The following is a 55,218-nucleotide window of genomic DNA, read 5'->3' on the forward strand; positions in this document are numbered from 1 at the left end:
GCGCTGCGGAGGAGGGCTGGGACGGCATCGTCGTATCCAACCACGGCGGCCGGCAGGTCGACGGCGCGGTGGGCTCCGCGACGCAGCTTGCCGCCTGCGTCGATGCCGTGGCGGGTAGGGCGCGCGTCCTGTTCGACAGCGGCATCCGCGGCGGCGCCGATATCGCCAAGGCGCTCGCGCTCGGTGCCGACGCAGTGCTGCTTGGCCGCCCCTATGTCTGGGGACTGGCCATCGACGGTGCGGACGGAGTCACATCGGTCATCGACAATGTCATCGCCGAACTCGACCTCACGCTCGGCTTGATCGGATGTCGCTCCGTCGCCGAACTCGGCCGAGAATATCTGGCGTGATCTGACCCGACCCTCGCGGCACCCCCTACACGAAACGATTACAGCCGGGGTGCACGCCGCCGGCTAGAACCCTGCCAACGCTTTAGGAGAAGCAGTGATGGTCGATCCAATCACGGGCACACAGGTCCGCCCCTCGACGGCTCCCGCAACCGCCGCAAGCTCGAAGACAGATACGGTCGCCCAGATCAAGGCGCATCTCGACGGTACCGGCTTCCTCGGGGTCCAGACCGACGGTGACATCACCGCGATCAAGGACCTTCTTACGGCACTCTCGCCCGCCGATGCGAAGCGGGTCGTCGCCGACCTTCAGCGGTCGGGAACCTTGGACACGGTCGCGGCGGCCTTGACGGACGATACGATGCTGGTCGGCTCCGGCCTTGCCGCATCGGATCGTCAGGGATTCTTCGCCAGCATGGCCAAGTCGCTCGACGGCCCCGGCCTCGCCTCGCTCAGCCGTGCCTTCGGCAAGGTCGACCAGGGTGACGGTTCGACCGGTGGCAAGCCGGACGGTACGGACGGTGCGACCTATGCCCGCGAACTCGGCCATGCGGTGGCGTCGCACGCGACGGTCGCGGCAAAGGTCGATTTCATCGGTGCCCTGGCGAAGGACACGACAGCGACCGGTCACGACTCGCAATTCGCGGCCACCAGTTTCGGCGGCACGATCCACATCGGCAATGCGCAGGCCCGGGCTTCGGGAGAGGTGCTCGCGTCGCTGCGTGGCGGCGCTGCCGAACGCGGCTTCGCGTCCCTGACGGGCGAGCAGCAGAAGGCGGTGTTCACCGCCGCGATCGGCGCGCGCTTGTCCGCCGGCAACGGTCAGGGGCCGGCCGGCAACCCGGATTACGACATCACCCTGTTCCGCGACCTCTCAAAGGCCGCGGCGACGATGGGCGATCCGCACAACAAGGCGCAGGTGTTCGCGGCGGGTGCCGACGTGCTGCGCGGCGAGCGGATCGACAACCAGCTCGGCGCGACCCTGCTCGGGGTGCGTGCGGACCCGGCGAACAAGGCGTGCGCGGGGATGGCGAACAGTCTGGCGACGATCATCGACAGCGATCCCAGCCGCATCATCAACGATCTGGCGAGCTTCAAGACGCCGCTGGCGGGGTCCGGGGACATCTCGACGTGGCAGGGCAGCGCCGTCGCGGCTTATACGAAGCAGATGGTGCTCAACGGTGACGCCGGACAGGCGCGTTTGGGTCAGCAGGTCGCGCTGGTCGCGGCGGGCTCGAACGGGGCGACGAATGCGACCGCCGCTTTCAACGCGGAGGTGGATGGCCATTACCAGACGGCGACCGGCCTCGGTTACCTGACCGGCGCCGTCTCGGCCTCGGTCAAATCGATCGACAGCGACGCCGCCAAGCAGCGCGAACTCGCCACCAATATCTTCCAGGCAGGGCTGAGCCTCGTCGACAAGGCCGACGTGACCGGACCGGCGGCGTCGCTGGCGAAGGATTGGCTCGGCTCGGCGATCAACTCGCTGTCGGGCACCGGTGGTACGGGCGACATCGTCGCGCGGTTGACGGACGCGGCGGTTCCGACCGACACGCGTGGCTATGTCTCCGCCGAATCCAATCCGCTCTCCGCTTTCCGCAGCGCCGTCACCACGGTGTCCACGGATGCGACGCCGTAATCGGATGATCCTCGTCCGGTCGGCGATATCGATAGGGGCGCTGGCGCTGGCGGCATGCCAGCCGCCGGCCCCGATCGACGGTCCCCCCGATCCGGCCGGTGCGCGCGACGACGCCTATCTTCCGTTCACGGAGCCGTTGCGATCCGAACTGGTCGGCGCGACCGTCGCGGTCCTGCGGACGCTGAAGCCGGATCACCGTTGCGTCGACAGCCGTATTCTCAGGGTCCCGGTTGCGGAGGCACCTGCCGTGGTCGCCCATTATCGTCGGGCATTGCCGAGCTGGAAGCCGCTGGCGTTGACGTCGCCGGCGCGTACGCAGGTCGCCGGCCTGACGAATGGGCAGGCGGTATTCGCGATCGTGCAACCGGCGGGCTCGCAGGACGGCTATGCCGGTCTGGGCATCGTCACCGATACCGCCTGGGATGCGGACTCGAAACAGCGGGTCGCGGAATGCCTGCGGTAGCGGCCGGCGGACACCGACCGCTCCCGGATCAGGCCGCCCGGCCCAGCGCGATGTAGCGCTGCAAATGCTCGTCCTGATCGCCCAACTGGTGATCGATCATCGTCAACCGCTTGGCATAGTGGGACAGCGGCAATTCCCACGTCATGCCGATGCCGCCGTGAAGCTGGATCGCTTCCTCCGCCACCAGTTGTCCCGTCGCGCCGACCGTGTATTTCGCCGCCGCCAAAGCCCGCTCGACACCCGGCTTTCCGAACGCATCCGCCGCGTTGATGACGGCGGACCGCGCCTGCTCCACCTCCAGCAGCACCGTCGCGATGCGATGTTGCAGCGCCTGGAACTTGCCGATCGGCACGCCGAACTGCTTGCGCGTCTGGAGGTATTCGATTGTCGCGGTCTTCGCGACGTCCATCGCGCCCAGCGCTTCCGCCGAGAGCGCCAGCAGCCCCGCCGCCTCCGCCGCCGCGATCGCCGCTTCGGCATCGCCGCCGACCGGAGCCGCCACGCGCACGCCGTTCAGCCGAACCTCGCCCGCGCGTCCGCCGTCGACGGTGTTGTAGCCGTGGATCGTCAGCCCCTCCGCGCCCTTCGACACGAGGAACAGCGCCATGCCCGCGTCGGTCTGCGCCGACACCAGCAACACGTCCGCCGCCTCCGCCTGCGCGACGACCGCTTTCGCACCCGTCAGTGACCAACCGTCGCCATCTCTCACCGCCCTGGTCGCCAGCGCCTCGCCCGGCGCACGATCCTGCGGCTCGGCATGCGCGAACGCCGCGATCGTCGTACCCGCGACGATCCCCTCCGGCACTGCGTCGGCTATAGCCAGTGCGCGGCCGACCATCAGCGTGCCGAGGAACGGCTCCACCGCCAGCGCCCTGCCGAGTTCCTCGAACACGACCATGATGTCGAAACCGCTGCCGCCGAACCCGCCGACATCCTCCGCGAACAGCGCGCCTGCGATGCCCAGCTCGCCGAGCCCCGCCCAGACCTCGGGCGAATACCCCGTCTCGCCGTACGCAGCCCTGTTGCGCGCATCGACCGGCGCCGCGTCCGCCAGATAGCGGCGCAGCGTGTCGGCCAGCATCTGCCGGTCCTCGCTATGCTGGAAATCCATCAGAGCCCCACGATCATCTTGGAAATGATGTTCTTCTGCACTTCGTTCGATCCCCCGAAGATCGACAGCTTGCGCATGTTGAAATAGGTCGGCGCAGCCGCACCGGCATCCTCAGGTCCGACCGGCTCGCCGTTGTAACCGTCCTCCAGCGCCTCCGGGATGAACGGGATCGCATAGGCGCCATAGGCGCGGCGGGAGAGCGCGGTGATCGCCTGCCGAATCTCCGTACCCTTGATCTTCAGCATCGAGCTTTCCGCGCCCGGCGCACCGCCACCCGCCGCCGCCGCGACGACGCGCATGTTGGTCGTCGCCATATTGGCGAGGTCGATCTCTATCCGCGCCATCCGCGCCGCGAAAAGGGGGTCGTCGGTCAGCGGCTTGCCGCCCCGCGTGATCTTGCCCGCGACGCTGCGCAACCGGTCGAACGCCGCCGCCGACGATCCGACCCCCGCAATGTTGGTCCGCTCATAGGTCAGCAGGTACTTGGCATAGGTCCAGCCCTTGTTCTCCTGCCCGACGAGGTTCTCCACCGGCACGCGGACATCGGTGAAGAACACCTCGTTCACCTCGGCGTCGCCGTCCAGCAGCACGATCGGCCGCACTTCGATACCCGGCGACTTCATGTCGATCAGCAGGAACGAGATGCCCTCCTGCGCCTTGGCGGTCGGTTCGGTGCGGACGAGGCAGAAGATCCAGTCGGCGAACTGGCCCAGCGTCGTCCACGTCTTCTGGCCGTTGACGACATAATGATCGCCCTCCCGTACCGCGCTGGTCTTCAGGCTGGCGAGATCCGACCCCGCCCCCGGCTCCGAATAGCCCTGGCACCACCAGTCGGTGCCATCCAGAATGCGCGGCAGGTAATGCTGCTTCTGCTCATCGCTGCCATATTTGATGAGCACGGGGGCGAGCATGCTCAGCCCGAACGGCACGATCCGCGGCGCGTTCGCGCGGGCCATCTCGTCCTCGAAGATCGACCGCTGCACCACCGTCCAGCCCGGCCCGCCATATTGCTCGGGCCAATGGCTCGCCAGCCAGCCGCGCGCGTTCAGGATCGCGTGCCATTCGGCCATGTCATCCCTGGTCAGCGACAGCCCGTGCGCAACCTTGTTCGACAGCCGCGCGGGCAGCTTCTCCTTCAGGAAGCTGCGTACCTCATCGCGGAAAGCCTCTTCCTCGGGCGTGAAGCTGAGGTCCATCATCCGTCTCCATATCTTGTACTGCTGGCATATCACGCCCGGGTCCGGACGCAAACGCTTCCATACCGAATGTTCGAGAATTGCGATCGTTGCGTGCGATCGGTCGACCTGTCACGATGTTCATCAAAGGGGCGTTGAATGAGTGAATGGCAGGCGGCCGTGGCCGCGATGCGCCGCGGCGATACGGTGGGCGCTGCGGGCTGTGCGATCGTACTGGGCGCGCGGGGTCGCGTCGGCTCCGCCTTCGCGCGCCGGCTCCATGACGACGGCTTTCTGGTGCTGACCGATCCCGCCGATCCCGCGGCCGTCGCGCGTGCTGCTGCACCGACGTACCTGTTCGACTGCGCCTATGCCGACGGGGACCCTGCCGGCCATGTCGAGCGCGTCGTCCGCCACTTGGCAGACTGGCGCGACTATGCCGGCATCTTCGTTCCCTCGTCCGCGTGGATCGACACCGATAGCGACTACGCCCGCGCCAAGCGTGCGGTCGAGGCGCTGGTCGCCTTCTACGTCGCGCTCGGCGCACCGGTCGTCACCGATCGCATCGGCTACTTCCCCGGCGACGGTGCGCAGCCTGATGCCAACGAGCCGATGATCGACCGGTTGGTCGACGGCGACACGCTCTATGGGCGCGTGATGGCTAGGCTGTACCAGCCTGCGCGATGACGCTTAGCACCTGCTCCGCCAATTCCGGCCGGCAGATCAGCAGGTCGGGCAGCAACGGGTCCGCGCAATTGTAGACCAAGGGACTGCCGTCGATCCGCGACGCGTGCAGCCCCGCCGCCAGCGCCACAGCGGCCGGCGCGCAATTGTCCCATTCATACTGGCCGCCGGCGTGGAGGTAGATGTCGGCGCGCCCGTCCACGACCGCCATTGCCTTCGCCCCGGCCGATCCCATGCCCAGCATCTCCGCATCCAGCGCAGTCGCCACCCGTAGAGCGATGTCCGGGCACCGCGTCCGGCTGACGACGACGCGCGGCCGGAGGGGCAGGGGAGGCAGTACGGCGCGCGCATGATCCGTGCACCAGACGCGACCCCATTGCGGAACCGCCACCGCGCCGAACGCCGGTCGCCCGTCGATCGCCAGCCCGATATGGACCGCCCAGTCGTCCAGCCCATCGGCATAGTCGCGCGTCCCGTCGAGCGGATCGACGATCCACACCCGTTGCGCCCCGCACCGCGCCCGGTCGTCCAGGCTTTCCTCCGACAGGATGAAATCGTCCGGCCGTGCCTCTGCCAGCCGCCGCAGGATCAGCGCGTTCGCCTCGCGGTCGCCCCGATCGCCCAGCGCCCGGCCCGTCTCCGCACCCTCGGCCCGGATCGCGCGCAGCAAGTCGCCCGCCTCGGCCGCGATGGCGACCGCGAGTTCGGTGTCGGTCACAGTTCATGGCTCCACACGCCGACGACATACTCCACGATCCGCTCGGCCGCAGCTTCGGGAGTTTCGCGCGTCGTGTCGATCCTGATCTCCGGCCGCTCCGGCGCTTCATAGGGGCTGGAGATGCCGGTGAAGTCCCGAATCTCGCCCGCCCGCGCCTTGGCGTACAGGCCCTTGGGGTCGCGTTCCTCCGCCGTCGCCAGCGGCGTATCGACGAAGATCTCGACGAACTCGCCCTCCGGCAGGCGCGACCGCACCATCGCCCGTTCCGCGCGAAACGGCGAGATGAACGCGGTCAGCACGATCAGCCCGGCATCCGCCATCAATCGTGCGACCTCGCCGATCCGTCGGATATTCTCGATCCGCCCCGCATCGGAGAAGTCGAGATCGCGGTTCAGCCCGTGCCGGATATTGTCGCCGTCCAGCAGAAAGCTGTGCTTGCCCAGCGCGTGCAGCTTCTTCTCGACCAGATTGGCGATCGTCGACTTGCCCGATCCCGACAGGCCGGTGAACCACAGCACGCGCGGCGACTGCCCCTTCTGCTGCGCATGCGCCTCCCGCGTCACATCCACCGACTGCCAGTGCACGTCGGTGGCCCGCGCCAGCGCATGCTGCACCATCCCCGCCGCGACCGTCGCGTTGCTCGCGCGATCGATCAGGATGAAGCCGCCCAGATCGGCACCCTCCTCATACGGTTCGAACACGATCGGCCGGTCGGTATAGACCTCCGCGACGCCGATATCGTTCAGCGCCAGCGTCGTCGCCGCCACCTCCGCCTGGGTGTTCACGTCGACGGTATGGCGCGGCGGCTGCACCGTAGCATTGACCATCTGCGTACCCAGCTTCAGCCAGTATCCGCGACCGGGAACGAGCGGCTGGTCCGCCATCCACACGATCGTCGCGAGCATCTGGTCCGCCACCTGCGGCGGTGCATCCGCCGCGGCGATCACGTCGCCGCGCGAGCAATCCACCTCGTCCGCCAGCACCAACGTCACCGACTCGCCGGCCGTCGCATGCCCGCGCTCGCCGTCGGCGGTCAGGACACGCGCGATCGTCGTGTTGCGCCCGGACGGCACCACGCGCACCCGGTCGCCGACCGCCACGCCGCCGCTCGCGATCATCCCAGAAAAGCCGCGGAAGTCGAGATCCGGCCGGTTCACCCACTGTACCGGCAATCGGAACGGCCGCGCCGCCGCCCGGTCGCTGTCGACCGGGATCGCCTCCAGATGCGCCAGCAGCGTTGGCCCGTAGTACCAGCCCATCGCCGGCGACGGCGTCGCGACGTTTTCCCCGGTCAGGCCTGATAGCGGGATCGCCGTGAAGCGGTCGATCCCGATGCCCCTCGCGAATTCGGCGTAATCGGCGACGATAGCGTCGAACTGTGCGCGGTCATGCCCGATCAGGTCCATCTTGTTCACCGCCAGCACGATCTCGCGGATGCCGACCAGATGCGCCAGCCAGCTATGCCGCCGCGTCTGCGTCAGCACGCCCTTGCGCGCATCGATCAGGATCACCGCGCAATCGGCGGTCGACGCGCCGGTGACCATGTTGCGCGTATATTGCTCGTGCCCCGGCGTATCAGCGACGATGAACTTGCGTTTCTCGGTTGCGAAGAACCGGTATGCGACGTCGATCGTGATGCCCTGCTCGCGCTCGGCCGCCAGCCCGTCGACCAGCAGCGCGAAGTCGATATTCGCCCCCTGCGTCCCCATCCGCGCCGAGTCCGCCTCCAGCGCGGCAAGCTGATCCTCGAAGATCGTCTTCGAATCGTACAGCAGGCGGCCGATCAGCGTCGACTTGCCGTCGTCCACCGATCCGCAGGTGATGAACCGCAGCATCGTCTTGGCGGCATGTCCGGCGAGGTACGCGTCGATATCCTGACCGATCAGCGCTTCGGGTGTGTAGGCCGTCATTCTGCCCTCTCCCTCTCGAGGAGGGGAGCTTCGATCAGCACACCCATCAGAAATACCCCTCCCGCTTCTTTTTCTCCATGCTCGCCGCCTGATCGTGATCGATCGCACGGCCCTGCCGCTCGGAGGTCGTCGTCAGCAGCATTTCCTGGATCACCGCCGACAGCGTGTCCGCGCGACTCTCCACCGCCCCGGTCAACGGATAACAGCCGAGCGTGCGGAAGCGGATCGATCGCTCCACCGGCACTTCGCCGGGCAGCAGGCGAAACCGGTCGTCGTCCACCATCAGCAACATGCCGTCGCGCTCGACGGTCGGACGAGGCGCCGCGAAATACAGCGGCACGATCTCGATCCCCTCCGCCAGAATATATTGCCAGATATCCAGCTCGGTCCAGTTCGACAGCGGAAACACACGCAGGCTCTCGCCCCGGTTCAAGCGTGCATTGTATAGCCGCCACAATTCGGGCCGCTGCGCCTTCGGGTCCCAGCCGTGACTGGCCGACCGGAACGAAAAGATGCGCTCCTTCGCGCGGCTCTTCTCCTCGTCGCGCCGCGCGCCGCCGAACGCCGCGTCGTAACCGCCCACGGTCAGCGCCTGCTTCAGCCCCTCGGTCTTCCAAAGGTCGGTGTGTCGGCCGCCATGATCGAACGGATTGATCCCCGCCGCCACCGCGTCCGGGTTCTTGTGGACGATCAGCTCCATGCCGGCGTCCGCCGCCGCCTTGTCGCGCAGATCGTACATCGCCCTGAACTTCCAGGTCGTATCAACATGCAACAGCGGGAAGGGCGGTCGTCCCGGCGCGAACGCCTTCTTCGCCAGGTGCAGCATCACCGCGGAATCCTTGCCGACGGAATACAGCATCACCGGCCGCTCCGCCTCGGCGACTACCTCGCGCAGGATGTGGATGCTTTCGGCTTCGAGCCGTTGAAGGTGGGTGAGCGTACTCATCGACGCTTCAGATAGTCACGTCGCCGCGCCGTGCGACCAACTTATCCTGTCAGTCGCAATAGTCCGCCCGCTCGCGCTCCAGCGAGTCGAGGATGCGCGCGCCCGCCATGAACACCGCGACGGGGCACAGCGCGAACAGCATCACGCCACCCCACCCAGGATACTGGTTCATGTAATGCACGCCCCGCTCGGTCGCGCCGTTGGCGAGGCCGTAGATCACGAGGAACGCCTCGAACTTGGTCTTGATGACGAACAACCGGGCGAAGCGGGACCACATGCCCGAAACATAGCAAGGTTGGGGCCAATGGCGGAAGAGCGTCGGTTCGCCGCGAGCGAAGATGGTTACCCGTAAGTTAATCCGACACATTCAGCGGGATCGGGATCGTCCTGGGATCGACGATCATCGGAGCGTGACGATATCGCGTCGAGCCGGCGGATCCGTTCGCCCTGAGCCTGTCCCGATCCGTTCGCCCTGAGCTTGTCGAAGGGCATGGATCCTGTCCGTGCTTCGGCGGGCTCGGCATGAACACGCCTAAGCCGATGTCCGCATCCTTCGAACGTGATAGCATGCGGAACCGTGGACGCGGGGCGAGCCCGGCTCGAATGACCGCTGAGCGATCCATCAACGGGGGAACGTTGCGACCAGACCGTCACACCAGCTCGGCCAGACCCAACGCCTCCAGCAACGCCGCCCGCGCCGCTTCGACCGCCGCCATCAGCGCAGGATCATGCAAACCGTCCGCCGCGATCTCCTCCGGCCAATGCGCCTCGATCACCGCCGCGATCCGGTCCAGTCGGGCATGGTCCACCAGAAACCGCGGATCGACCAGCGCCGGCTCGGCCACCACGCGCAGCCGCAGACACGCCGGCCCGCCACCGTTCGCCATCGACTCGCGAACGTCGACCACCTCGACACGCCGGATCGGACCGTTGCCGGCGACATGCTCCATCAGCCACAACCATACGGACGGCGTCTCCCGCGCCTCGCCGGGCACGATCAGCGTCATGCTTCCATCGGGCAGCGTCACCAGTTGCGCGTTGAACAGATAGCTGGAAATCGCATCCGCCAGCGATACCCGCGCCGCCGGCACCTCCACGATCTCCACCGCGGGCAGCGCCGCACGCAAATCTGCGTAGAAGCCGTCACGATCCGCGAACGCCTGTTCATGCGCGAACAGCACCCGCTCGTTCGCCACGGCGACGACATCGTTGTGGAACGCGCCCGCCGCGATCGCCGCTTCCGACTGTTCGACGAACAGCGCGTGACGGACACCGTGCCGCCGCGCGACAGCCGCGCTCGCATCGCGGTGCTGGCGCGCAGGAAAGGGCCCGCCGCTGCGTCCGTAGACGAACACCTCGACGCCCGCCTCGCCATGCCGCTCGCACAGCCGCATGTGATTGGCCGCGCCCTCGTCCCCGAACGGGGCCGGCACCGGGCCATGCACCACGAACGACGGATCGGCGAACGCGACGCGCAACTGCGCCAGCGTCGCCGGCCATTCGTGGCTGCGATGCGGCATCGTCACCAGATTGGCGACGGTCAGGTGACACCGTCCGTCCTTGCAGTCGGTGGCGGGCGACACCGTCGCCGCATTCGCCGCCCACATCGCCGACGCCGACATCGCCTGCGCCAGAAGATGCGGTTCGGCTGCTTCGACATCGCTCGCCAGCGCCGCCAGCCAGCCGCGATCGGGCCGCGGGTGCGGCAGCAATATGCCCTGCACCAGCCCAAGATCGAGGTTTGCGCGCATCTTGGCGATGCCCTGCAACGCCGCCGCGCGTGGCCGCGACACCAGCCCGGCGTTCCGCGTCGCCGCCAGATTGCCCGGACTCAGGCCGGCATAATTGTGGCTCGGGCCGACGATCCCGTCGAAATTGATCTCCCGCATCACAGCCGCCCGACATGCGTGACGTGGTCGTCCTCACCGACGCCCAACGCACTCGCCGCCTCCACCGACAGCACGATCCCGTCCGCCGCCTCGCGTACCAGCCCGAACGTGCAGCGGAAATCCGCCATGTGCCCGCACGCGACCAGCGCCTCCGCGCCGCCGTCGCGATCGACCGCGATGATCCGGCTCGCCCGTGCCTCGCGGATTGACCGGACGGCATCCGTCCGCGCCGTCATCGTCGGTCCCCCATCGAAGATGTCGCAGTAATTCTCGTACGCGAAGCCTTCGTTCTCCAGCATCCGCATCGCCGCTCGCCCGCTGGGGTGGGGCAGGCCGATCACCGATCGCGCGTGATCCGACAGCATCGCGGTGTAGATCGGGTGCTTCGGCATCAGGTCGGCGATGAACTGGTGGCCGTTCGTCGCATTGAACTGGTCGGCATCCTGAAAATTCATCCCGAAGAACCGCCCCGCCAGCCCGTCCCAGAACGGCGATCCGCCTGCCTCGTCGATCACCCCGCGCAACTCCGCCAAAATGCGATCCGCGAACCGCTTCCGGTGCATCGCGATGAACAGATAGCGCGCCCGGGCCAGCAACAGCCCCAGGCCACCCGCGCGCTCGCCCGGATGCAGGAACAGCCCTCCAACCTCCGACGCCCCCTCCAGATCGGTGGTCAGCGTCAGCATCTCGGCGCGGAATGTCCGCCCCAGTTCCTTGCTTGCCTGCGTCAGCGTCCCCAGCCGATAGCTGTAGAAGGGGTGACGCTGCCCGACCCGCGTGAAGATCTGGCACGTGCCCCGGACCTCGCCCGTCGCGACATCCTCCAGCACCAGCACGAACAACTCGTCCTCGATCGCCTCGTCCTGCCGCGCGAACGCCTCGTGGCTGCGGTCCAGCTTCGCCTTCAGCGCGCGGCGGTCGGGCGGCAGGTTCGTGAAGCCGCCCCCGGTCAGCTTCGCCATCTCGTACAGGTGCTGAAGATCGTCGTCGGTCGCGGCGCGGATGCGGTGGCTCATGCCGGCAGCCTAGCCGCGATCCGCAGCATCGTCACGGCGGTCAGCGCGGCCCGTTCGATCAGGCTGTCGACCAGCAGGAATTCGTCGCTGGAATGGATCGCACCGCCGCGCACGCCCATCGTGTCGACCACCGGCACGCCCGCCGCGGCGATGTTATTGCCGTCGCACACCCCGCCGGTGTCCCGCCAGCCGACCGCGATGCCCAGCGATCCTGCCGCATCCTCGATCACCGCCTGCAACGCTTCCGCCCCAGAATCGACCGGCTTGGGCGGGCGATTGAAGCCGCCATGCACCGCCACCGAGACGCCGCGTCGCCCGGCGACTTCGGCCGTCACCCGGTCCACCACCGCCTGCGCCCGCGCGATCGCACCGGCATCGCGCGGGCGGAAGTTCACGCGCAGCACGGCGAGTTCGGGCACGACGTTGTTCGGCCCGCCGCCCTCGATCCGCGCCGGATTGACCCACAGCCCGTCGCCGCGCGCATCCGCCAGCCGCACCGCGATCTCCGACGCCGCGACGATCGCGTTGCGGCCCTCTTCGGGATTGCGCCCGGCATGCGCGCTCCGACCGCGCACCACGATCGAGAAATTGCCCGTACCTCCGCGTGCGCCGACCAGCGTGCCGTCCGCCAGCGCCGGCTCATATCCCAACGCGGCGACCTTGCTCGCCGCCACCTCCGCGATCAGCGCGGCCGACGACAGCGATCCGGTCTCCTCGTCCGAATTGATGAGCACATCATACCCCAGCGCGCAGCCGCCCACCGCCTCGATCGCGGTCAGCGCCGCCAGCATTGCCGCCAGCCCGCCCTTCATGTCGGCCACGCCCGGCCCCACCAGCACCCCCGGCTCGCGCCAGTGCAGCGTCTGAAACGCGTGGTCCGCACCGTACACGGTGTCCATATGCCCCATCAGCAGCACGCGCTGTTCGGCATCGGGCCGCACCCTCACCAGCAGGTGCCGCCCATGTGCCAGCGGCGACACGATCCCATCCGCCGCCACGCTCTCGACCGGCGCCGGCTCGATCAGCGAAACGTCGCCCGGCAGCACCGCGAACGCATCCGCCAGCACGGTAGCCATCCGCGCCAGCCCGTCGATATTGCGCGTGCCGCTGTTGATTGCCGCCCAATGCTCGACTTGTGTCAGCATCGCCGCCGCATCCAGCCGCGTGACCACGGCCTGCTCGTTCGAAGTCATCCCCACCATCGACGGGGATGTACCGGCGTCAGAAGGAATAGACCAGCGAGGCCCGGCTGATCGTGTCCGTCGTCTTGCGCCCGGCGGGCGGCATGCTCTCGTACTGGACGTTGTACGACAGCTGCGCCGACAGCGGCCCGATCAGCTTCGCCTGCACGGCGCTGTTGGTGTTCACCGTCGAATTGAACCGCTGCACATAGGCGGATGCGGTCTGCGTAAAGCCCAGCCCCGGCAGGATGCGGATCCGGAAGTCGATCGTGCCGCGCCCGGCGAGGCTCGACTGCACCGTCCCGTCGGTAAAGGCGGTGTGCCGGTATGCCGGCCCCAGCTCGACATCGAGTTGCATGTTCGCTTGCTTGATCGCGCTGTACCCGGCACCGCCCGACACCGACACACGGTCGTAATAGCCGAGGAATTTGTCGCTTTCATACTGTGCCGCCCCGTACGCATAGGCGCGGTCGCCGAACTTGTAATTGGGTTCGTAGCTGGCGAGGTAGTGCTCGCGCGTCGTGATGCCCAGGCTTTCCTGATAATCCGCCTGCGCGCGGAACTTGTGCCGCCATTGCAGCCCCTCGCGCGTCAGATCGACCACGGCACTGCCCCCCGCCGTCTCCGAATTCCCCGTCGACACGAAGCCGCCGAGTTCGGCCTTGCCCGTCCACAGCGTCAGGAAGCTCGCCTGCCGGATCACCCGTTCGCGTGCCGCCGCGCGGTCCGCACGCCACTTGTTCGCGATCGCCAGCACCGCGTCGCCGCTCAGCGGATCGGCCGAGCGCGCATATTTCACGATCGTCGACACCTCGCCCTCGTTGCCCGAATCCAGCGCGGCATCCAGCATCGCCCGGATATTCTCCGGGATCATCGCCCCCGCCGCCGTCTGCTGCGGGGCGGGAGCCGGCGCCGACACATCGACCGCGGCGCTCATCAGAAGGGCGAGGGTAAGCACGCTTGTCCTACTATAACATTGTCGCCGGCTCGCAACCGTCTCTGGGCGATCCGCTTTTCGACCTTCTAGGGCTATGCGCCCAGATGCCCCGCGAACGCGGCCAGCACATCCTCGTACAGCTGCCGCTTGAACGGCACGATGACTCGCGGCAACTCCGCCGGCTCGATCCAGCGCCACGCGCGGAACTCGGGATGCGGCGTGCGGATGTCGACATCGTGATCCTCGCCGAGGAAGCGGAACAGGAACCAGCGCTGCACCTGCCCGCGCCACTTGCCCTTCCAAACCTTGCCGATCAGCTCCGGCGGCAGGTCGTAGGTGAACTCGCCCGGCGCCTCCGCGACCAGTTCGACCTTGTCGGGCGCAACGCCGGTTTCCTCCCATAGCTCCCGCGTCGCCGCAGTCAGGGCATCCTCGCCGGGATCGATCCCGCCCTGCGGCATCTGCCACGCCTCCAGCGTCGAATCGAGCCGCTGCCCGACGAACACCAGCCCCTCGCGATTGACCAGCATCACGCCCGCGCAAGGGCGATAGGGCAGGTCGCTCACGATCCCGCCGCCTGCCGCATGACGCGGTCGCCTTCCATCTCGACGATCATCCCCTTCACCGCCAGCAGGAAGCCCGCGACATCGGCCTGCGACGAGGGGATCGCCTTGCGGACGTTCAGGAAGCCGTGGATGTTGCCCACCGCTTCCCGGTACACCACCGGCACCCCCGCCTGCGCCAGTGCCGCGACATAGGCACGCCCCTGATCGCGGATCGGGTCGAGGCTGGCGGTGATGACGACGGCCGGCGGCATGCCCGCCATGTCCTGATGCAGCGGTGACGACCGCACATGATGCAGGTCCGCCGCGTAGGCATCCTGAAACCACAGCAGCGTCTCGCGATCGAGCAGGTACCCCTTGGAGAACGCCCGCACCGACGCATAGTCGCCGCCCGTCATGTCCGCCGCCGGGTAGAGCGGCGCCTGCGCGATCACCGGCACGGCGGCCGGTCGGTCACGCAGGCTCATCGCGGTGACGATCGTCAGATTGCCGCCCGCACTGTCCCCGCACAGCACCAGCGCCGTGACGCTCCGCCCCAGCTCCTCGGGGCTGTCCGCCACCCACCGTGCCGCCGCTTCCGCATCGTCCGGTGCGGCCGGCCATTTCGCTTCCGGTGCCAGCCGATAATCGACTGCGATCACCGGGATATCCAGAACCCGTGCGATCTCCGCACACGCGCTGGCGTGGCTCTCCAGATCGCCGATCACGAAACCGCCGCCGTGATAGAAGACCATCGCCGGCCCCGGCACGCGCGTCTCCTGCGCATCGAACAGCCTCGCCTTCATCGGCCCGCCGGGTCCGGGGATCGTCAGGTCGCGCATCACCGCCAGCGCGCCGACCGGCGGCTCCGCCACGCCGGGCATCGCCGAATACACTGCACGCGCGGCGGGCGGTTCCAGCTGATAGGTTCGCGGGCCGGGCAGGTTGTTCAGATACTCCAGGAACTTGCTCACGTCCGGGCGGACATACGGGCTCGGGTCGGTCATTCCTGCTCCTCGCGCTTCTGGCGTGTCGATGCTACCTAGGGGGCGTGATCCATGTCGTCCATCACCCCGCCTATGTCGCGCCCGCACCCGCCCGCTCCACCTATCGCTGGGGCAAGAACGGCCTGATCCGCGACCTGCTGCGCGAACGCGGCGAAGCACTGACGTGGCACACGCCCGACCCGATGCCGGTCCGCTGGCTGGAGGCGACTCACGACCCCGAATACGTGGCGGAGGTGCTGGAGGCCCGCGTGCCGCCCTCGAAGACGCGCCGCATCGGCTTCCCGATAACGCCGGAGGTCGCCACCCGCGCCGCCGCGGTGCCGGGCGGGACGTGGCTCGCCGCGCACCTCGCGCTGGAACACGGCTTTGCGGCCAATACGGCGGGCGGCAGCCACCATGCGCTGCACGATACGGGTGCCGGATACTGTATCTTCAACGACCTGGCCGTCGCCGCGACACGGCTGGTGGAGGAACGGACCGTCGACCGCATCCTGATCGTCGATGTCGACGTCCATCAGGGCGACGGCACCGCCGCGCTGACGGCCGGCCATCCGCAGATCGCGACCTATTCGATCCACGCCGAAAAGAACTTCCCCGCACGCAAGGCGCGTTCGACGCTCGACGTGCCGCTGGCGGACGGGATCGGCGACGACGACTATTGCGCAACGCTGGAGACGACGTTGTCCCCGCTGCTCGACAGCTTCGCCCCCGATCTGATCCTGTATCAGGCCGGTGTCGATCCGTTCGCCGACGACCGCCTCGGCCGCCTGTCGCTCAGTCTGCCGGGCCTCGAACGCCGCGAACGGCTGGTGGCGCGGCTGGTGTCCGACCGCGGCATCCCGCTTGCGAGCACCGTCGGCGGTGGCTATGGCGACGACGCGCTGGAGATTGCCCACCGCCACGTCGCCGCGATCATGACGCTGGGCGATGCGCTGTCCTACAGGTCCGCTCTCGTGTAAGGACAGCAGGATCAGGGGTTTATGGCCGGACTCCGGGTGGTCGTGAAAAGCCGCATTGGACTAACCTTAGCCTAACTTTCCGAAGCATCGGGGAGGGTCAGGCGGGACAGCGATCGGGAACGCCACCACCCGCCGGAGCGTACGTCCTGCCGATGCCGAATCCCGTAATCGTCTGGCTCCGCCAGGACCTCCGCCTCCACGATCAACCCGCCCTGATCGCCGCCGCCCATGAAGGCCCGGTGATCCCGGTCTATATCCTCGACGACGACACCCCCGGCGAATGGCGGATCGGCGGCGCGCAGCGCTGGTGGCTCCATCACAGCCTGACCGCGCTGGCGGAGGCGCTGGCGGAAAAGGGCAGCCGCCTGATCCTCCGCCGCGGCAAGGCCGTCGAGGTCCTGGACGCGCTGATGCAGGATACCGGTGCCGGCACGATCCACGCCATCCGCCACTACGAACCGTGGTGGCGCAAGGCAGAGGCGGCGCTCGGTGATCGACTTTGCCTGCACGACGGCAACCACCTCGCGCGGCCCGAGGATGTCCGCACCGGCTCCGGTGGCCAGTTCCGCATCTATTCCTCCTTCTGGAAGGCGCTCCAGAACCACCTCCCGCCGGAACATCCCCATCCGGCTCCGCGCGATATCCCCGCACCGGCGACATGGCCGAAGTCGGAGACGCTCGCCGACTGGGACCTGCTGCCGACCAAGCCCGACTGGTCCCCCGGCTTCGACGAGGATTGGGTGCCCGGCGAGGATGAAGCGCTCCACCGGTTGAAGACGTTCGCGAAAAAGGCCGACGCTTACGACACCGCCCGCAACATGCCGTCGGAGGAGGGCAGTTCGCGCCTGTCGCCGCACCTGCATTTCGGCGAAGTCTCGCCGCGCACCGTCTGGCACGCCACGTCCGGTACGACCTACCGCAAGGAACTGGCGTGGCGGGACTTCACCGATGGCGTCGTCCTCGCGCTGCCCGGCTACGCCACCGATAACGGCCGCCCCAAATACGATGCGCTGCAATGGCGCACCGGCAAGGACGCGGCATCGGACCTGAAGGCCTGGCAGACCGGCCATACCGGCTACCCGATCGTCGACGCCGGCATGCGCCAGCTTTGGACCAGCGGCTGGATGCACAACCGCGTGCGGATGATTACGGCCAGCTTCCTCATCAAGCATTTGCTGATCGACTGGCGGGAGGGCGAGCGCTGGTTCTGGGATTGCCTGATCGATGCGGATTACGGCAACAATTCCGTCAACTGGCAGTGGGTGGCGGGTACCGGCGTCGACTCGAATATGTTCAGCCGCATCATGGCGCCGCTGACGCAGTCGGAGAAGTTCGACGCCGCCGATTACATCCGCCGCTGGGTGCCCGAACTCGCCAAGGTGCCGGACGCCGCGATCCACGATCCCGAAGCCGCCGGCTGCCTGCCCAGGGGCTATCCGCCGAAGATCATCGGCCACCGCGAAGCCCGCGAACGTGCATTGGCAGCGGCGGCGGCGCTGTAGGGCTTCCCTCCGGCCGTCCGCCGGTGCAAAGGCGCGCCGCATGGAAGCAGGGGGCATCCACCTTCATCGTCGCAGCCGGACGGCGCGCCTGATCGCGCGGCCGTTTCACCGGCTGCTCGACCGTATCGATCGCGGACTGGAATGCGGGGCGATCGAGGCGCAGTTGCCGGACGGCACCGCGCGCCTGATCGGCGGTCGCTCCGACGGCCCGGTGGCGATCGTCGCCGTTCACCGCTGGCGCGCGCTCGTCCGCCTCGCGACCGCGGGGTCGGTCGGCTGGTATGAGGGATGGGAAGCCGGCGACTGGTCCAGCCCCGATCCCGTGCCGCTGTTCGATCTGTTCATGCGCAACCGCGTCGCACTGGGTCGGGCCGCGCGTTCGGGCGGTGTGGCACGGCTGGCGGCGCGGGCGTGGCATCACCTCCACCGCAATCACCGCGCGGGCTCGCGCCGGAACATCGCCGCGCATTACGACCTCGGCAACGATTTCTACCGCGAGTGGCTGGACGAAAGCCTGACCTATTCCAGCGCGATCTTCGGGCAAGGCGATACGCTGGAACAGGCGCAGGCCCGCAAGCTCATGGCCGTACTGGATCGCACCGGGACGAAGCCGGGCGATACGATCCTGGAGATCGGCTGCGGCTGGGGTTCGTTCGCGGCGCTCGCATCAGAACAGGGACGCAGGGTTCACGCGCTGACCCTGTCGACCGAGCAGAAGGCGATGCTCGACGCCCGCGACCTGCCGGGTGTCACCGTCTCGCTGACCGATTACCGCGACACCGCGGGCCGGTTCGATGCGGTCGCCAGTATCGAGATGGTGGAGGCGGTGGGGCAGGCTTATTGGCCCGCCTATCTCGATACTATCGCCCGCGTCCTGAAGCCGGGCGGGCGTGCCGCAATCCAGTATATCGCCATCGCCGACGACGTGTTCGACGCCTATGCCAGCAGCGTTGACTTCATCCAGCGCCACGTCTTCCCTGGCGGAATGCTGCTCTCCGAAAGCCGATTCCGCGCACTGGCGGAAGCACGCGGCCTGTCATGGCAGGACACGCGTCATTTCGGCTTCGATTACGCGGAGACGCTGCGCCTGTGGCGCGAACGCTTCGACGCTGCGGAGAGGGAAGGGCGCTTGCCCGCCCGCCTCGACGCGCGCTTCCGCCGCCTCTGGCGCTATTACCTGATGTATTGCGAAGGCGGCTTTCGCGGCGGCGGCATCACCGTCGCACAGGTGACGCTGGTCCGGGAATGACGCTCAGACGCTGACCCGTTCGCGGTGGCCGTCCGCGAAGCCGCCGACCGCCAGCGCGACGATCGCTTCGGCCACCACCTCCGGCGCCTTGACCGACGCCGGGTCCTCGCCCGGATAGGCGCGCGCGCGCATCTTCGTGCGGGTCGCGCCCGGATCGACGATCGCGGTGCGGACGCGGCTCATCTCCGCCACCTCGTCACCATACGCGCCCAGCAGCGTTTCGAACGCCGCCTTCGACGCACCGTAAGCACCCCAGAAAGCGCGCGGCGTCTGCGCCACGCTGGAGGTGACGCCGATCACCCGGCCGTGTTCCGCACGGCGCAGCATCGGGTCGAACGCCGCGATCATCGCCGCCTGCGCGCTGACGTTGAGCGTCAGCACCTGTGCGAACTCCTTGGGATCGATCGACGGCACCGACGCGAGGCTGCCGAGCATGGCCGCGTTCAGGACCATCACGTCCAGCGCCTCCCAGCGCTCGCCGACTGCCGTCGCCAGCTTGGCGATCGAATCGGTCTGCGTCAGGTCGAGCGGCGCGATCGTCGCCGAACCGCCAGCGTCGAAGATCGCCTGCTCGACCTCCTCCAGTCCCGCCGCGGTGCGGGCGGTGATGACGACGTGCGCGCCCCGTGCCGCCAAAGCTTTCGCGGTTGCGGCACCGATGCCACGGCTGGCGCCGGTGACCAGCGCCAGCCGGTTCTCGAGTGTCTTGTCCATGTTCGGTCCGGTCAGTTGACGCGTTCGGCCAGCAGCGCGAATTGATCGACCTCGGCGCTTTCGTCCTGGTCGGTCAGGGTGGTGGGATAGTCGCCCGTGAAGCAGGCGTCGCAATACCGCGGCCGCGCATCGCGCTGCGCCTCGCCCAGCGCCTTGTACAGGCCGTCGATCGACACGAAGGCGAGGCTGTCGGCGTGGATGAAGTCGGTCATGCCGCCGATGTCCAGCTTGTGCGCCAACAGCTTGGTCCGCTCCGGCGTATCGACGCCGTAGAAGCAGCTGTGCTTGGTCGGCGGCGACGCGATGCGCAGGTGAACTTCCGCCGCGCCGGCATCGCGCATCATCTGCACGATCTTGAGCGAAGTCGTGCCGCGGACGATCGAATCGTCCACCAGGATCACACGCTTGCCCTCGATCAGCGCCCGGTTCGCGTTGTGCTTCAGTTTGACTCCAAGGTGGCGAACATTGTCGCCCGGCGAGATGAAGGTCCGACCCACATAATGCGAGCGGATGATGCCCAGTTCGAACGGAATGCCCGACGCCTGCGCATAGCCGATCGCGGCCGGCACACCCGAGTCCGGGACCGGGATGACGAGGTCGGCGTCAACCGGCGATTCCGCGGCGAGTTGCGCGCCGATCTCCTTGCGCACCGAATACACGGAATGATCGTCGACGATCGAATCGGGGCGCGAGAAATAGACCCATTCGAAAATGCAGGGCCGTGGTGCCTGTTGCTTGAACGGGTGGATCGAGCGCACGTCGGAACCCTGCACGATCACCAGCTCGCCCGGCTCTACCGCACGTTCGAACGTCGCGCCGCACACATCGAGTGCGACGGTTTCGCTGGCGAAGATGATCGCATCACCCAGCCGGCCCATCACCAGCGGCCGGATACCGAGCGGATCGCGGCAGGCAATCATACCCTCCGGCGTCATCACCAGCAGCGAATACGCCCCCTCGACCTGCTTCAGCGCGTCGATGAACCGGTCGAGCAAGGTGCGGTAGTTGGAGGTGGCGACGAGGTGGATGATCGTCTCGGTGTCGCTGGTCGATTGGAAGATCGAACCGCGACGGACGAGATCGCGGCGGAGCTTCATCGCGTTCGAGATGTTGCCGTTGTGCGCGACCGCAAATCCGCCCGACTGAAGCTCCGCATACAAGGGCTGCACGTTGCGCAGCGCCGTCTCGCCGGTGGTCGAGTAACGGACATGGCCCGTCGCGACGCTGCCGGGCAGGCTGCGGATCACGGAATCGCTGTCGAAATTGCCGGCGACGTGGCCCATCGCCCGGTGCGTGTGGAAATGGTGGCCGTCGAAGCTGGTGATCCCCGCCGCCTCCTGGCCGCGGTGCTGCAACGCGTGCAGCCCGAGCGCCACCAGCGCCGCAGCACTGTCGCTGCCGGATACGCCGAAGATGCCGCACTCTTCGCGCAGCTTGTCGTCATCGAAAGGGTGGGTGGTCAGCATGATGTCCGCAGGTCCGCCGGCTGTGTGGCCGGGCATATAGGGACGCTAACATGGTTTGTCGCCCCGCCCGTGGAGCGCTTCGTCGAAAGGATCGTTATGGGCGGCCGAAGGAGAGGTGTCATGGCACGCGATCACGGTCCCCAGATCAAGGACGATGCGCTGTACGAGGACCTGCTCAAGCAGGGCAATTCGAGGGAGAAGGCGGCGAGGATCGCCAACGCCAAGGCCGCTGGAACGATCGACCACCGCAGCACGCACCTCGAGGATCGAACCAAGGCGGAACTGATGGACGAGGCGAAGGAGATCGGGATCGAAGGCCGATCCAAGCTGGACAAAGCCGCGCTGGTGAAGGCGATCCGCGACCATCGCTGATATAGCGACGAAGCTGGCGGGCGATCCCGCATCTACGCTACGCCGCGCCGATGACCGACCGCGATGCAACGCTCCGCCTTGATCCCCGCTATGACGAGCACGGCCTCGTCACCGCCGTCGTCAGCGACCGGGCAGGTGCGCTGCTGATGGTCGCGCACATGAACGCTGATGCGCTGGCGGCGACGCAGGCGAGCGGCGAAGCGACCTTTTGGTCGCGCAGTCGACAGCGCTTGTGGAAGAAGGGCGAAACGTCCGGCAACGTCCTAGCGGTCGTCGAGATGCGGATCGACTGCGATCAGGACGCGCTGTGGTTGATCTGCGACGCGGCGGGCCCAGCCTGCCACACCGGCGCGACGAGCTGCTTCTACCGCCGGGTGGAGGGCGACGCGCTGGTTCCGATCGCATGAGAGTGAGCATTGCGCTGGCGCTGGCGATCGCGGGGTGCAGCGGCGAAGCGCCCGACCGATCACCTGATACGCCCGGATCGAAGCTGGAAGCGGCTGCTCTGGAGCAGGGCCTGATCGTTGATCCCGCAACCGCCACGCTGGGCGGTTCATGGGCGCGCGACTCGGATCGGCTGTGCGTCGTCGGCGAAGAGCGTGGTGATCAACGGATCGGCATCGTCACCGATTACGGCGAAGGACAGGCGTGCAGCGCGACTGGTCTTGTTCGTCGTTTGGGCGAAAGACTCGACGTCGAGCTTCGCAACGGGTGCCGGTTCGATGCGCGGTTCGAAGGCGACCGCATCGTTTTTCCCGCCGAGGTTCCCGCGGCCTGCGCCAGTTTGTGTACGGGTAGAGCGTCACTTGCAGCGATCCGCGTCGAGAGGCTCAGCACGTCCGTGTCGGAGGCGCGCACGTTGCGGGATCGCGACGGGGCACCGCTCTGCGGCGATCCTTGACGTTGACGTAAGGGTAAGCTAAATTTGGGGATATGGTGCAGGCTGCTTCCTACGCGCCGATCGCGGCCCATCCCGATCGGCAGACCTTCTCGATCTCTGACTTGTCGGCAGAATTCGGGATCACCGCCCGCGCGCTGCGGTTCTACGAGGACGAGGGGCTGATCGCGCCGGAGCGACGCGGCACCCAGCGGATCTATTCGCAGCGCGATCGGGCGCGACTGGCGTGGATCCTGCGCGGCAAGCGCGTGGGCTTCTCGCTGGGCGAAATTCGCGAGATGATCGACCTCTATGACTTCGGCGACGGACGCCGGTTGCAGCGTCAGGTCACGATCGAACGTTGTCGCGCACGGATCGCGACGCTGGAAGCGCAGCGCCGCGATATCGATGCCGCGATCACCGAGCTGACCAACTTCGTGGCGGTCGTCGAACCCGCCAGCGATAACGACAACAAGACCAAGGACTGAGAGAGATGCCGCAGTACACGCCCCCCGTCCGCGATACGCGTTTCGTGCTGGAGCACGTCGTCGGCCTCGATCGGCATGCCGATGTGGAGGGTTTCGCCAATGCCACGCCCGATACGGTCGACGCCGTACTGGAAGAGGGCGGCCGCTTCGTCGCGGAGGTGCTGTTCCCGCTGAACCAGATCGGCGACCTGCACGGCTGCACCCGCGCCGACGACGGCAGCGTCACGGCGCCGCCGGGCTTCAAAGACGCGTATCGCCAGTTCGTCGAGTCGGGCTGGGGCACGCTCAGCGCGCCGGAGGCGTTCGGTGGGCAGGGGATGCCGCACGTCGTCTCGACCGCGTTTCAGGAATACATGATCTCCGCCAACATGGCCTTCGCCATGTATCCCGGCCTCGCTCACGGGGCGATCGCGGCGCTGGTGGTGAAGGGTAGCCCTGAACAGCATGCCAAGTATCTGCCCCGCATGGTGTCCGGCGAATGGGGCGGCACGATGAACCTGACCGAGCCGCAGTGCGGCACCGACTTGGGCCTGATCCGCACCCGCGCGGAGCCGCAGGCGGACGGCAGCTACAGCATCACTGGCACCAAGATCTTCATCTCGGCGGGCGAGCACGACCTGACCGACAACATCATCCACCTCGTCCTCGCCAAGACACCCGGCGCACCGGACAGCAGCAAGGGCATCTCGCTGTTCGTCGTGCCGAAGGTGATGGTGGAGGACGATGGCTCGCTCGGGGCGCGCAATGCCGTGACGTGCGGCTCGATCGAGCACAAGATGGGCATCCACGGCAATTCGACCTGCGTCATGAACTATGACGGCGCGACCGGCTGGCTGGTCGGCGAGGAGATGAAGGGGCTGGCCGCGATGTTCATCATGATGAACGCGGCACGGCTGGGCGTCGGGCTTCAGGGTCTGGCGGTGGCGGAAACGGCGTACCAGAACGCGGTCCATTACGCCCGCGACCGTCGCCAGGGTCGTGCGCTGACCGGTCCCGCCGAGCCCAACGAAAAGGCCGATACGCTGTTCGTCCATCCGGACGTTCGCCGGATGCTGATGGAGGCGAAGGCGTGGACGGAGGGTCTGCGGGCCCTGTGCCTGTGGGGCGCGCTTCAGGTGGATCTGGAGCACAAGGCGGGTACCGAGGAGGAGCGCCAGATCGCAGCGGACCTGATCGGCCTGCTGACCCCGGTCATCAAGGGCGTCGGCACCGACAAGGGCTACGAGATCGCCACGACGGCGCAGCAGGTTTACGGCGGCCATGGCTACATTCGCGAATGGGGTATGGAGCAATATGTCCGCGATGCCCGCATCGCCCAGATTTACGAGGGTACCAACGGCGTGCAGGCGATGGACCTCGTCGGCCGCAAGTTGGCGCAAAACGGCGGTCGCGCGGTGCAGGCGTTGTTCCGCATCGTGACGGAGGAAATTGCGGCGGCTGAAGGCGATGCGGCGACCGTGGATTATGCGACCCGGCTGGAGCGCGCGCTGAACGAGCTTCAGGCGGCGACGATGTGGTTCATGGCGAACGGCATGAAGGACCCGAACAACGTCGGTGCCGGCGCGACCGCGTACATGCACCTGATGGGTCTGGTCGCGACCGGCCTGATGTGGCTGCGCATGGTCGTCGCGGCGACGGCACTGAAAACGGCAGGTGAGGGCGATGTCGCCTTCCTCGACGCCAAGCTGGTCACGGCGCGGTTCTTCGCGGAGCGTATTCTGCCGGACGCGGGCGCGCTTCGCCGCAAGATCGAGGGCGGTGCCGAGGCAGTGATGGCGTTGCCGGAGGAGATGTTCCTCGCAGCTTGATATGGGTGAGGAGCAGCCGGTGCGAGGTGTAGCTCGGCTTGGGCGTCGAACTTGACCATGTATCGCTAGAGAGCGTCATCAGCGAAAGCTGGTATCGTCCAGTGGCTTGCCGGCTTGCGCCGTCGCGGAAAATGCCAGCTTTCGCTGAAATCGCGGAGGGGCGGGGACGGCACCAGCTTAGTCGGAATAGTGGGTCGAGGCGTTGCCTGGACTATTCCCGAGACTGGCCGATCTCCGCCGTCGTAGAAGCTCCCAGCCTCTGCTGGGCTGACGCAGGGGGCGGGGACGGGGAACCGGACTTGGTCGGGGTGGCGCGTGATGTGGGGCGGGACGCTTCGGGTGCCGTTGCATCCTTCGCGGGCGCGGGCCGCACCGGCTTCGTCGCGTCATTGCCGGTCGAGCGACGTACGCCGGTCAGGTCCGACACGGTTCTGGTCGGTGACGGCTGCGGGGTCGGCGTTGCGGTTGGTGCCGGGCCCGCCGCCGGCAGCGTCAGGACCTGCTGGCGCATGCAACTCCGCGGATCGGGGCGTTTGACGATGCGGCAATTCCACAGCGTCCGTTCGAACCCGAAACCCCGATCGCGCAGGTAGCTGAAGGTCATCGTCGCGACCTGTTCGGGCTCCAGCGGCAGGGCCGTCGGTGTCTTCTCCGTCCAGGCGGAGAACTTGCAGACCGGTCGATCGCCGCAGGACTGTGCCGCCAGTTGCGGCCAAGCCTCTGGTGCCAGACCTGCGGGCAACGTCACGAGGAACGTCGTCGGATCGCTCGCCAGAGGATGGGGAGCATCCTTGCCCAACACAGCGGCACTTTCGGCCAATGCGCTCGTCGCCTCCGCCAGCGCCGCTGCGGTCTTGTGCGCGTCCGAGAACGGGGCAAGGGCGGCGATCACCGGCTCCGCACCTGCAATGCCGCGATTGAAAGCGGGCGGCGTGCCCCACCAGCCGGACCAGCGGAAGAACAAGTGGCTGTGGACGGCGGCGATCTTATCGAGGCTCGACTGCCAATAGGGCACCACCCAGTCGGTATGATAATGCGTGGCATAGCCGACCTTGCGGTAGACGGTGCCCGACAATGCCGCGGCGGCTATCTTGCGCGCGGCGGTCCACAGCGCCTCGGGCGGCGTCCAGCGGGTCAGGGCACCGTCGCAGCTAAAGCTGAACTGGCAACCGGTGCGCCGCTCCTGACCCTCGAACACGACGCCGCACACGGTCTTCGGGAAGGCGGGGTGGCGGATGCGATTGATGACGACCTGCGCCACCGCGCGTTGCCCCTCCGGGTCTGCGCCGGCCTCGTACAAGAGCGCGGTCGCGAGGCAATCGGTCGCGCGGGCGCGGTTCTCGGCGTCTTCCGGGAGGCGGAACGGGCGCGCAGCCGGGTTCGGATCGCGCGAGAACGGCACCGACGCGTTGAAGGCGCGGGCCTCCCCGGGTGGCAGGTCGACGAACTCGACCGGCTCGACCGGCGGCAGCACCGTCTGCGGCACAACCTTCGTTGCGAGACGCAGCTTCGGCGCGCGGACGTGGGGGATCGTCGGCGCGTTCAGTACGACTAGTGTCGGGATCGCCAGCGCCAGCACGGCGACGATCAGCAGGACGGCCCGGAGCCAAGCTCCGGGCGCAGCTTGGGGTGTCACTGTTCGGGCAGGAAGTCCGGGACCGACAGATACCGCTCACCCGTGTCGTAGTTGAAGCCGAGCACGCGCACATCGTCGGGCAGATCGGGTAGTTTCTGCAGGATCGCCGCCAGCGTTGCACCGGACGAGATGCCGACCAGCATGCCTTCTTCACGCGCAGCGCGGCGGGCCATGTCCTTGGCCACGTTGGCATCGACCTCGATCACCCCGTCCAGCATCTGCGTATGGAGGTTGGCGGGGATGAACCCGGCGCCGATGCCTTGGATCGGGTGTGGCCCCGGCTGGCCGCCGGCGATCACCGGGCTGGCGGCGGGTTCGACGGCATAGACCTTCAGGTTGGGCCAGACCTTCTTCAGCGTCTCCGCGACACCGGTGATGTGGCCGCCGGTCCCGACGCCGGTGATGATGACATCGACCGGGGTGTCGGCGAAATCCTCCAAGATCTCCTGCGCGGTGGTGCGGGTATGGACCTCGATGTTCGCGGGGTTCTCGAACTGCTGCGGCATCCACGCGCCGGGTGTTTCCCCGACGATCTCCAGCGCGCGCTCGATCGCACCCTTCATGCCCTTTTCGCGCGGCGTCAGGTCGAAGCTGGCGCCGTAGGCCAGCATCAGGCGGCGACGCTCCAGCGACATCGACTCGGGCATGACGAGGATGAGCTTGTAGCCCTTGACCGCCGCGACCAGTGCGAGGCCGATGCCGGTGTTGCCGCTGGTCGGTTCGACGATCGTGCCGCCGGGCTTCAGGTCGCCGGAAGCCTCCGCCGCCTCGACCATCGCCAGCGCGATGCGGTCCTTGATCGAGCCGCCGGGGTTGGACCGTTCCGACTTGATCCACACTTCGGAATTCGGGAACAGGCGCTGGACGCGGATGTGCGGCGTGCGACCGATCGTGTCGAGGATCGTGTTGGCCTTCATGGCTGGGCTACTCCGTGCTGCGGTTCGATGGCGAGATTGTCTGGCGGGTCAAAGGTCCGCGCGCGCTTCAGTTCCGGAAACAGCCGTGCCCACAGAAGTGTCACGGCGATTGCGCCGACGCCGCCGAACACGACCGCGCCGACCGGCCCGAGCAGGGACGCGAGGAGGCCGCTCTCCGCCTCGCCGAGCTCGTTGCTGGCGGAGATCGTCAGCTGCGACACGGCGCTGACGCGGCCGCGCATGTGATCGGGAGTGTGGAGCTGGATCAATGAGGAGCGGACATAGACCGACACCATGTCGGCACAGCCGGCGACGACCAGCGCTACGAGGCTCAGCCAGAAATTGGTCGAGAGCCCGAACGTCAGGATCGCGAGGCCGAACACGACCACGGCGATCAGCATCTTCACGCCGACGTTCGACGTCATCGGCCGGATCGAGAAGAAGATCGCGGTCGAAGCGGCGCCGATACCCATGCCGGCGGCGAGGAAGCCCAGTCCCTGCGAGCCGACGTGCAGGATGTCGCGGGCGTAGATCGGCAGCAGCGCGGTCGCGCCGGCCAGCAGCACCGCGAACAGGTCCAGCGTGATAGCCGCCAGCACCAGCCGGTTGCGGCGGACATAGGCAAAGCCTTCGAGGATGCGGATCAGCGGCCGGCGGTCGGTCTGTGCCGGCGGTTGCGGGACCGGGGCGATCAGGAAGATCGCGCCAAGTGCCACCACGAACAGCGCCGAGATCGTGCCGTAGGCGACGTCGGGATGGATCGCGAATAGCAATCCGCCAACCGACGGCCCTGCGATCGTACCGACCTGCCACGCGATCGAACTCACCGCGATCGCCGTGGGCAGCGATTCGCGTGGCACGAGATTCGGCGCGAGGGCGGAATAGGCAGGACCCGAGAAGGCGCGGGCGATCCCGATGAAGATCGCGGCCCCGAACAATGCCGGCAGCCCCAGCATTCCAGCCCAGGTAAAGACGCCGAGCGTCCCCGAGGTCAGCACCAGCAGGCCGGTCGTGAAGCGCACGATCCACCGCCGGTCCACACTGTCCGCGACCAGTCCGACGAGTGGCGTCAGCAGGAACAGCGGCACGAACTGCGCGACGCCGATCATGCCCAGCAGGAACGCCGCCTCCCGGATCGACATCGTTTCGCGCGCCAGGCTGTACACCTGCCAGCCGATCACGATCGCCAGCGCGCTGAGCGCAACCGTTCCGGTGAACCTTGACAACCAGTAGGCGCGGAAGTTGGCGATCCGGAGCGGGTGGAGCGGTTTATCCATTGATCACGGGCTGTAGTCGCCCGGCGGAGCGGCGCGCAAGCCGACTTCCTGTATCGATCGCCCAAGCGCGGATTGATGTTGCAGCGCGACCGGTTCTATAGGCACCCCCTGATCCCTTACGGAAACGAGGAAGTTTCGTGGCCAAAGCCCCCGCTCGCGCGATTGCCGACCCACCCATTCCCAACCGCGAGCGCCCGGGCGAACCGCTCCCGTTCGAAGCGACGAAGGAGCAGTTGCTCGATTTCTACAAACAGATGCTGCTGATCCGCCGCTTCGAGGAAAAGGCCGGACAGCTTTACGGCCTCGGCCTGATCGGCGGTTTCTGCCACCTGTATATTGGTCAGGAGGCGGTCGCGGTTGGCCTTCAGTCCGCGCTGGACGGTGACAAGGACTCGGTCATCACAGGGTACCGCGACCACGGCCACATGCTGGCCTATGGTATCGATCCGCAGGTCATCATGGCCGAACTCACGGGGCGTGCCGCCGGCATCTCCAAGGGCAAGGGCGGGTCGATGCACATGTTCTCGACCGAGAAGCGCTTCTATGGCGGGCACGGCATCGTCGGCGCTCAGGTGTCCCTGGGCGCGGGCCTCGCGTTCAAGCACAAATACAGCGGCGACGGCGGCGTCTGCATGGCGTATTTCGGTGACGGTGCGGCCAATCAGGGCCAGGTCTACGAAGCGTTCAACATGGCCGAGCTGTGGAAGCTGCCGATCATCTTCGTGATCGAAAACAACCAGTATGCGATGGGCACCAGCGTCAATCGCGCCTCTGCCGAGGATCAGCTGTATCGCCGCGGCGAGAGTTTCCGGATTCCCGGCATCCAGGTCGACGGCATGGACGTGCTGGCGTGCCGCGGTGCCGCCGAGACGGCGCTGGAGTGGGTGCGCGCGGGCAAGGGCCCGGTCATCCTCGAGATGAAGACCTATCGCTATCGCGGTCACTCGATGTCTGACCCGGCCAAGTATCGCAGCCGCGAGGAAGTGCAGGCGGTGCGCGACAAGTCCGATCCGATCGAACACGTGAAGCAGCTGCTCGCGGCGCAGGGCGTGAAGGAGGAGGATTTGAAGACCGTCGAACAGGCGATCCGCAAGACCGTCAACGAAGCGGCGGATTTCGCCGAAAGCACGCCCGAGCCGGATCCGGCCGAGCTGTATACCGACGTGCTGGTGGAGACGTACTGAGATGCCGATCGAGATCAAGATGCCCGCGCTGTCCCCGACGATGGAGGAAGGCACGCTGGCGAAATGGCTGGTCAAGGAAGGCGATAGCGTTAAATCCGGCGACATCATGGCCGAGATCGAGACTGACAAGGCCACGATGGAGTTTGAAGCCGTCGACGAAGGCACGGTCGCGCGGATCGTCATCGCCGAGGGTACCGATAACGTGAAGGTCGGCACTGTCATCATGACGCTGGCCGCCGAGGGCGAGGACGCCTCTGCGGCACCCGCCGCGCCCGCAACCAAGGACGACAGCCCGAGCCCGGACGCCAAGGCCGACGAACGGAAGCCGGCCGATACCGTCGAAGACTCCGCGCATCCCGCGCAGGAGAAGGTCGACACCGGTGCGCGCCAGATGTTCGAGGCGGCTGGCCACACAGCCGAAGTCGCGGACCCGCAGGTGCCCGAGGGCACCGAGATGGTGAAGACCACCGTTCGCGAGGCGTTGCGCGATGCGATGGCCGAAGAGATGCGCGCAGACGACCGCGTGTTTGTGATGGGCGAGGAAGTCGCGCAGTATCAGGGCGCGTACAAGGTCACGCAGGGATTGCTGGACGAGTTCGGCGACCGTCGCGTCATCGACACGCCAATCACCGAATACGGCTTCGCCGGCGTCGGCACGGGCGCGGCGATGGGCGGACTGAAGCCGATTGTCGAGTTCATGACGTTCAATTTCGCGATGCAGGCGATCGATCACATCATCAACTCGGCCGCCAAGACCAACTACATGTCCGGCGGCCAGATGCGCTGCCCGATCGTGTTTCGTGGTCCGAACGGTGCGGCCAGCCGCGTCGGTGCGCAGCACTCGCAGAATTACGGCCCGTGGTACGCCAGCGTCCCCGGCCTGATCGTCATCGCACCGTATGATGCGGCCGACGCAAAGGGTCTGCTGAAGGCGGCGATCCGCAGCGGCGATCCGGTCGTGTTCCTGGAAAACGAGCTGCTCTACGGCCGCAGCTTCGACGTTCCCAAGGTCGACGATTGGGTCCTGCCGATCGGCAAGGCGCGGATCATGAAGTCGGGCAAGGACGTGACGATCGTCAGCTATTCGATTGGCGTCGGGCTGTCGCTCGAAGCCGCCGACAAGCTGGCGGACGAGGGCATCGACGCGGAGGTCATCGACCTGCGCACGCTGCGGCCGCTCGACAAGAAGGCCGTGCTCAAGTCGCTGGCGAAGACCAACCGGCTGGTCGTGGTCGAGGAGGGTTGGGCGACCTGCTCGATCGCGTCCGAGATCGCGGCGATCGTCATGGAGGAGGGCTTCGACGATCTCGACGCCCCCGTCCTGCGCGTGACGAACGAGGATGTGCCGCTGCCCTATGCCGCCAACCTCGAGAAGCTGGCGCTGATCGACTCCGCCCGCATCGTCGCGGCGGTGAAGAAGGTCTGCTACCGCTAAATGCGACTGCTCGATCGGTAGCGCAAAAACCCCCGCCGGCGACGGCGGGGGTTTTTCGTTGCGCGTGTCCTATCAGCGGATGATCGTAGGTGTCTGGGTCGCCTGACGGAACAGATTCTGCATGGCGGCGTGGATGGTGGGTTCGTCGGAAGCCTCGAAGAACCAGCCAGGACTCGCGCATTTTTCGAGATTGGGTTTGATATCTTTCGCGATGGGCTGCACCAGTTTGATGTATTCGTCGCGCAATGCAGTACTATTGGGCTTTGTGGGATCGGCCTTCGTCGGGAGAAAAGTAGTGTAAACGATCCCGACTGTGACCCCCTTTTGTTTGTACGCGTCGCAGCTGGCGGGATTGATCGGCGCTGTGCAGTGACCGTAGGTGCAGTTGCCCTCGATATCTGTGACGCCGTCCGTGACCATGAAAAAGAACTTACGGGCCTTCGCCTGCGTCGTCCCGTCATCGACGCTGGTGCTCGTGGCCTTGATATAGGGCAGAACGAAATTGGCGGTGGTCGGCAAATCCGTGTCGCCGAAGCCGATCGCCCCATCATTGTCGCTGAGCGTGAGCGAGCTGACCTTGCTGCTCACGCTGGCGAGATCGGTCGTCAGCTTTACGTATTCGTCGACGCCTATGTTCCAGCGGCCGGAGTTCTTCCCGATCCGGTAGAGGCCGAACTGATAAGTCTGGTCGTTGCCTTGGCCGGCAACGGCCGTATTGATCATGTCCATCGTGGCTTCGCGCAGCACGTCGATCCGCATCTTGGCGTTAACGAGCGGCATGCGCGCGATTTGTTCCATCGAGTATTTCTCATTGGGATCTTTGGCGTGACAGCCGAACTGACAACCTCGATTATTGTAGAACTTGGTTGCATTCCAGAGTTTCAGCGCTTCGGCATCCGTCGCGGCCAAGCCCATCGACTGCGAAGTATCAAGCGCGAGATGGATGTCGATGTATGGCGCGATCGTGGTCTTGGCGGTCGCGGAGCCGCCGATGTCCAGCGTGGCCTTGCCCAGAATGCCCGAGAAGCCGTTGGCGGACGTCGCATTGTACGTGACCACGACGGTTCTGCTGAGCGGGCGCGAAAATGGCACGATTGGTGTGCCACTGGCCGGACAGACGATCGTGACCGGGATACCGATCGGCAGCGTGTCGGTGATGGTGATCGTCAGGCCGGACGCGCGCGAGGTGTCGATCGCAAGCCCGGGAATGGCGGTGGACTGACTTTCGAACGTACTGCGCGCCGCCTTGCACGCCACGTCCATCGTGTTCTTCATCATCGGCGCAGTGACGCCGGCGAGCGACGCCGCATCGGTCACCGCGTTGAGACGTGTCTGAAGCCGCATCGCGCCCGCATAATCGATGCCCATGCCCGTCGCGAAGGTGAGCGGGATCATGGAGAAGGCGAAGATCATCAGCATGTTGCCACGCCGGTCCCGGCGCAGCCCGCCCAAACGGCGAAAGATCGCGTGCGTCAGCACGTCGAGCAATCCACGTAAGTCGATTTGCGGGGAACCATGAACAGCGACTGGGTGAAGTTGATCGGCCAGGCGAACTGGCCGCCGATCGGGCGATAGTCGTACGCGACTTCGCCAAGCACATAGTAGCTGTTGGCGATCCTCATCGCGGCGGGCAGACCGGTGAAGGCGCCGGTCGGGCGCTCGACCCCATTCTTGGGGACGCTCCAGACCACGGTGACGTTTCTGGCGGCATCGACCTTGATCAGGCTGACGCGGGACTGGGCCGCCGCGACGTCATACGGGGCCATGATCTGGGTCGACGCGTCGAGGATCGTACCGACCTCCGCCGCACTGATCGTGTCGTAGCGCGACACGAGATCGGCGATGGAGCGCGCGACGATCGTTACGCGTCTTTGACATGCGGAGGCTTGGGTCAGCTGATACCCGCCGAGAAACAGCGTGATCAGGATCGGCAGGACCATCGCGAATTCGACCATCGCCATCCCGCGGGCATCATTGCGCAGCGAGCGGATCATGACCGGTAAGGCTCCGACTTGAACACCATCGTGCCGATCAACAGGCGCTTGCCCCGACCGGCGTTGGAGAAGTCGAGGCTCAGCGGGCCGATCTGCACGTTCCAGAAGTACATGAGCCGGACGATCATGATCGACTGGCTGCCGCCCGAATTGAACTGCCACGCGTTCGAAACCGTGCCGTCGGGATTATAGGTGATGCCGGGCGTGTCGGTGTCGATATTGGAGAAGTCGGCGGCGGTTCGTACGTCGACGATCAGGTTGTTGCAGTCGAAGATGCGTGGCATCTGTCCGCAGGCGTAGGTGCGGAACTGGGCGGCGCTCATCGCCGCCTGCTTGGCTTGCCCGGTCATGATGTAGCGGGCGCCGGCCTCCGCGCCGGTCTGTAGCGCCTGCTGCGCGAAGAAGATCAGGACGGTCTGTGCACAGGCGATCAACAATGCGAAGAAGGCGGAAGCACAGATCGCAAATTCTACCGCCACCGCCCCGCGGCGGTCTGCAAGCAGACCCTTGCGGGGGAACCACCCGAGGGGGTTCGTGAGAAACGGGCGGAAGTACATGAGCCCGCCTTATCCTGTGTTAGTAAAGATTCGGTTCGAAAGCCTCATTCTTCAGGAAAACATGGACCACGGTCAGAATAGCCAAGTTGATGCGACGCACGCCGCTGATATCCCGCAACGTTTGGCCATGGCGCATATGCCGGTCGCCCGACGCCCGGCAGTTGAGGCGGTTTTGGCGCTCGACAGGGCGTTGGGTCAAATCCTGCGCACGACTCGCGAGCCCATGATCGGACAGATGCGACTGACGTGGTGGCACGGGGCGCTGAGTGCCCTCGACGACAAGGCACCGCCTGCGCAGCCGGTGTTGCAGGGGTTGGCGACGGACGCGCTGCCCGCCGGTGTGTCCGGGGCCGACCTCGCCGCGATGGTGGAGGGGTGGGAGGTGCTCCTGGAACCCGACCTGGACGCGACGGCGCTGAAGCGGTTTGCGGAGGAGCGCGGCGGTCGGCTGTTCCAGCTGCTCGCGACGATCGTGGCCCCCGGAGAAGGGGATCGGCGCGGAGCCACTATGGCGGGCGAGGGCTGGGCGTTAGCCGATCTCGTACCGCGGCTGACGGATCAGCTCGCATCGGCCGAGGCACGGACATTGGCTGAACAGCGATTTGACGCCGCGTTCTCAATGCGCTGGCCAAGACGTTTGCGACCATTGGGAACGCTGGCACTCGTGGCGCGGGCTGCACTGGCCACCCCCGACAGGCTTCCCGGTCCTGCGCTGGCGTTCCGTTTAATTCGGCACCGCCTGACAGGGATGTAGCGCACCAACGAAAACAGTTTTAGCCTGTGCATCTTTGATGTGGGGGCGGTCTGATGTGGCGATACATGGCGGGTGGTGTGGCCGGGCTGGCGGCGTTGGCGGCGGGCGTGATGGCGTGGGATCGCGGCGGCGCTGCGTCGGAGCCGTTACTGCCGTCCGCGCCCGCGGTGCAAAGCCGGGCCGCGGCAACCTACACCGCCCCGGTCCCGGAGGCGACGGCTGAAACGCGCGAGCAGAAAAGGTTCGGACGGTATGACAAGGACCGCGACGGCGATGTCACGCGCGACGAATATCTGGCGCAGCGGCGCAAGGCATACGCCAAACTCGACGTGGACGGTGACGGCAAGCTGTCGTTCGATGAATGGGCGGTGAAGGCAGCCACCAAGTTCGCCACTGCCGATCGTGACAAATCCGGCGGCATGACCGCCGCCGAATTCGCCACCACTGCGGTCAAGCGGAAGCCGAAACTGCGCTGTCCTCCCGCTGGGGAGCGGGAGCCGGCGGCGGAGGAGAGTTGAGCCATTCCGCCAGTGCGGCCCGGCCCCGGTCGGTGTACATGCGCTTGCGATCCGCCTTCTTCGTCCGGCCGGGGATCGGCGGAAACAGGCCGAAATTGACGTTCATCGGCTGGTACGTCTCCGCCTCCGCGCCACCCGTGATATGGCCGAGCAGCGCGCCGAGCGCAGTCTCCACGGGCGGCGGCGGCAAGGTTTCTCCGCGCAACTCCGCCGCCGCGAACCGCCCCGCGAGCAGGCCGATCGCCGCACTCTCGATGTAGCCTTCGCACCCGGTGATCTGGCCGGCAAAGCGGATGTTGGGGCGAGATTTCAGCCGCAGCGTCGCGTCGAGCAGTTCGGGCGAGCGGATGAAGGTGTTGCGGTGAAGCCCGCCCAGCCGCGCGAACTCCGCGTTCTGCAAGCCGGGGATGGTGCGGAACAGGCGCACCTGCTCGGAATGCTTGAGCTTGGTCTGGAACCCGACGATGTTCCACAACGTGCCTTGCGCATTATCCTGCCGCAACTGAACGACGGCATAGGGCCAGCGGCCGGTCCGCGGATCGTCGAGGCCCACGGGCTTCATCGGGCCGTAGCGCAGCGTGTCGACGCCGCGTTCGGCCATCACCTCGATCGGCATGCACCCCTCGAAATAGGGCGTGTCCTTTTCCCAGTCCTTGAACGGGGTCTTTTCGCCCTCGACCAGGCCGGTGTGGAAGGCGAGATACTCGTCCTTCGTCATCGGGCAGTTGATGTAGTCCTTCGTCTCGCCCTTATCCCAGCGGCTGGCGAACCATGCCACGTCCATGTCGATGCTGTCGCGGTGGACGATCGGCGCGAGCGCGTCGAAAAAGGCGAGCGACTCCTTGCCCGTCGCGGCGCCGATCGCCTCCGCCAGCGAGGCGGCGGTGAGGGGGCCGGTGGCGAGGATCGTCGGTCCGTCCGGCAGCGTGTCGATCCGCTCACGGACCAGCGTGACGTTCGGATGATCGGCCAGCGCGGCGGTAACGCCGGCGGAATAGCCGTCGCGGTCGACCGCCAGCGCGGAGCCGGCGGGGACGCGGTGCTTGTCCGCCTCGCGCAGGATCAGCGAGCCCAACCCGCGCATCTCCTGATGTAACAGGCCAACGGCATTGGCCTCGGCATCATCGGAGCGGAAGCTGTTGGAGCAGACGAGTTCGGCAAGATCATCGGTCTGGTGGGCCGGGGTCCGCTCACCCGAGCCGCGCATTTCGGACAGGCGAACGCGAACGCCGGCCTCCGCCAGTTGCCAAGCGGCTTCGGACCCGGCGAGGCCGCCGCCAACGATGTGAATATCGTGTGTCATGCCCGTCGTTCACCGCGATTGGTCCCAAAAGTCACGGGAAAACGCATGCAGGCGGGACCGATCGCCCTGTCCGCCGCAGATGGATTGGCGCGGGAGCCAGGCGGTCAAGGCGGTTGAGCCGAGGCGTGTTCGTTCCCATCTCTGGACCATGAAGGTCTTCACCATCGGGTACGAAGCGACGACCGTCGCCGACTTCATCGCGGCGCTGGTGGCGGCGGGGGTCGAGCGGGTGATCGATGTCCGTGCACTGCCATTGTCCCGGCGGCCGGGCTTTTCCAAGTCGTCGCTCGCGGCGTCGCTGGGAGAGGCGGGGATCGAATATCGGCACCTTCGCGCATTGGGTACGCCCAAGCGGGGACGGGATGCGGCCAAGAAGGGCGATGTGGCAACGTTGGAGGCCGTCTACGCCGAACAGCTGGAACTGCCGGAAGCTCAGGCCGAGGCGGCGGTGATGCTCGCGCTGGCCGCCGAACGCCCCAGCGCGCTGGTGTGTTACGAGCGTGATCCATGCCACTGCCACCGCACGCTGCTGATCGCGGCGATGCGGGGCGAGGTGGCGGACGATATCGAGGTGGTGGACCTGTTCGCCTGACGCGATCAAGCGGCGGGCTTCTTCGCCTTCGGTCCCGGCTTCGGTTTGCGTTTCGGCTTCTTCCGCTTGCCGCTGTCGCGGGAGGCGACGAATAGCCCGCCTGCGACGGCAGCGAGCCCAAGCCCCAGACCGGCGGCGAGCGCGATCAGGCCCATGTTCGGCGACTTGCCGGCGGGCGGGGTGGCGGCGATGCGCGGATCGCCCGGCGGCGGTGCGTGCTCGGTGTGTGGCTTGGGTGGCGTCTGGAGCGGGTAGGGCGATTGATTGCCGGCGGGGACGGGAGGTGTGTGGGTCATTCCGGTCAAACCGGCGAAGGCGCGGTTCGGTTGCGCGCAGCCTTCAACCCGCGACGGGCAATTTCACCACGCCATCGTCATCACGTTCGAGCGGGCCGTAAGCGATGACGGTTTCCAGGAGCAGCGGGCCGTAAAGATGCGGGAAGAGCTGGCCGCCACGGCTTTCCTCCCACTTCAGCGATGCGTCGAAACTGCCGAGATCGACGGCGGCGACGTACAGGTCGCGTTGGCCGGCAAAGTGCTTGTCGACCGTCGCCGTTAGCTGGTCGGCGGTGGAGAGGTGGATGTAGCCGTCCGCCACATCCACCGGCGCGCCGTCGAACCGGCCGTCCCGCTCCAGCGTCGCCATCTGGTCGGCGGTCAGCACCTTGTACGCGGTTTGGGTCGTCATTCCGCGTCGTCCCCGTCGTCGCTCTCGTCGACCTGCTCGTCCAGCGTCTGTGGACCCGTACCATCATCCAGTGTCAGCGTATCGTCGGCGGGTGCGGCGGGGGAGGCCGACAGTTCGTCGGCGACGATCGCCTCGGCTTCGTTCTCCGGCTCCTCCTCCTCGTCGATGCGCGCGGCGGAGACGACATGTTCGCCCTTGCCGACGCTGAACAGGGTGACGCCCTGCGTGTTGCGGCCGGTGACGCGGGTATCTCCGACCGACAGGCGGATCAGCTTCGCCTGATCGGTGACCAGCATCAGCTGCTCGCCCGAATGCGCAGGGAAGCTGGCGACGACCGGGCCGTTGCGGTCGGAGGTGACGATGTTGGTAATGCCCTGACCGCCGCGATTGGTGCGGCGATATTCGTAGGCGGAGGTGCGCTTGCCATAGCCGTTGGCGGTGACGGTGAGGATGAACTCCTCCGCTGCTTCGAACTCGGCCATGCGATCGGGTTCGAGCGTGATCTCGCGCTCGCCCTCCTTCCACGGTGCGGCCTTCAGATAGGCCTCGCGCTCGGCCGGCGTCGCGTCGAAGCCGCGCAGGACGGAGAGCGAGATGACCTCGTCTCCGTCCGCCAGGCGCGCACCACGAACGCCGGTCGAATCGCGGCTCTGGAACTCACGCACGTCGGTGGCGGAGAAGCGGATCGCGCGCCCCTGACGCGTCGCGAGCAGGACGTCGTCCTCCTCGGTCAGCAGCGACACGCCGATCAGGCGATCGTCGGAGCCTTCGTCGAAGCGCATCGCGAGCTTGCCCGAGGTGCGAATGCTCGCGAACGCGTCCATGCTGTTGCGGCGCACCGACCCCTTCGCGGTGGCGAACATGACGTGCAGGTCGCCCCAGCGCAGCTCGTCCTCCGGCAGCGGCAGGACGGTGGAGATCGTCTCTCCCGGTGCCAGCGGCAGCAGGTTGACCATCGGCCGGCCGCGCGTGGCGGGGCCACCCTCGGGCAGGCGCCAGACCTTCAGGCGGTACACCTTGCCGGCGGTCGAGAAGAACAGGACAGGCGTGTGAGTCGAGGTGACGAACAGGCTGGTGACGGCATCCTCGTCCTTCGTCGCCATGCCGGCGCGGCCCTTGCCGCCGCGGCGTTGCGAGCGGAAGGTGTCGAGCGGAGTACGCTTGATATACCCCTCCATCGTCACGGTGACGACCATGTCCTCGCGCTCGATCAGGTCCTCGTCGTCGATACCATCGGCGGCGGCGGCGATCTCGGTCCGGCGCGGCGTCGCGAACTGGTCGCGGATCGCCTTCAACTCGCCGCGCATGACCTCGTACAGCTTCACGCGATTGGCGAGGATTTCGAGCAATTCGCCGATCGAGTCTGCCAGCGTCTTCAGCTCGTCGCCGATTTCGTCGCGGCCGAGCGCGGTAAGACGGTGGAGACGCAGGTCTAGGATCGCGCGGACCTGAGCATCGGACAGGCGATAGACGTCGCCGACATGGTCGACCTCGACCGCCTCGACCAGCCGCAGGTACGGCGCGATCTCGGCGACGGGCCATTCCCGCGCCAGCAACGCCATGCGCGCGGCGGTGGGGCTGGACGATCCGCGGATGATCCGCACCATCTCGTCGAGGTTGGTGACGGCAATGACGAGGCCGAGCAACAGGTGCGCGCGGTCCCGCGCTTTGGCTAGTTCGAACTTCGAGCGGCGGGTGATGACCTGCACGCGGAAGTCGATGAAGGCGGCGATGATGTCGCGCAGGTTGAGAAGCTCTGGCCGACCGCCGCGGATCGCGAGCATGTTGGCGGGGAACGACCCCTGCGCGGGCGTGTGCCGCCACAACTGGTTGAGCACGACCTCCGCCGTGGCATCACGCTTCAGGTCGATGACGATCCGCACGCCCTCGCGGTTCGATTCGTCGCGAATGTCGCTGACGCCCTCGATCCGCTTTTCCTTGGCGGCCTCGGCGATCTTTTCGACCAGCGCGTTCTTGCCCTGCTGGTACGGGATTTCGGTCAGGATGATCGACTGGCGATCGCCGCTCTTCGTCTCGATCTTGTAGCGCGAGCGGACGATGATCGAGCCACGGCCGGTGCTGTACGCGGAGCGAGCGCCGGCCCGACCCAGGATGATCGCGCCGGTCGGGAAATCCGGGCCGGGAACGATCTCGGTCAGTTCCTCCGACGTGATCGCGCCATTGTCGAGGTACGCGAAGCACGCATCGATGACTTCGCCCAGATTGTGCGGCGGGATGTTGGTCGCCATGCCGACCGCGATGCCGCCGGCGCCATTGACCAGCAGGTTCGGGAACTGCGCGGGCAGCACCGACGGCTCGCGCTCCGAACCGTCATAGTTCGGCGTGAAATCGACCGTATCCTTGTCGAGCCCGTCGAGCAGCGAATTGGCGACCTTCGCCAGACGCGCCTCGGTGTAGCGCATCGCGGCGGGCGGATCGGGGTCCATCGAGCCGAAATTGCCCTGGCCGTCGATCAGCGGCACCCGCATCGACCAGTCCTGCGCCATCCGCGCGAGGGCGTCGTAGATCGCGCTGTCGCCGTGCGGGTGGTATTTACCCATCACGTCACCGACGATGCGCGCCGACTTGCGATACGCCTTGCCCGCGACGAAGCCGCTTTCGTACGCCGAGTAGAGGATGCGGCGATGCACCGGCTTCAGACCGTCGCGAACGTCGGGCAGCGCGCGCGCGACGATGACGCTCATCGCATAGTCAAGGTAGCTCGACTTCATCTCGTCGACGATGGAGATCGTCGGCATCCCATCGGGATTGGCGGGAGGATCGGCGAGGACGATGTCGTCGGCCAAGGTCAGTATCCGGATCGTTACAGGGGTGTGGCAGTCCTAGGTCGTCCGGCAGCCATTGTCCACGCGTGCGCGCGCGTGCGTGCGAGGTGCGTATCGGAATCGTCCGGCCCACGCACGCGTACGGGGAGGCGCGTGCGTGGGCGGTGGGGAACGGGGTAGGTCTTCAGCCCTTGCAGGCGGTCTTGGCTTGGTTGCCGGGTTTGCGGCAGTCGTAGGTCACGGTCTTGCCGGTCGATGTCTTGGTCGTGACCATGCTGCCGCCCGGCGTGTGCACGACGGCGGCGGTGCGCGTGGCGGTGGCGACGCGCGCCGAAGTCGGCTTGCCGGCAACCTTGGTCCTGACCGCGCGCTGCGTGGTCACGACATGGGCGGTGGTGGCGGGATGCGCCGCCTGCGGGGTGGCGGCAGCCACGGCGGCTGCTCCCGACGCGATCGACGCAGCGGCGAGCAGGGCGAAGGGGAGCGACTTGGTCATCGAAGCGGTCCTTGTTCCGGGTTGGAGAAGGCGACGACGCCGCCGGGAGAACGACGCCGTCTAGGGGCTCTATCGGCTCCGGCGGATGGCGGGTGCTTGGCGGGGAGGTGACAAAATGGTCACGAGTGCAGGTGTTTAGGACGCGTGTGAGCCGTTGCCCGCACCTCCACCCGGCGGAGGCCGGGGTCCAGTTGCCGGCGGCTTCGTGCACCTTTCGACATTTGCCGAGCTTGAAACCCGGCCCCCGCTGGAGGAGGTTTTATGCGAATGCACAAGGCGAGACGGCCGAAATGGTTCGTCATGCCGGGCCTGTTCAGGCACCTACGGAACCGCGTACTCGTCGATCGTTGGTTCGCGGGCGGGTGGATGCCGGGACAAGCCCGGCATGACGGGGAAGGGCGCCCGTTACGGCGTGACTTCTTTGCCCTCCCAGTCGAACAGCTTGCCCGTGTCCGGCGCTTTCAGGGCATCGATGACGTCGAGCAATTGCACCGCGGCGCGAGATGGCGTGAAGAGCTGGTCGGGGCGAACGTTGCCCTGAAACGGCTTCGACAGCGCCGTGTCGACGGTCCCCGGGTGCAGCCCGACGACGATACTGCGATCGTTCCGCCGTTTTTCCTCGATCGACACTGTGCGGACGAACTGGTTGAGCGCGGCCTTCGCCATGCGATAGCCATACCAGCCGCCCAGCCGGTTATCGCCGATACTGCCGACCCGCGCGGACAGGACTGCGAACACGCAGCGGCCCGTCTTCGGCATCTTCGGCAGCAGGTGCTTGGCGACGAGCGCCGGGCCGATCGTGTTGATCGCATATTGGCGCATCAGCCATTCGGCGTCGAGCGCGGCGAGCCCCTTTTCGGGCGATCGCTCGTCCTCGTGCAGCAGACCGGTGGAGAGGAAGACCAGGGTCGGTGGCGTCGTCAGCGACGCGGCGGCGGCGGCGATGCTCGCCTCGTCGGTCAGGTCGACATGGTCAGGCCCGATGAAGCTGCGGGCGAAGCCGCGGACGGCAATGTCCTCGTCCCGCAGCGCCTCGACCATCGCTGCGCCAATGCCGCCAGACGCCCCTATGACGATCGCCGTCATCGCGAAAACCTCCAGCGGGTGTCGTCGCTCTCGTCCGCGACGAAGCGGTAGCCATCGGTGTCGAAGCCCTTCATCGCTTCGACATCGGCGACGCGGTGCTCGACCAGCCAGCGCGCCATCAGCCCGCGCGCCGTCTTTGCGTGGAAGCTGACGAACCGGTCACCGTCGCGGAAATCCACGGCGATCACGCGGACATCGGCGGGCAACCGGCCCTCTACCGCGGCCCAATATTCCTGGCTGGCGAGGTTCAGGAGGGTGCCGGAACCCTCCTTTTCCAGATCCCCGGCAAGCGCATCGGCGATGCGATCCTGCCACCAATCGGTCAGCTTCGCCTTTCGCGGCGCCCAGCGGGTGCCCATCTCCAACCGGTAGGGCTTCATCGCGTCGAGTGGCCGCAACAGCCCGTAAAGCCCCGACAACATACGCAGATGGTCCTGAGCGTAATCGACCGCCGCCTCGTCGAGCGTGGCGGCATCCAGCCCGGTATAGACGTCGCCGGCGAAGGCGTAGAGCGCCGGCCGTTCCTGTGCGCCAGCGAAGTCGCGGAATCGATCGGCGTTCAGCTTCGCCAACGCGGGCGAGATATGCATCAACTCGCGCAGACGCTTCTGCGGCAGCCGCGCCGCGGATCGGGCGAGGCTGGCCGCCTCCTCCGCGAAGCGGGGCTTCGTCGGCGTGACCGGCGGCAGCTTCGTGTCGTAGTCCAGCGTTTTGGCGGGCGAGATGACGGCGATCATCGTCGGCGGTTAGCGGGGGTGGCGCGTCGGTTCAATCGGAGGCTTGAAGCGGGCGTTCAATCGCGGTTCAGCGCATTTCCCGGAAGGAACCAACATCCTCGCACTTGCTTGAAGGGGTGAGGCGGCATCGTTAATGACGCTTGCTACGCGACCCTTCCGGTCGGCAGATACGGTCAAACGGGGCTTAAATGCCCGATTGGAGAGACTTTCCCGATGAAGACGATCTCGAAGCTCGCGCTGGTGCTGGCGCTGACCGGTGTCAGCGGCCTTGCCCTGACGGTGCCCGCATCAGCGGCCAAGAAGGAAGAGAAGGCCGGCCCCAAGTACAGCCCGGAGGTCATGAAGGCCGCGCAGGTCGCGCAGCCGGCGATCGCCGCGAAGGATTTCGCCACCGCCGAAACCGCGCTGGGTCAGGTCGACGCCGCAGTGAAGACCGACGACGACAAGTATCTCGCCGCCGCTCTGCGCTACGACATGGAGAACCAGAAGCTGGTTCAGCAGCAGACCGCGAACCCGAATGCGCCGCTGAACGAGACCGCGCTGGCTGGACCGCTCGACGCGCTGATCGCCAATCCGCAGACGCCCGCCGCCGACAAGGCGAAGTACGCGTATCGCCGCGGCGCGCTGGCTTATAACGGCAAGCAGTACCCCGTCGCGCTCCAGTATTTCGCCCAGGCGAAGCAGCTCGGCTACACCGATCCGAACCTGAATCTTCAGATCACGCAGGCGAAGGTCAGCAGCGGTGACGTGGCCGGTGGCCTCGCCGACCTTCAGGAATCGATCAAGGCGCAGGTCGCCGCCGGTCAGAAGCCGCCGGAGGATTATTTCCGTTACGGCATCGCACGCGCGAACCAGGCGAAGCTGCCGACGACCAGCGACTGGCTGCGCAGCTACGTCACCGCCTATCCGACGGCGAAGAATTGGCGCGACGTGATCGTCACCTATGGTCTGTCGGGTAATTCGATCGCCAAGCTGACCGACCCTCAGAAGATCGACCTGTTCCGCCTGATGCGCCAGACCAAATCGCTGGCCGACCAGAACGACTATCTGGAATATGCCGACGACGTGCAGCGCCGCGGCCTGCCGAACGAGGCGCAGACCGTGCTGAAGGAAGGCATGGCGAACGGCAAGATCCCGGCCGGCAATACGCAGGCGAAGGACCTGCTGGCGGCGGCGACGACCTCGATCAAGGCGGACGGCCCGATCGCGCCGCAGGAGAAGCGTGCGACCTCGGCGGCGGACGGCAAGATCGCCGTTGCGACGGCGGACGGCTATCTGGGTCTGGAAAACTACACCAAGGCGGCGGAGCTGTACCGTCTGGCGCTGACCAAGGGCGGCGTCGATGCCGACGAGGTCAATACGCGTCTCGGTATCGCGCTGGTCCGCGGTGGTGACCGCGAGGGCGCGAAGACGGCGTTCGCGGCCGTAAAGGGCGCCCCGCGCACCGGCATCGCGCAACTCTGGACTGCATATCTGGAGGCTCCGGCGCCCACCGCCTGAGCTGTCCGACTGGACATTTCAAAGGGGACGGCAGCGATGCCGTCCCCTTTTTGCTGCCCGTTAGGGGCGTCCTATTCCTGCGGCACCGGCACGCCGGAAACCGACTTGGCGGTGCGGATCGTCAGCGAGGTCTTGACGCTGGCGACGTTCGGGGCGGGCGTGAGCTGCGTCGTCAAGAGTTCCTGGAAACTCTTGAGGTCGGCAGCGACGATCTTCAGGATGAAGTCGATCTCTCCGTTCAGCATGTGACATTCGCGAACCTCGGGGATCGCGGCGACGTGGTTCTCGAACGCGGTCAGGTCCGCCTCCGCTTGGCTGCGCAGCGACACCATCGCGAAGACGGTGATCGGGAAACCGAGCCGGGTCGCATCGAGATCGGCATGATAGCCGCGGATGGCGCCGGCTTCCTCCAGCGCGCGGACGCGACGCAGGCAGGGCGGGGCCGTCAGCCCGACGCGGTCCGCCAGCTCGACATTGGTCATGCGGCCGTCCGCCTGCAGAAACGACAGGATCTGGCGGTCGATGCGGTCGAGAGACATACTGATACACTCCGTCAATCGTTCGATTCGGGTTATAAAGCCCCCTTTAGCGATAATATTGTTGCCAACAACCGCAATTGTCCCACTATGTGACGTGCCGAAATGGATCGTTCCGTAACGTCAGGATCATCGTTAAGGAAACGTTACGAACAAGCCTCCCGCCGTCTGGACCTCCATTTGCGCTTCGACGACAGCCTCCGCACCGTCCTATCCGCCGACATGGCGACCGGTTTCGGTGCGTCCGCGGCGTGGCGGCAACTGGTCGATTTGATGGGGCGCGGCCGGATCGCGGCGGACGATGCCGGATTGGCGCGCTTGCGAATGCTCCGGCCCGATGTGCCGATGAGCGTGCGTGCCGCGAGCGGGCGGGCACTGGCGTTCACCCGTCCTCCCGCCGAGCTCGTCGCGCTGTTCGCGGAGGACGAGCTGATGGTCGCCGCGCCGGTACTGCGGATGGCGGAGTTGGATGCCGCGGCGTGGCTCGCACTGCTTCCGCGCCTGACGCCGCCGGGCCGCGCGGTGCTGCGCGGCCGACGCGATCTGCCCACCGAGGTCGTGCGCGGGCTGGAGAGCTTCGGCAGCGTCGACTTCACGCTCGCCGATCAGCGACCCGTCGCTTCGGCTTCGCCGACGATCGTACCCGCCGCTCCGCTGTCGCACACGCCGTTCGTGATGCTGGGTGATGTCGCGCGTGGCTTACCGGTGGTCGCCGAGGCGCTCCGCCGCGCGGAGGAGCCTCCGGTTGCGGATCCGGAACCCAGCTTCGCGATCAGCGACATCGTCGCGCGGATTGACGCCTTTCGCCGCGAGCATCCTACGCCAGATCCGGTCAATACCCTGGAAACCCGGACCAGCTTCCGTTTCCTCACCGACGCTACCGGCGTGATCCGCTGGGTCGACGGTGTCGGCCGCGCGGGACTGGTCGGGGTCGGGCTGGCCCGATCGGGCCGGCAGGGGATGGTCAAGGTCGATGCCGGCATCGCCGCCGCACTGCGCCGCCGTGCACGCTTCGCCGATTTGCGATTGGAGATCGACGGCGCAAGCGACGCGGCCGGGTCCTGGCGCGTCGCGGGCATGCCCGATTTCGACCGCGCCACCGGCCGGTTTACCGGTTTCGCGGGCACTGCCCGCCGCCCGTTCCGCCACGAAAGCGCCGCTCCGGTCGAGCCCCGTCGCTCGCCGGCCTCGGACTCGCTGCGTCAGTTGGTGCATGAACTGCGGACGCCAGCCAACGCCGTCGCCGGCTTTTCGGAACTCATTTCCGCGCAACTGATGGGGCCGGTGCCGGAAACCTATCGCCAGCGGGCGGAACGGATTGGGCAGCAGGCATCGGACCTGATCGCGGCGATCGACGATCTCGATACCGCCGCCCGCTTGGATGGCGCGGCGCTCGACCTGCGGCCCGCCGCTGTCGCGCTGCGTCCACTCGTGAAGCGGATCGCCGACGATCTCGACGCGCTGATCTCGACGCGGGGTGCGGTGCTGGCGTTCGATCTGGCCGACCTGACGCTGGACGCTGACGAACCCGCCGTCGAGCGCATTTTGGCCCGGCTGATCGCCACGCTGGTGGCGGCGACAGGCGCGGGGGAGCGGATCGGCGTCAGCGCGATCGCGGCGGGCGCGACGGCGTTGATCCTGATCGACCGCCCCCGGGCGCTCCGCGATCTGGTGGGAGAGGCGCTGTTCAGCCTGGACGATGGCGGCGACGCGGATGACATGGGCGCACCGTTGCTGGGCGCCGGCTTCACGCTGCGGCTGGTCCGCAATCTCGCTGCGGAACTGGGCGGTTCGCTCACGATCGGCGCCGACCGCCTGACGCTGTCGCTGCCGGCGGTGCGGGACGCGGCCCTTGGGGATCCGGCGGTTCGCGACGAGGTCGTGGGACACGCCCCTTCGGGACAGGCGTCATCCGAACTACGGTGAGCGACGCGCCGTTCCGGGTGGCCGCAGCTCGTCCGGAGGAGCGGATCGCGTGGCCGGAGTCGTTCGGCACGCGGTTTTTGGTGACCGTGGATGTCGAGGAGGAGTTCGACTGGTCCGCCCCGCTCGACCGTATGCAGCGCGCGACGACCGCGCTGTCGGCGCTCCCCGACGCGCACCGCCGCTTTGCCGGCCACGGCGTCGCGGCGGTGTACTTGATCGACCACCCCGTCGCGACCGATCCCGCAGCCGCACCGATGCTGCGCGAGATGCTGGCGGATGGACGCTCTGCGATCGGCGCGCAACTGCACGGCTGGGTCAATCCCCCCTTCGACGAACCCGATGCCGCCGCCGCCAGCTATCCGGGGATGCTGCCGGAGGGGCAGGAGGCGGCGAAGCTCGACGTGCTGACCGCCGCAATCGTCGCCGCGACGGGTGCGCGGCCGCTGGCCTATCGCGCGGGACGCTACGGCATCGGACCCCGCACGTTGCGGCTGCTCGCGACGCGCGGCTACCGCGTCGATAGCTCGATGCGCAGCGGCTATGATTACGCTGGGCAGGGTGGCCCCGATTTCACCGCGGTCGGCCCGCATGCGTTCCGACGCGGGGACATGCTCGAACTGCCGCTGACGACCGTCTTCACGGGCGCGGCGCGGGCAGGGGGCGCGCGCCTGCACCGCGGGCTCGGCCGCTATGGGCGCGGCGCGTTCGCCCGCGCGGGTTTGCTCCAGCGCGTGGCGTTGACGCCCGAAGACATGCCGGTGGCGGCGGCGATCGCGGCGATCGACCGGGCGACGGCCGATGGCGTGCGGCTATTGACGCTGTCCTTCCACTCGCCGTCGCTGGTGCCGGGGCACACGCCCTACGTTCGCGACAGTGCCGATCTGGCTGCGTTCCATGATTGGTGGGATCGGGTGTTCGCACACCTCGACCACCGAGGCGTCGCGCCAACGACCTTGGTGGAGATAATCGCCGCCGCCGATTAAGCGGTCACGATCTGTCCCTCCGCAACCGCGACCGGCCACGGCGTCAGCCGCTGCCCCGTGCACGGCCCGCCGACGCATTCGCCCGTGTCGATCCTGAACAACGCCGAATGCCAGCTGCACGCGATCAGCGAGCCATCGGGCGTCAGATACTGGTCAAGCTGCTGCGCCATCGGCACGCCCATATGCGGGCACCGGTCGACATAGCCGAACACGGCCTCGCCCCGCCGCACGACGAAACCGTGGAAGCGCCCGGCACGAAGTTGCAGCACGAAATTGCGCGCCGCGCCGTCCGCGATCGTCGCCAGCGACCCCAACCCCACGCTTGCGGGCGTCGCGAATACCCTCTCGTCGCTCATAGGGGAGGGGTGGCGACGCGCATCGACGCTGTCAAACGACGATGCGGCTTGCCTTACCCGCCCCTTGGTGGCTAGGGCCACTCAGCGTCGGGGAGTGGCGCAGTCCGGTAGCGCGCCTGCTTTGGGAGCAGGATGTCGCAGGTTCGAATCCTGTCTCCCCGACCACTTTTGGCCAGTTCTGGGATAGCGCTGCTGTGGCGGTCTACAGACTCAGGTTCATTTACGCTGGATGTTGAGTGCAACGCCGCTCAGGAACCCGCCGACGCCGGGGAAACCGCAGGCCGTCAGAATGCCGAGTAGCAGGGCCGAGCAGGCATACGGCATCGGGTCATCGCGAAGCTTTTTGGCGGCTCGCTTGGCGAACATGGATGCTTCGACGGGTAAGCCACTTCGAAAGACTTGATCTAGAATCCCGTCGTCGGCAGCCCGAATGATCTGGCCGAGGAGGTCGTTCAGCGACCGCAGCGCTCGAATGGCTTCGACGGTAGTGTCGATCTGCGGTCCGCCGTTGTGTCCAGGGGTATCCAGATCCTCGATTAGTCGGTCGATTGCAGCCCGAGCAACTGGCAGGAGCGTCCGCACCGCTGCGGTTCGAGAAACAGCGCTGGATGCACCCGTCCACGCCGAGGAGTCGAAAGCCGTGCCGGTGGGCGGCATTACGTAGCGATCCGGTCGCTCCGCTTCATCTAAGGCCGGCTGAAACTGACGACGTACCTCGGCACGTCGTGGCTCCCATGAAGAGTCGAAGGTCTTGAGCGTGGGCCAGAGGCTTCCAAGATCTCGATGCCGTCGTACAAATTCTGGAACAACATCTTCGTATTTCGGCTCGTTCATCAGCGCGGTTCGGAGTTCTTTATACTCCGCGTCGATCTCGGCGTCGCGCGTACCCTCAACTGCCCGTAGGAGCACGTTCTGAAAATGCAGCAGGAATTCGAGTTCGTTTTCAAACGGCTTTGGGCGCTGTGCGAGATCAAGGGGCATCGGAGCACGTTATGATGCTCTTCACGGAGAGGGAAGGCGACGATCTTACACGTCTGCCGTGCAATAGGAGCCTTTGGGGAAATCGCCCTTCTTCGTTGTGTGGCGCGTTCGGTTGGATGGATGCGCCTCAAGAGGATGTGCGACGGGAGATGTGTCTCGCGCCCACCGACCCTTCGCAGATCGTAGACGCCCACTTATCGGCGAATTAAGCTCTGCCGATGGCTCCCTTTGACGACTCCGCTGATCCGGAACTTGGTGCGGCGTGCAACCGGCTGGCAGCGTGGGTCGAGGCGCTGCCGGCTGGCGCTCTCATCGATGCGGGGTCTGGTCTCAACGAACGCGATCTGGCGCTCATCCTTCGGCACCTGCATCGCACGCGGCTTGAGGGCTCGACCGACACTTCAGCCAGGGAGGAGGGGCGGCGGTCCGGGCGTTCATCGGTTCCCATTACAGCCCGGGACTGATCCCGTCGTTCGACTGCATCCCGGCACGCGGAGATCGCGTGCGGCACGTCTTTATCCCGACCCCGGCATCCGCCCTCCCGACTGTCCCACATCGGTGGCGCGGCGCATCTGTACGCGTGGAGCGATTTGGGGTATGCCTTCATGCGATGTTAAGCTTCGGATCACGCACGGCAGCCATGGTCTTGGCAACGACCGGCTTTGCCGTGGTCGCACTGGCTGTGCCCGCGGTGGCCGCAGCCGCCGTCGACAGGCCGAAGCCGGCTGCGGCGGTGCAGTGTGAGCGGGGCATTGATACCGCGGCCTGCCGTGCGATCGAGGACCGGCATGTGTCGGGTGTCCGGCTGCGTCGCGAGGCGGATCAGTTGACCTTCATGCGTGCCAGCGATGCGCCCGGCGTGGATGTCGCCTTTTCCGGCAAAGGCGCGGACCGCGTCGACGACGGTGACGCCAAGCTGGTCGGATCGCTGTTCCCCGATTCCGTCACCAAGGCAGGATCGTTCACCGGCACGATCACGAACGCCGCGAACCAGACGTTCGACTTCGCCGTCGCGACAGCGCCCAGCGTATCCGGCACGATCGCCGCGGTGCCGGAGCCGGCGGGCTGGGCGACGATGATCCTGGGCGTGGGGCTGCTGGGGGGCGTGCTGCGACGCCGTATCCGCCTGTCGGAGGCGCGCTTCGCGGAGAAGCTGCGCCGGATCGAGGCTGGCGAGAGCCTGTAGCGCTTTTACGCGCCCATCGCGCGATCGTTCGGGAAACCGCCGTCAGCGATGCCGGCGGTCTTTTTTTGCGCGGGCGACTGCGCTACCGCCATCCGCGGTGGGGCCTGTAGCTCAATGGTTAGAGCTGGCCGCTCATAACGGCTAGGTTGCGGGTTCGAGTCCTGCCGGGCCCACCAACTTCCTTCTGACGCGCTGTGAAAAAGGCACTGGAGCCGCACGACGGGGCCGGCATCCCTCGCCGTGCCCACACTGCACACGCACGAAAAAGGGCGCCTCCCAACGGAAGCGCCCCCTCGACGTGCAGTCGTACCGGGTCCGGGGACCCGATGCGGCATTACTGCATGTTGTCTGCCTTCTCGTCGGCTGCGTCACGGACGTTGTCCGCTGCCGAGTTCATGTTGTCGGCGGCGTTCTCAAGCGCACCGGCAGCCATCGAGTTGGAGCTGTTGTCGGCCATGGCGTCCATGTTGTCGGCAGCCATTTCCATGTTGTCCGCCATCATGTCGGCGTTGTTCTCGACGGCAGCCGCCTCAGGCGACTTCGAGCAAGCCGCCACGGACATCAGGCCGGCGGCAGCGAGAACGAAAGCGATCTTCTTCATTCAAATGCTCCCAAGCATAGCAATCCTCGCGGCCGACCCGATCGCCGTCGCGAGCCGGTGTGCATAGCGGACCGGTCCCCCCGGTCAATGCACAATTCATCGCAGCGCAACCTTGCCGACACCGTTTCGCCGCATTTCCATTTAACCGCGCGGGGTTACCGGCCCGATCTCTTCCGGTGCGTTGGCGACGATCGACAGCATCGTGGTCCATGCGGCGACGTTCTGCTGCAACTGCGCCGGATCGATCCGGTCCAGCGTATCCTCCGGCGTGTGATGCCAGTCGAAATAGCGCAGGCCCGACTGGTTGAGGTCCACGCCCGCGACGCCGGTGCGGATGACCGGGCCGATATCGGTGCCATCCCCCGCCAGCGCGGTGCCGCGAACGATGCCGAGCGGGGCGAGCGCCATCGCCAGCCGGTCGCCGACCGGCTTGGCGGCGTCGGCGAAGTTCGTCTCCACCCGCCACACGCGGTCCGCACCGAAATCGCTTTCGCTGGCGGTGGCGTGGCGCTCGCCCTTGTGCGCCTCGGCATAGGCCTGTCCGCCATAGCCGCCGGTCTCCTCGTCGCCGAACCACACGACGCGGATCGTGCGCCGCGGCCGGCCGGCGTCCATCACCAGCTTGGCCGCCGCGGCGGTGATGGCGATCCCCGACGCGTCGTCGATCGCGCCGGTGCCGAGTTCCCAACTGTCGAGGTGACCGCCGACCAGCACGATGCCGGCATCGCGGTCCGTGCCCGGCACCTCCGCGACGACGTTGCCCGACTGGCGATCGCCGACGAAGCGCGGCGTCAGCACGAGGCGCAGCGTCACGGGCTTGCCCAGCTTCACCATGCGTTCGAGGTTCTCGGCGTCGGCCACCGACAGCGCGGCGGCGGGGATAGGAGTGACGCCGGCTTCGAAGTTGGTCGTCCCAGCATGCGGCCCGCGGCCGTGATCGGTGCCGATGGAGCGGATGACGAGCGCCGCCGCGCCCTTCCTGGCGGCGACATTGGGGCCGACGAAGCGCGCCGAACCCTGGCTGCCATAGCTGGAGCCGTCCTGCGTCGGCTGCATCGCGTTGGAGACGAACGCGATCTTGCCGCGCAGACTGCCTTCCGGCGCGAGCAGCAGATCGTTCAACGTCGCGAAGTACACGACAGGCGCGGTCAGGCCGTTCGCCGGTGTCGCACCGGAATTCCCCAGCGCGGTCAGGCGCAGCGGCTGTGGATAGGGGGCAACGACCTCGCCGGTTTCGGCCCCACGCTCCCACACATTGTGCAGCGTGTACGGTTCGATGCGGACGTTCCTGAACCCCATCGCCTTCAGTCGCGCCACCGACCATTCGCGCGCGCGCGCCTGCGCCGCAGAGCCGCCGGGCGGACGTGGGCCGATCTCCGTCGTCAGTCCCTCGACGATCGAATAGGCACTAGTGTCCGCCAGCGCCTTGTCCCGCAGCGTGGCGATCTTTGCGTCGAGGACGACCGGTGCGGGCGTGCTGCGCTGCGCCTGTAGCGGCATGGCGGTGCCGAACAGCGCGAGCAATAGGGCAGGGCGTCGACGGATCATGCGAACTTTTCCTCTGGATATGCCGGTAACCTAGCGACCACCGCCTCGGGACGCCACCGCTCGACACCGGTGAAGTGAAAGATCCGAAAAGTTCACCAGTAATAGCGATTGTCACTGGACTCCCGCCGATCTTACATGAAGTATACGTTATACGAGACGTTGGGGTGGGGAGCGAATATGAAGCGGAGAGCCATTCTCGCAGGTACGGCCATGCTTGCCGTAGTGAGCGGATGTAAGGACGATGCGGATCAGCCAGCGCCCGCGATCGGCCTTTCCAGCTTCACGCGTGCCGCTGCCGATACGACTGCGTTCGGCTGTCAGGCACGATCGACCCGTTTGCCCTGGGGCACGCTGGAGGCGCGGACTTGGACGCCGCGGCTGGCCTCCCAACCGGCGAACCCGGCAGGCAGTTTGGCGCAGGCCTATGGACCGCCATTCTCGGCTCGCCTGATCCAGGCCTATGCCGACGATTTCGGCGAAGAGCGCCGCACCGTCATTCTCGAACTGGAAGATGGCTGCCGCCGGCAGTTCCGCGCCGATTCCCTGTCGGATGCCGACAACGCGGTAATCTCCTCCGAGATGGCGCGCCATCCCTATGCGCCAGACCCGGCGACCTATCGCATCCAGTATTCCAGTCCGTTGACCTCGCCGGAGCTGGTCCGCAGCGGCGAGTTGCGGCTGCTGGAGACCCAGCATTTCGCCATCTGGTACGGCAACGGCGACGATAGTCGCTACGATTTCCATCGCACCGTTACGGCGCAGGGGCGGACCAAGGCCGAGGCGCTCCGTGACATCGCGGATCAGATCGAGCGGCAGTGGCTCATCAACCGCGACGTGATCGGCGCACCCATGCCGTTCGCCGACAGCGCCGACAAGCAGAAGCTGAACATCTTCATCTGCGGTACGGGTCGTCCGAATGCGGGGGGCGATTTCAACGAGTGTGGGGCCTCTGCCGGCGAGTCGATGGGCATCTCGGGCTGGGGACTCGGCAAGGGATCGATGGTGCTTGCGCACGAGTTCGGCCACATGATTGAGTTTTTCACAGGCGGTTTCCGCGGCCGGGCGGAGGCCGGGCCGATCTGGGAAACCGGTGCCGAATGGACGGCATTCGCGGTCAGCCCGCATTTCAATACGTCCCGCTATTATATGGACAATCTCGAGAACGGGCCCCTGTTCTCGATGTCGCGCTATGAAGCGTATCCCTTCATGAACTACCTTTACGAGAACGACCGCACGCGGGCGCTGACGTGGAACGCGTGGAGGACATCGGTTCAGGCAGGTGCCTGGTCCAACCTGACCAAGGACTTCGTCGAAACCCTGGTCCCGCTGGGGCAGAAGACCGGGGCTTATCCGCAGGGATATGTTTCGTTCGCCGACGATATGGGATGGTACGGTGCCCGGCTGGTGACGATGGACTTCTTCAACCAGCGCAACATGCGTGATGGTTTGCGCCCGACACCGACCACGAACTCGTTGGCGCATCTTTACACGCCGCTGGCGGGGGGCGGGCAGGCGTCCGTATATGCTTCTCCGCGCGAACGCCCGCTTTTGCAATGGGGTACGCATCTCGTCCCGCTGACTGCGGGCGGCACCACGGTCAAGGTCACGCTGACCGGCAGGACGACAGCGACTTCGGCGGCGTGGCGGTTCAGTATCGTCGCGGTCAAGGACGGCGACGTTCCGGTCTATTCCGCGCTCGGCAAGGCCGCGGGGACGGCAAGCGGCAGTACGTCGCTGGCTGTTCCGTCGGGCACCAAACTGTATCTCGCGGTCACCGCGACGCCGTATCGCTATGAGTCGCTCGGCTGGCAGAAGAACGACGACCCGCCGAAGGGAACGCAGTTTCCGTATAGCGTGAAGATAGAGGGTGCGATCCCGCGGACCGGTCCCGTCCAGGCATGCGATCCGGAGATGGAGCCGGGTACGTGGTCGATGAACTACCGCCTGAACGGCAACACGGATGAGCCGAAACCCTGCTCGTGAACGCCGCGGCCCTTTATGCGCCGCCAGTACCGCGGCGAATGAAGGGCCGGATTCAACCGCAACACGGGTCGCCAGAACGGTCGGTCCGAAAGACAGGAAGACATAGAATGACGATGATGACGAAACTGGCCTTCGCAGTCGCACTGTTGGGATCGGCGCCTATGGCGCAGGCCGCTACGCTGAATATCGGCCCTGTGCGGGGCGAAGCTCACGGCACCCAGGGCACGACCGGCAACACCGTGCTGACCTACAATCTGGGCGCCAATGCCCATGTCACGAACATCGCCTATACCCTGACGTTGACCGCGCTCGTGCCCAGTTGGCGTTGGGACCACGTGATCCGGTTCGGCGGCAGCAGCTCCTACGATGTCGAATTCAAGCCAGCCTATGATCTGCAACAGCCCGGAACCGATACGTTCACGGGCACCATGGACCTTGCGGCGGCGGGAATGGATTTTTTCCTGATGGGAGACGGCGTGTTCAAGCTGGAGTTCCTGGACTCGTTCGAAACGCGTGGCCTTACCGCCGTCTGGGATGATGTCAGGATCGGCGTGACCTATCAGCCCGGTATCGGCGCGGTCCCGGAGCCTGCGGCATGGGCGCTGATGATCGTCGGCGTCGGTGCGATCGGCGGGCGGATGCGCCGGCGGCCGCGCACG

General features: G+C 66.7%; 55 protein-coding genes and 2 tRNA genes (2 of these 57 only partly in view). 25 read left to right on the forward strand and 32 right to left on the reverse strand.

Annotated features, from left to right (window positions below):
* From AC0CH8_RS10095 to AC0CH8_RS10105, 3 genes are all read left to right on the forward strand, one after another.
* Positions 1-350, forward strand: partial view of an alpha-hydroxy-acid oxidizing protein gene (locus AC0CH8_RS10095; RefSeq protein WP_465239769.1) — the end only. 814 nt of this gene lie to the left of the window's left edge; only the last 350 of its 1,164 coding nucleotides appear in the window; its start codon lies off the left edge, out of view; its stop codon occupies positions 348-350.
* A gap of 97 nt (positions 351-447) precedes the next feature.
* Complete coding sequence (locus tag AC0CH8_RS10100) at positions 448-1,986, forward strand: hypothetical protein (protein WP_465239770.1); 1,539 nt, start codon at positions 448-450, stop codon at positions 1,984-1,986.
* Positions 1,973-2,449, forward strand: coding sequence for a hypothetical protein (locus tag AC0CH8_RS10105; RefSeq protein ID WP_465239771.1), 477 nt, complete (start codon positions 1,973-1,975; stop codon positions 2,447-2,449). The genes AC0CH8_RS10100 and AC0CH8_RS10105 overlap by 14 nt, the downstream gene beginning before the upstream one ends.
* Before the next feature lie 28 nt (positions 2,450-2,477).
* On the opposite strand, the gene AC0CH8_RS10110 is transcribed toward AC0CH8_RS10105, so the two are convergent.
* Both AC0CH8_RS10110 and AC0CH8_RS10115 read right to left on the reverse strand, forming a co-directional pair.
* The gene (locus AC0CH8_RS10110; protein WP_465239772.1) at positions 2,478-3,560 is read right to left on the reverse strand and encodes an acyl-CoA dehydrogenase family protein; all 1,083 of its coding nucleotides are present in this window, start codon (positions 3,558-3,560) and stop codon (positions 2,478-2,480) included.
* Positions 3,560-4,756 carry an acyl-CoA dehydrogenase family protein gene (locus AC0CH8_RS10115; RefSeq protein WP_465239972.1) on the reverse strand — a complete coding sequence of 399 codons (1,197 nt, stop codon included), beginning with the start codon at positions 4,754-4,756 and terminating at the stop codon, positions 3,560-3,562. Before AC0CH8_RS10115 ends, AC0CH8_RS10110 begins: the two co-directional genes overlap by 1 nt.
* A 138-nt stretch (positions 4,757-4,894) precedes the next feature.
* Here AC0CH8_RS10115 and AC0CH8_RS10120 point away from each other — a divergent pair, with 138 nt between their 5' ends.
* A complete protein-coding gene (locus AC0CH8_RS10120) occupies positions 4,895-5,422 on the forward strand; it encodes a hypothetical protein (protein WP_465239773.1) in 528 nt (175 codons plus the stop codon).
* Here AC0CH8_RS10120 and AC0CH8_RS10125 read toward each other — a convergent pair.
* From AC0CH8_RS10125 to AC0CH8_RS10170, 10 genes are all read right to left on the reverse strand, one after another.
* On the reverse strand, positions 5,397-6,137 hold the full coding sequence (locus AC0CH8_RS10125) for a 3'(2'),5'-bisphosphate nucleotidase CysQ (RefSeq protein WP_465239774.1): 741 nt from the start codon (positions 6,135-6,137) through the stop codon (positions 5,397-5,399). The two genes, AC0CH8_RS10120 and AC0CH8_RS10125, sit on opposite strands and share 26 nt — an antisense overlap.
* Positions 6,134-8,047, reverse strand: a complete 1,914-nt coding sequence (gene cysN, locus AC0CH8_RS10130; protein ID WP_465239775.1) for a sulfate adenylyltransferase subunit CysN — start codon at positions 8,045-8,047, stop codon at positions 6,134-6,136. The genes AC0CH8_RS10125 and cysN overlap by 4 nt, the downstream gene beginning before the upstream one ends.
* 46 nt (positions 8,048-8,093) lie before the next feature.
* Positions 8,094-8,993 carry a sulfate adenylyltransferase subunit CysD gene (gene cysD / locus AC0CH8_RS10135; protein ID WP_465239776.1) on the reverse strand — a complete coding sequence of 300 codons (900 nt, stop codon included), beginning with the start codon at positions 8,991-8,993 and terminating at the stop codon, positions 8,094-8,096.
* 49 nt (positions 8,994-9,042) lie between these two features.
* The gene (locus AC0CH8_RS10140) at positions 9,043-9,270 is read right to left on the reverse strand and encodes a hypothetical protein (protein WP_465239777.1); all 228 of its coding nucleotides are present in this window, start codon (positions 9,268-9,270) and stop codon (positions 9,043-9,045) included.
* A gap of 373 nt (positions 9,271-9,643) precedes the next feature.
* Positions 9,644-10,882, reverse strand: a complete 1,239-nt coding sequence (locus AC0CH8_RS10145) for an N-succinylarginine dihydrolase (RefSeq protein ID WP_465239778.1) — start codon at positions 10,880-10,882, stop codon at positions 9,644-9,646.
* Complete coding sequence (locus AC0CH8_RS10150) at positions 10,882-11,898, reverse strand: arginine N-succinyltransferase (RefSeq protein WP_204193109.1); 1,017 nt, start codon at positions 11,896-11,898, stop codon at positions 10,882-10,884. Before AC0CH8_RS10150 ends, AC0CH8_RS10145 begins: the two co-directional genes overlap by 1 nt.
* The gene (locus AC0CH8_RS10155) at positions 11,895-13,100 is read right to left on the reverse strand and encodes a hydrolase (RefSeq protein WP_465239779.1); all 1,206 of its coding nucleotides are present in this window, start codon (positions 13,098-13,100) and stop codon (positions 11,895-11,897) included. The genes AC0CH8_RS10150 and AC0CH8_RS10155 overlap by 4 nt, the downstream gene beginning before the upstream one ends.
* A 19-nt stretch (positions 13,101-13,119) precedes the next feature.
* The gene (locus AC0CH8_RS10160) at positions 13,120-14,037 is read right to left on the reverse strand and encodes a DUF481 domain-containing protein (RefSeq protein WP_465239780.1); all 918 of its coding nucleotides are present in this window, start codon (positions 14,035-14,037) and stop codon (positions 13,120-13,122) included.
* A 71-nt stretch (positions 14,038-14,108) separates the two neighbouring features.
* Positions 14,109-14,582 (reverse strand): RNA pyrophosphohydrolase, encoded by a 474-nt coding sequence (locus AC0CH8_RS10165; protein ID WP_465239781.1) that lies wholly within the window; start codon positions 14,580-14,582, stop codon positions 14,109-14,111.
* Entirely contained in the window at positions 14,579-15,565 is a 987-nt protein-coding gene (locus tag AC0CH8_RS10170) for an alpha/beta hydrolase (protein ID WP_465239782.1), read from the reverse strand. The genes AC0CH8_RS10165 and AC0CH8_RS10170 overlap by 4 nt, the downstream gene beginning before the upstream one ends.
* A 44-nt stretch (positions 15,566-15,609) precedes the next feature.
* On the opposite strand from AC0CH8_RS10170, the gene AC0CH8_RS10175 reads away from it, so the two are divergent.
* From AC0CH8_RS10175 to AC0CH8_RS10185, 3 genes are all read left to right on the forward strand, one after another.
* Positions 15,610-16,524, forward strand: a complete 915-nt coding sequence (locus tag AC0CH8_RS10175; RefSeq protein ID WP_465239783.1) for a histone deacetylase family protein — start codon at positions 15,610-15,612, stop codon at positions 16,522-16,524.
* Between the two features lie 152 nt (positions 16,525-16,676).
* Complete coding sequence (locus tag AC0CH8_RS10180; RefSeq protein WP_465239784.1) at positions 16,677-18,026, forward strand: cryptochrome/photolyase family protein; 1,350 nt, start codon at positions 16,677-16,679, stop codon at positions 18,024-18,026.
* 40 nt (positions 18,027-18,066) lie between these two features.
* On the forward strand, positions 18,067-19,275 hold the full coding sequence (locus tag AC0CH8_RS10185) for a class I SAM-dependent methyltransferase (RefSeq protein ID WP_465239785.1): 1,209 nt from the start codon (positions 18,067-18,069) through the stop codon (positions 19,273-19,275).
* Between the two features lie 3 nt (positions 19,276-19,278).
* On the opposite strand, the gene AC0CH8_RS10190 is transcribed toward AC0CH8_RS10185, so the two are convergent.
* The gene (locus AC0CH8_RS10190) at positions 19,279-19,989 is read right to left on the reverse strand and encodes an SDR family NAD(P)-dependent oxidoreductase (RefSeq protein WP_465239786.1); all 711 of its coding nucleotides are present in this window, start codon (positions 19,987-19,989) and stop codon (positions 19,279-19,281) included.
* Between the two features lie 11 nt (positions 19,990-20,000).
* Positions 20,001-21,455: an amidophosphoribosyltransferase gene (gene purF, locus AC0CH8_RS10195; RefSeq protein ID WP_465239973.1), complete on the reverse strand. Its 1,455-nt coding sequence runs from the start codon at positions 21,453-21,455 to the stop codon at positions 20,001-20,003.
* 120 nt (positions 21,456-21,575) lie between these two features.
* Here purF and AC0CH8_RS10200 point away from each other — a divergent pair, with 120 nt between their 5' ends.
* The 5 genes from AC0CH8_RS10200 to AC0CH8_RS10220 are packed head-to-tail and all read left to right on the forward strand — an operon-like array spanning position 21,576 to position 25,000.
* Positions 21,576-21,827: a DUF7218 family protein gene (locus AC0CH8_RS10200; RefSeq protein WP_465239787.1), complete on the forward strand. Its 252-nt coding sequence runs from the start codon at positions 21,576-21,578 to the stop codon at positions 21,825-21,827.
* Positions 21,828-21,877: 50 nt separating this feature from the next.
* The gene (hisI, locus tag AC0CH8_RS10205; RefSeq protein ID WP_204193132.1) at positions 21,878-22,234 is read left to right on the forward strand and encodes a phosphoribosyl-AMP cyclohydrolase; all 357 of its coding nucleotides are present in this window, start codon (positions 21,878-21,880) and stop codon (positions 22,232-22,234) included.
* Positions 22,235-22,236: 2 nt separating this feature from the next.
* Entirely contained in the window at positions 22,237-22,728 is a 492-nt protein-coding gene (locus tag AC0CH8_RS10210; RefSeq protein ID WP_465239788.1) for a hypothetical protein, read from the forward strand.
* A 32-nt stretch (positions 22,729-22,760) separates the two neighbouring features.
* A complete protein-coding gene (locus AC0CH8_RS10215) occupies positions 22,761-23,192 on the forward strand; it encodes a MerR family transcriptional regulator (RefSeq protein WP_204193137.1) in 432 nt (143 codons plus the stop codon).
* A 5-nt stretch (positions 23,193-23,197) separates the two neighbouring features.
* Complete coding sequence (locus AC0CH8_RS10220) at positions 23,198-25,000, forward strand: acyl-CoA dehydrogenase C-terminal domain-containing protein (protein WP_465239789.1); 1,803 nt, start codon at positions 23,198-23,200, stop codon at positions 24,998-25,000.
* Positions 25,001-25,211: 211 nt separating this feature from the next.
* Here the strand turns inward: AC0CH8_RS10220 and AC0CH8_RS10225 are convergent, their stop codons facing one another.
* From AC0CH8_RS10225 to AC0CH8_RS10235, 3 genes are read right to left on the reverse strand one after another with little or no spacing between them, the layout of a single operon-like run.
* Entirely contained in the window at positions 25,212-26,636 is a 1,425-nt protein-coding gene (locus AC0CH8_RS10225) for a cell wall hydrolase (protein ID WP_465239790.1), read from the reverse strand.
* Positions 26,633-27,553 carry a cysteine synthase A gene (gene cysK, locus AC0CH8_RS10230; RefSeq protein WP_465239791.1) on the reverse strand — a complete coding sequence of 307 codons (921 nt, stop codon included), beginning with the start codon at positions 27,551-27,553 and terminating at the stop codon, positions 26,633-26,635. Before cysK ends, AC0CH8_RS10225 begins: the two co-directional genes overlap by 4 nt.
* Complete coding sequence (locus AC0CH8_RS10235) at positions 27,550-28,830, reverse strand: MFS transporter (RefSeq protein WP_465239792.1); 1,281 nt, start codon at positions 28,828-28,830, stop codon at positions 27,550-27,552. Before AC0CH8_RS10235 ends, cysK begins: the two co-directional genes overlap by 4 nt.
* 137 nt (positions 28,831-28,967) lie before the next feature.
* On the opposite strand from AC0CH8_RS10235, the gene pdhA reads away from it, so the two are divergent.
* A complete protein-coding gene (gene pdhA, locus AC0CH8_RS10240) occupies positions 28,968-30,014 on the forward strand; it encodes a pyruvate dehydrogenase (acetyl-transferring) E1 component subunit alpha (protein ID WP_343283940.1) in 1,047 nt (348 codons plus the stop codon).
* A 1-nt stretch (position 30,015) separates the two neighbouring features.
* Positions 30,016-31,449, forward strand: coding sequence for a pyruvate dehydrogenase complex E1 component subunit beta (locus AC0CH8_RS10245; protein WP_465239793.1), 1,434 nt, complete (start codon positions 30,016-30,018; stop codon positions 31,447-31,449).
* A gap of 72 nt (positions 31,450-31,521) precedes the next feature.
* Here the strand turns inward: AC0CH8_RS10245 and AC0CH8_RS10250 are convergent, their stop codons facing one another.
* Genes AC0CH8_RS10250 through AC0CH8_RS10260 form a run of 3 tightly spaced genes read right to left on the reverse strand, consistent with a single transcriptional unit; the run spans position 31,522 to position 33,922 of the window.
* A complete protein-coding gene (locus AC0CH8_RS10250; protein WP_465239974.1) occupies positions 31,522-32,928 on the reverse strand; it encodes a TadE/TadG family type IV pilus assembly protein in 1,407 nt (468 codons plus the stop codon).
* The gene (locus AC0CH8_RS10255) at positions 32,922-33,443 is read right to left on the reverse strand and encodes a TadE/TadG family type IV pilus assembly protein (protein WP_465239794.1); all 522 of its coding nucleotides are present in this window, start codon (positions 33,441-33,443) and stop codon (positions 32,922-32,924) included. The genes AC0CH8_RS10250 and AC0CH8_RS10255 overlap by 7 nt, the downstream gene beginning before the upstream one ends.
* On the reverse strand, positions 33,440-33,922 hold the full coding sequence (locus AC0CH8_RS10260; protein ID WP_465239795.1) for a TadE/TadG family type IV pilus assembly protein: 483 nt from the start codon (positions 33,920-33,922) through the stop codon (positions 33,440-33,442). The genes AC0CH8_RS10255 and AC0CH8_RS10260 overlap by 4 nt, the downstream gene beginning before the upstream one ends.
* Positions 33,923-33,998: 76 nt before the next feature.
* Here AC0CH8_RS10260 and AC0CH8_RS10265 point away from each other — a divergent pair, with 76 nt between their 5' ends.
* The gene (locus tag AC0CH8_RS10265; protein ID WP_465239796.1) at positions 33,999-34,754 is read left to right on the forward strand and encodes a squalene/phytoene synthase family protein; all 756 of its coding nucleotides are present in this window, start codon (positions 33,999-34,001) and stop codon (positions 34,752-34,754) included.
* 53 nt (positions 34,755-34,807) lie between these two features.
* Entirely contained in the window at positions 34,808-35,272 is a 465-nt protein-coding gene (locus tag AC0CH8_RS10270) for an EF-hand domain-containing protein (protein WP_465239797.1), read from the forward strand.
* Here AC0CH8_RS10270 and trmFO read toward each other — a convergent pair.
* A complete protein-coding gene (trmFO, locus tag AC0CH8_RS10275; RefSeq protein ID WP_465239798.1) occupies positions 35,205-36,575 on the reverse strand; it encodes a methylenetetrahydrofolate--tRNA-(uracil(54)-C(5))-methyltransferase (FADH(2)-oxidizing) TrmFO in 1,371 nt (456 codons plus the stop codon). The two genes, AC0CH8_RS10270 and trmFO, sit on opposite strands and share 68 nt — an antisense overlap.
* Before the next feature lie 148 nt (positions 36,576-36,723).
* Between trmFO and AC0CH8_RS10280 the strand changes: the two genes are divergently transcribed.
* The gene (locus tag AC0CH8_RS10280) at positions 36,724-37,167 is read left to right on the forward strand and encodes a DUF488 domain-containing protein (RefSeq protein WP_465239799.1); all 444 of its coding nucleotides are present in this window, start codon (positions 36,724-36,726) and stop codon (positions 37,165-37,167) included.
* Positions 37,168-37,172: 5 nt separating this feature from the next.
* Here the strand turns inward: AC0CH8_RS10280 and AC0CH8_RS10285 are convergent, their stop codons facing one another.
* The 6 genes from AC0CH8_RS10285 to yaaA all read right to left on the reverse strand — a co-directional run bounded on the left by AC0CH8_RS10285 (position 37,173) and on the right by yaaA (position 42,959).
* Positions 37,173-37,463, reverse strand: a complete 291-nt coding sequence (locus tag AC0CH8_RS10285) for a hypothetical protein (protein ID WP_465239800.1) — start codon at positions 37,461-37,463, stop codon at positions 37,173-37,175.
* A 43-nt stretch (positions 37,464-37,506) separates the two neighbouring features.
* Complete coding sequence (locus tag AC0CH8_RS10290; protein ID WP_465239801.1) at positions 37,507-37,854, reverse strand: DUF952 domain-containing protein; 348 nt, start codon at positions 37,852-37,854, stop codon at positions 37,507-37,509.
* Positions 37,851-40,661, reverse strand: a complete 2,811-nt coding sequence (gyrA, locus tag AC0CH8_RS10295) for a DNA gyrase subunit A (RefSeq protein ID WP_465239802.1) — start codon at positions 40,659-40,661, stop codon at positions 37,851-37,853. Before gyrA ends, AC0CH8_RS10290 begins: the two co-directional genes overlap by 4 nt.
* Positions 40,662-40,824: 163 nt before the next feature.
* The gene (locus AC0CH8_RS10300; protein ID WP_465239803.1) at positions 40,825-41,136 is read right to left on the reverse strand and encodes a hypothetical protein; all 312 of its coding nucleotides are present in this window, start codon (positions 41,134-41,136) and stop codon (positions 40,825-40,827) included.
* Positions 41,137-41,541: 405 nt separating this feature from the next.
* Positions 41,542-42,222: an SDR family NAD(P)-dependent oxidoreductase gene (locus AC0CH8_RS10305; RefSeq protein ID WP_465239804.1), complete on the reverse strand. Its 681-nt coding sequence runs from the start codon at positions 42,220-42,222 to the stop codon at positions 41,542-41,544.
* Positions 42,219-42,959: a peroxide stress protein YaaA gene (gene yaaA / locus AC0CH8_RS10310; RefSeq protein ID WP_465239805.1), complete on the reverse strand. Its 741-nt coding sequence runs from the start codon at positions 42,957-42,959 to the stop codon at positions 42,219-42,221. The genes AC0CH8_RS10305 and yaaA overlap by 4 nt, the downstream gene beginning before the upstream one ends.
* Positions 42,960-43,172: 213 nt before the next feature.
* Between yaaA and AC0CH8_RS10315 the strand changes: the two genes are divergently transcribed.
* Positions 43,173-44,459, forward strand: coding sequence for a hypothetical protein (locus tag AC0CH8_RS10315; protein WP_465239806.1), 1,287 nt, complete (start codon positions 43,173-43,175; stop codon positions 44,457-44,459).
* A gap of 71 nt (positions 44,460-44,530) precedes the next feature.
* Here AC0CH8_RS10315 and AC0CH8_RS10320 read toward each other — a convergent pair whose 3' ends face one another.
* Positions 44,531-44,998: an Lrp/AsnC family transcriptional regulator gene (locus tag AC0CH8_RS10320; RefSeq protein WP_204193179.1), complete on the reverse strand. Its 468-nt coding sequence runs from the start codon at positions 44,996-44,998 to the stop codon at positions 44,531-44,533.
* Positions 44,999-45,217: 219 nt separating this feature from the next.
* Between AC0CH8_RS10320 and AC0CH8_RS10325 the strand changes: the two genes are divergently transcribed.
* Both AC0CH8_RS10325 and AC0CH8_RS10330 read left to right on the forward strand, forming a co-directional pair.
* Positions 45,218-46,921: a sensor histidine kinase gene (locus AC0CH8_RS10325; RefSeq protein ID WP_465239807.1), complete on the forward strand. Its 1,704-nt coding sequence runs from the start codon at positions 45,218-45,220 to the stop codon at positions 46,919-46,921.
* Complete coding sequence (locus tag AC0CH8_RS10330; protein ID WP_465239808.1) at positions 46,918-47,904, forward strand: polysaccharide deacetylase family protein; 987 nt, start codon at positions 46,918-46,920, stop codon at positions 47,902-47,904. Before AC0CH8_RS10325 ends, AC0CH8_RS10330 begins: the two co-directional genes overlap by 4 nt.
* On the opposite strand, the gene AC0CH8_RS10335 is transcribed toward AC0CH8_RS10330, so the two are convergent.
* Positions 47,901-48,260 carry a Rieske (2Fe-2S) protein gene (locus AC0CH8_RS10335; RefSeq protein WP_465239809.1) on the reverse strand — a complete coding sequence of 120 codons (360 nt, stop codon included), beginning with the start codon at positions 48,258-48,260 and terminating at the stop codon, positions 47,901-47,903. The two genes, AC0CH8_RS10330 and AC0CH8_RS10335, sit on opposite strands and share 4 nt — an antisense overlap.
* An 88-nt stretch (positions 48,261-48,348) precedes the next feature.
* Here AC0CH8_RS10335 and AC0CH8_RS10340 point away from each other — a divergent pair.
* Positions 48,349-48,425, forward strand: a tRNA-Pro gene (locus tag AC0CH8_RS10340).
* Positions 48,426-48,476: 51 nt separating this feature from the next.
* Here the strand turns inward: AC0CH8_RS10340 and AC0CH8_RS10345 are convergent.
* Positions 48,477-49,241, reverse strand: coding sequence for a hypothetical protein (locus AC0CH8_RS10345; protein ID WP_465239810.1), 765 nt, complete (start codon positions 49,239-49,241; stop codon positions 48,477-48,479).
* 667 nt (positions 49,242-49,908) lie between these two features.
* On the opposite strand from AC0CH8_RS10345, the gene AC0CH8_RS10350 reads away from it, so the two are divergent.
* Complete coding sequence (locus AC0CH8_RS10350; RefSeq protein WP_465239811.1) at positions 49,909-50,427, forward strand: PEPxxWA-CTERM sorting domain-containing protein; 519 nt, start codon at positions 49,909-49,911, stop codon at positions 50,425-50,427.
* 100 nt (positions 50,428-50,527) lie between these two features.
* Positions 50,528-50,603, forward strand: a tRNA-Ile gene (locus AC0CH8_RS10355).
* A gap of 158 nt (positions 50,604-50,761) precedes the next feature.
* On the opposite strand, the gene AC0CH8_RS10360 is transcribed toward AC0CH8_RS10355, so the two are convergent.
* Together AC0CH8_RS10360 and AC0CH8_RS10365 are read right to left on the reverse strand one after the other, a co-directional pair.
* Positions 50,762-51,028, reverse strand: a complete 267-nt coding sequence (locus tag AC0CH8_RS10360; RefSeq protein ID WP_204193187.1) for a hypothetical protein — start codon at positions 51,026-51,028, stop codon at positions 50,762-50,764.
* A 141-nt stretch (positions 51,029-51,169) separates the two neighbouring features.
* On the reverse strand, positions 51,170-52,576 hold the full coding sequence (locus AC0CH8_RS10365; RefSeq protein ID WP_465239812.1) for a M20/M25/M40 family metallo-hydrolase: 1,407 nt from the start codon (positions 52,574-52,576) through the stop codon (positions 51,170-51,172).
* 222 nt (positions 52,577-52,798) lie between these two features.
* Here AC0CH8_RS10365 and AC0CH8_RS10370 point away from each other — a divergent pair, with 222 nt between their 5' ends.
* Together AC0CH8_RS10370 and AC0CH8_RS10375 are read left to right on the forward strand one after the other, a co-directional pair.
* A complete protein-coding gene (locus AC0CH8_RS10370; RefSeq protein ID WP_465239813.1) occupies positions 52,799-54,559 on the forward strand; it encodes a DUF6055 domain-containing protein in 1,761 nt (586 codons plus the stop codon).
* A 107-nt stretch (positions 54,560-54,666) separates the two neighbouring features.
* Positions 54,667-55,218, forward strand: partial view of a PEPxxWA-CTERM sorting domain-containing protein gene (locus tag AC0CH8_RS10375; protein WP_465239814.1) — the 5' portion only. 18 nt of this gene lie beyond the right edge of the window; 552 of the gene's 570 nt are visible here — the first part of the coding sequence; the start codon lies at positions 54,667-54,669; the stop codon falls past the right edge of the window.

It is taken from the genome of Sphingomonas sp. AC435 (genome assembly GCF_979253005.1).

What these genes read in the sequence shown, in the direction of transcription:
- AC0CH8_RS10100 (WP_465239770.1), top strand. Translation starts at nt 448, where the DNA reads ATGGTCGATCCAATCACGGGCACACAGGTCCGCCCCTCGACGGCTCCC.
- purF (WP_465239973.1), bottom strand. Translation starts at nt 21,455, where the DNA reads ATGCTGACCACCCACCCTTTCGATGACGACAAGCTGCGCGAAGAGTGC.
- trmFO (WP_465239798.1), bottom strand. Translation starts at nt 36,575, where the DNA reads ATGACACACGATATTCACATCGTTGGCGGCGGCCTCGCCGGGTCCGAA.
- AC0CH8_RS10170 (WP_465239782.1), bottom strand. Translation starts at nt 15,565, where the DNA reads ATGACCGACCCGAGCCCGTATGTCCGCCCGGACGTGAGCAAGTTCCTG.
- AC0CH8_RS10255 (WP_465239794.1), bottom strand. Translation starts at nt 33,443, where the DNA reads ATGATCCGCTCGCTGCGCAATGATGCCCGCGGGATGGCGATGGTCGAA.
- AC0CH8_RS10200 (WP_465239787.1), top strand. Translation starts at nt 21,576, where the DNA reads ATGGCACGCGATCACGGTCCCCAGATCAAGGACGATGCGCTGTACGAG.
- AC0CH8_RS10220 (WP_465239789.1), top strand. Translation starts at nt 23,198, where the DNA reads ATGCCGCAGTACACGCCCCCCGTCCGCGATACGCGTTTCGTGCTGGAG.
- AC0CH8_RS10245 (WP_465239793.1), top strand. Translation starts at nt 30,016, where the DNA reads ATGCCGATCGAGATCAAGATGCCCGCGCTGTCCCCGACGATGGAGGAA.
- AC0CH8_RS10265 (WP_465239796.1), top strand. Translation starts at nt 33,999, where the DNA reads ATGAGCCCGCCTTATCCTGTGTTAGTAAAGATTCGGTTCGAAAGCCTC.
- AC0CH8_RS10185 (WP_465239785.1), top strand. Translation starts at nt 18,067, where the DNA reads ATGGAAGCAGGGGGCATCCACCTTCATCGTCGCAGCCGGACGGCGCGC.
- AC0CH8_RS10145 (WP_465239778.1), bottom strand. Translation starts at nt 10,882, where the DNA reads ATGCGGGAGATCAATTTCGACGGGATCGTCGGCCCGAGCCACAATTAT.
- AC0CH8_RS10325 (WP_465239807.1), top strand. Translation starts at nt 45,218, where the DNA reads ATGGCGACCGGTTTCGGTGCGTCCGCGGCGTGGCGGCAACTGGTCGAT.
- AC0CH8_RS10315 (WP_465239806.1), top strand. Translation starts at nt 43,173, where the DNA reads ATGAAGACGATCTCGAAGCTCGCGCTGGTGCTGGCGCTGACCGGTGTC.
- AC0CH8_RS10110 (WP_465239772.1), bottom strand. Translation starts at nt 3,560, where the DNA reads ATGGATTTCCAGCATAGCGAGGACCGGCAGATGCTGGCCGACACGCTG.
- AC0CH8_RS10345 (WP_465239810.1), bottom strand. Translation starts at nt 49,241, where the DNA reads ATGCCCCTTGATCTCGCACAGCGCCCAAAGCCGTTTGAAAACGAACTC.
- AC0CH8_RS10215 (WP_204193137.1), top strand. Translation starts at nt 22,761, where the DNA reads ATGGTGCAGGCTGCTTCCTACGCGCCGATCGCGGCCCATCCCGATCGG.
- AC0CH8_RS10290 (WP_465239801.1), bottom strand. Translation starts at nt 37,854, where the DNA reads ATGACGACCCAAACCGCGTACAAGGTGCTGACCGCCGACCAGATGGCG.
- AC0CH8_RS10335 (WP_465239809.1), bottom strand. Translation starts at nt 48,260, where the DNA reads ATGAGCGACGAGAGGGTATTCGCGACGCCCGCAAGCGTGGGGTTGGGG.
- AC0CH8_RS10190 (WP_465239786.1), bottom strand. Translation starts at nt 19,989, where the DNA reads ATGGACAAGACACTCGAGAACCGGCTGGCGCTGGTCACCGGCGCCAGC.
- AC0CH8_RS10140 (WP_465239777.1), bottom strand. Translation starts at nt 9,270, where the DNA reads ATGTGGTCCCGCTTCGCCCGGTTGTTCGTCATCAAGACCAAGTTCGAG.
- AC0CH8_RS10120 (WP_465239773.1), top strand. Translation starts at nt 4,895, where the DNA reads ATGAGTGAATGGCAGGCGGCCGTGGCCGCGATGCGCCGCGGCGATACG.
- AC0CH8_RS10285 (WP_465239800.1), bottom strand. Translation starts at nt 37,463, where the DNA reads ATGACCCACACACCTCCCGTCCCCGCCGGCAATCAATCGCCCTACCCG.
- AC0CH8_RS10180 (WP_465239784.1), top strand. Translation starts at nt 16,677, where the DNA reads ATGCCGAATCCCGTAATCGTCTGGCTCCGCCAGGACCTCCGCCTCCAC.
- cysN (WP_465239775.1), bottom strand. Translation starts at nt 8,047, where the DNA reads ATGACGGCCTACACACCCGAAGCGCTGATCGGTCAGGATATCGACGCG.
- yaaA (WP_465239805.1), bottom strand. Translation starts at nt 42,959, where the DNA reads ATGATCGCCGTCATCTCGCCCGCCAAAACGCTGGACTACGACACGAAG.
- AC0CH8_RS10155 (WP_465239779.1), bottom strand. Translation starts at nt 13,100, where the DNA reads ATGGTGGGGATGACTTCGAACGAGCAGGCCGTGGTCACGCGGCTGGAT.
- AC0CH8_RS10280 (WP_465239799.1), top strand. Translation starts at nt 36,724, where the DNA reads ATGAAGGTCTTCACCATCGGGTACGAAGCGACGACCGTCGCCGACTTC.
- AC0CH8_RS10270 (WP_465239797.1), top strand. Translation starts at nt 34,808, where the DNA reads ATGTGGCGATACATGGCGGGTGGTGTGGCCGGGCTGGCGGCGTTGGCG.
- AC0CH8_RS10150 (WP_204193109.1), bottom strand. Translation starts at nt 11,898, where the DNA reads ATGAGCCACCGCATCCGCGCCGCGACCGACGACGATCTTCAGCACCTG.
- AC0CH8_RS10365 (WP_465239812.1), bottom strand. Translation starts at nt 52,576, where the DNA reads ATGATCCGTCGACGCCCTGCCCTATTGCTCGCGCTGTTCGGCACCGCC.
- AC0CH8_RS10320 (WP_204193179.1), bottom strand. Translation starts at nt 44,998, where the DNA reads ATGTCTCTCGACCGCATCGACCGCCAGATCCTGTCGTTTCTGCAGGCG.
- AC0CH8_RS10305 (WP_465239804.1), bottom strand. Translation starts at nt 42,222, where the DNA reads ATGACGGCGATCGTCATAGGGGCGTCTGGCGGCATTGGCGCAGCGATG.
- AC0CH8_RS10300 (WP_465239803.1), bottom strand. Translation starts at nt 41,136, where the DNA reads ATGACCAAGTCGCTCCCCTTCGCCCTGCTCGCCGCTGCGTCGATCGCG.
- AC0CH8_RS10115 (WP_465239972.1), bottom strand. Translation starts at nt 4,756, where the DNA reads ATGGACCTCAGCTTCACGCCCGAGGAAGAGGCTTTCCGCGATGAGGTA.
- AC0CH8_RS10235 (WP_465239792.1), bottom strand. Translation starts at nt 28,830, where the DNA reads ATGGATAAACCGCTCCACCCGCTCCGGATCGCCAACTTCCGCGCCTAC.
- cysK (WP_465239791.1), bottom strand. Translation starts at nt 27,553, where the DNA reads ATGAAGGCCAACACGATCCTCGACACGATCGGTCGCACGCCGCACATC.
- AC0CH8_RS10360 (WP_204193187.1), bottom strand. Translation starts at nt 51,028, where the DNA reads ATGAAGAAGATCGCTTTCGTTCTCGCTGCCGCCGGCCTGATGTCCGTG.
- cysD (WP_465239776.1), bottom strand. Translation starts at nt 8,993, where the DNA reads ATGAGTACGCTCACCCACCTTCAACGGCTCGAAGCCGAAAGCATCCAC.
- AC0CH8_RS10105 (WP_465239771.1), top strand. Translation starts at nt 1,973, where the DNA reads ATGCGACGCCGTAATCGGATGATCCTCGTCCGGTCGGCGATATCGATA.
- hisI (WP_204193132.1), top strand. Translation starts at nt 21,878, where the DNA reads ATGACCGACCGCGATGCAACGCTCCGCCTTGATCCCCGCTATGACGAG.